Source organism: Mesorhizobium sp. M0571 (genome assembly GCF_040320985.1).
Taxonomy (GTDB): Bacteria; Pseudomonadota; Alphaproteobacteria; order Rhizobiales; family Rhizobiaceae; genus Mesorhizobium.
Genome location: NZ_JAMYQT010000042.1, coordinates 1 through 45,360, shown reverse-complemented (window position 1 = coordinate 45,360; position 45,360 = coordinate 1). Strand labels below are relative to the sequence as shown.

The 45,360-nt window shown below is 63.3% G+C and carries 40 protein-coding genes and 1 riboswitch; of the genes, 17 read left to right on the top strand and 23 right to left on the bottom strand.

Annotation, left to right across the window (positions count from 1 at the left end; translation table 11 throughout):
- Nucleotides 1-105: 105 nt before the first annotated feature.
- The 5 genes from NKI85_RS30050 to NKI85_RS30030 all read right to left on the bottom strand — a co-directional run bounded on the left by NKI85_RS30050 (nt 106) and on the right by NKI85_RS30030 (nt 7,863).
- Nucleotides 106-1,056, bottom strand: a complete 951-nt coding sequence (locus NKI85_RS30050) for an ABC transporter substrate-binding protein (protein WP_352528149.1) — start codon at nt 1,054-1,056, stop codon at nt 106-108.
- A 115-nt stretch (nt 1,057-1,171) separates the two neighbouring features.
- Complete coding sequence (locus NKI85_RS30045) at nt 1,172-2,020, bottom strand: DUF1194 domain-containing protein (RefSeq protein WP_352779785.1); 849 nt, start codon at nt 2,018-2,020, stop codon at nt 1,172-1,174.
- Nucleotides 2,021-2,115: 95 nt separating this feature from the next.
- On the bottom strand, nt 2,116-4,677 hold the full coding sequence (locus NKI85_RS30040; protein ID WP_352779783.1) for a GcvT family protein: 2,562 nt from the start codon (nt 4,675-4,677) through the stop codon (nt 2,116-2,118).
- A 276-nt stretch (nt 4,678-4,953) separates the two neighbouring features.
- Nucleotides 4,954-5,217, bottom strand: coding sequence for a hypothetical protein (locus NKI85_RS30035; RefSeq protein WP_352528143.1), 264 nt, complete (start codon nt 5,215-5,217; stop codon nt 4,954-4,956).
- A 156-nt stretch (nt 5,218-5,373) separates the two neighbouring features.
- The gene (locus tag NKI85_RS30030) at nt 5,374-7,863 is read right to left on the bottom strand and encodes a mechanosensitive ion channel domain-containing protein (RefSeq protein WP_352779781.1); all 2,490 of its coding nucleotides are present in this window, start codon (nt 7,861-7,863) and stop codon (nt 5,374-5,376) included.
- A 195-nt stretch (nt 7,864-8,058) separates the two neighbouring features.
- Here NKI85_RS30030 and NKI85_RS30025 point away from each other — a divergent pair, with 195 nt between their 5' ends.
- From NKI85_RS30025 to NKI85_RS30010, 4 genes are read left to right on the top strand one after another with little or no spacing between them, the layout of a single operon-like run.
- Complete coding sequence (locus NKI85_RS30025; RefSeq protein ID WP_352528139.1) at nt 8,059-9,318, top strand: sarcosine oxidase subunit beta; 1,260 nt, start codon at nt 8,059-8,061, stop codon at nt 9,316-9,318.
- An 11-nt stretch (nt 9,319-9,329) separates the two neighbouring features.
- Entirely contained in the window at nt 9,330-9,626 is a 297-nt protein-coding gene (locus tag NKI85_RS30020; protein ID WP_352528137.1) for a sarcosine oxidase subunit delta, read from the top strand.
- A complete protein-coding gene (locus NKI85_RS30015) occupies nt 9,623-12,616 on the top strand; it encodes a sarcosine oxidase subunit alpha (RefSeq protein ID WP_352779779.1) in 2,994 nt (997 codons plus the stop codon). The genes NKI85_RS30020 and NKI85_RS30015 overlap by 4 nt, the downstream gene beginning before the upstream one ends.
- Nucleotides 12,609-13,196 (top strand): sarcosine oxidase subunit gamma, encoded by a 588-nt coding sequence (locus tag NKI85_RS30010; protein ID WP_352779777.1) that lies wholly within the window; start codon nt 12,609-12,611, stop codon nt 13,194-13,196. Before NKI85_RS30015 ends, NKI85_RS30010 begins: the two co-directional genes overlap by 8 nt.
- Before the next feature lie 23 nt (nt 13,197-13,219).
- On the opposite strand, the gene NKI85_RS30005 is transcribed toward NKI85_RS30010, so the two are convergent.
- A complete protein-coding gene (locus tag NKI85_RS30005) occupies nt 13,220-13,918 on the bottom strand; it encodes a nitroreductase (RefSeq protein WP_352528131.1) in 699 nt (232 codons plus the stop codon).
- 278 nt (nt 13,919-14,196) lie between these two features.
- Between NKI85_RS30005 and NKI85_RS30000 the strand changes: the two genes are divergently transcribed.
- From NKI85_RS30000 to NKI85_RS29980, 5 genes are read left to right on the top strand one after another with little or no spacing between them, the layout of a single operon-like run.
- Nucleotides 14,197-14,784, top strand: a complete 588-nt coding sequence (locus NKI85_RS30000; RefSeq protein ID WP_352528129.1) for a helix-turn-helix domain-containing protein — start codon at nt 14,197-14,199, stop codon at nt 14,782-14,784.
- Nucleotides 14,785-14,797: 13 nt separating this feature from the next.
- Nucleotides 14,798-17,251 (top strand): GcvT family protein, encoded by a 2,454-nt coding sequence (locus NKI85_RS29995; RefSeq protein ID WP_352779774.1) that lies wholly within the window; start codon nt 14,798-14,800, stop codon nt 17,249-17,251.
- Nucleotides 17,248-18,147, top strand: a complete 900-nt coding sequence (locus tag NKI85_RS29990; RefSeq protein WP_352528125.1) for a homocysteine S-methyltransferase family protein — start codon at nt 17,248-17,250, stop codon at nt 18,145-18,147. The genes NKI85_RS29995 and NKI85_RS29990 overlap by 4 nt, the downstream gene beginning before the upstream one ends.
- A complete protein-coding gene (locus NKI85_RS29985) occupies nt 18,147-19,328 on the top strand; it encodes a pyridoxal phosphate-dependent aminotransferase (RefSeq protein ID WP_352779772.1) in 1,182 nt (393 codons plus the stop codon). Before NKI85_RS29990 ends, NKI85_RS29985 begins: the two co-directional genes overlap by 1 nt.
- A complete protein-coding gene (locus tag NKI85_RS29980) occupies nt 19,325-21,784 on the top strand; it encodes a GcvT family protein (protein WP_352528121.1) in 2,460 nt (819 codons plus the stop codon). The genes NKI85_RS29985 and NKI85_RS29980 overlap by 4 nt, the downstream gene beginning before the upstream one ends.
- Before the next feature lie 164 nt (nt 21,785-21,948).
- On the opposite strand, the gene NKI85_RS29975 is transcribed toward NKI85_RS29980, so the two are convergent.
- From NKI85_RS29975 to NKI85_RS29950, 6 genes are read right to left on the bottom strand one after another with little or no spacing between them, the layout of a single operon-like run.
- Entirely contained in the window at nt 21,949-22,530 is a 582-nt protein-coding gene (locus tag NKI85_RS29975; protein ID WP_352528119.1) for an NAD(P)H-dependent oxidoreductase, read from the bottom strand.
- Nucleotides 22,527-23,927 carry an FAD-binding oxidoreductase gene (locus tag NKI85_RS29970; protein ID WP_502895994.1) on the bottom strand — a complete coding sequence of 467 codons (1,401 nt, stop codon included), beginning with the start codon at nt 23,925-23,927 and terminating at the stop codon, nt 22,527-22,529. Before NKI85_RS29970 ends, NKI85_RS29975 begins: the two co-directional genes overlap by 4 nt.
- The gene (locus NKI85_RS29965; RefSeq protein ID WP_352779770.1) at nt 23,924-25,246 is read right to left on the bottom strand and encodes a cytosine deaminase; all 1,323 of its coding nucleotides are present in this window, start codon (nt 25,244-25,246) and stop codon (nt 23,924-23,926) included. Before NKI85_RS29965 ends, NKI85_RS29970 begins: the two co-directional genes overlap by 4 nt.
- The gene (locus NKI85_RS29960) at nt 25,243-26,094 is read right to left on the bottom strand and encodes an ABC transporter permease (protein ID WP_352779768.1); all 852 of its coding nucleotides are present in this window, start codon (nt 26,092-26,094) and stop codon (nt 25,243-25,245) included. The genes NKI85_RS29965 and NKI85_RS29960 overlap by 4 nt, the downstream gene beginning before the upstream one ends.
- Nucleotides 26,081-26,905: an ABC transporter ATP-binding protein gene (locus tag NKI85_RS29955; RefSeq protein WP_352528113.1), complete on the bottom strand. Its 825-nt coding sequence runs from the start codon at nt 26,903-26,905 to the stop codon at nt 26,081-26,083. The genes NKI85_RS29960 and NKI85_RS29955 overlap by 14 nt, the downstream gene beginning before the upstream one ends.
- Nucleotides 26,906-26,908: 3 nt before the next feature.
- Entirely contained in the window at nt 26,909-27,913 is a 1,005-nt protein-coding gene (locus NKI85_RS29950; protein ID WP_352528111.1) for an ABC transporter substrate-binding protein, read from the bottom strand.
- A gap of 365 nt (nt 27,914-28,278) precedes the next feature.
- Here NKI85_RS29950 and NKI85_RS29945 point away from each other — a divergent pair, with 365 nt between their 5' ends.
- Together NKI85_RS29945 and NKI85_RS29940 are read left to right on the top strand one after the other, a co-directional pair.
- Complete coding sequence (locus tag NKI85_RS29945) at nt 28,279-28,662, top strand: RidA family protein (RefSeq protein ID WP_352528109.1); 384 nt, start codon at nt 28,279-28,281, stop codon at nt 28,660-28,662.
- A gap of 56 nt (nt 28,663-28,718) precedes the next feature.
- Complete coding sequence (locus NKI85_RS29940; RefSeq protein ID WP_352528107.1) at nt 28,719-29,522, top strand: creatininase family protein; 804 nt, start codon at nt 28,719-28,721, stop codon at nt 29,520-29,522.
- Nucleotides 29,523-29,811: 289 nt separating this feature from the next.
- On the opposite strand, the gene NKI85_RS29935 is transcribed toward NKI85_RS29940, so the two are convergent.
- Nucleotides 29,812-30,321 carry a tyrosine phosphatase family protein gene (locus NKI85_RS29935; protein ID WP_352528105.1) on the bottom strand — a complete coding sequence of 170 codons (510 nt, stop codon included), beginning with the start codon at nt 30,319-30,321 and terminating at the stop codon, nt 29,812-29,814.
- Nucleotides 30,318-31,373, bottom strand: a complete 1,056-nt coding sequence (cobD, locus tag NKI85_RS29930) for a threonine-phosphate decarboxylase CobD (protein ID WP_352528103.1) — start codon at nt 31,371-31,373, stop codon at nt 30,318-30,320. Before cobD ends, NKI85_RS29935 begins: the two co-directional genes overlap by 4 nt.
- On the opposite strand from cobD, the gene cbiB reads away from it, so the two are divergent.
- A complete protein-coding gene (cbiB, locus tag NKI85_RS29925) occupies nt 31,372-32,343 on the top strand; it encodes an adenosylcobinamide-phosphate synthase CbiB (protein ID WP_352779765.1) in 972 nt (323 codons plus the stop codon). The two genes, cobD and cbiB, sit on opposite strands and share 2 nt — an antisense overlap.
- A gap of 430 nt (nt 32,344-32,773) precedes the next feature.
- Here cbiB and cobO read toward each other — a convergent pair whose 3' ends face one another.
- Genes cobO through NKI85_RS29905 form a run of 4 tightly spaced genes read right to left on the bottom strand, consistent with a single transcriptional unit; the run spans nt 32,774 to nt 34,896 of the window.
- Complete coding sequence (cobO, locus tag NKI85_RS29920) at nt 32,774-33,403, bottom strand: cob(I)yrinic acid a,c-diamide adenosyltransferase (protein ID WP_352779763.1); 630 nt, start codon at nt 33,401-33,403, stop codon at nt 32,774-32,776.
- A 1-nt stretch (nt 33,404) separates the two neighbouring features.
- A complete protein-coding gene (cobU, locus tag NKI85_RS29915; RefSeq protein WP_352779762.1) occupies nt 33,405-33,926 on the bottom strand; it encodes a bifunctional adenosylcobinamide kinase/adenosylcobinamide-phosphate guanylyltransferase in 522 nt (173 codons plus the stop codon).
- Nucleotides 33,919-34,701 (bottom strand): CbtA family protein, encoded by a 783-nt coding sequence (locus NKI85_RS29910; RefSeq protein WP_352532236.1) that lies wholly within the window; start codon nt 34,699-34,701, stop codon nt 33,919-33,921. The genes cobU and NKI85_RS29910 overlap by 8 nt, the downstream gene beginning before the upstream one ends.
- Nucleotides 34,702-34,716: 15 nt before the next feature.
- The gene (locus NKI85_RS29905) at nt 34,717-34,896 is read right to left on the bottom strand and encodes a CbtB domain-containing protein (protein WP_023720718.1); all 180 of its coding nucleotides are present in this window, start codon (nt 34,894-34,896) and stop codon (nt 34,717-34,719) included.
- Between the two features lie 36 nt (nt 34,897-34,932).
- Nucleotides 34,933-35,128: riboswitch (cobalamin riboswitch) on the bottom strand.
- Nucleotides 35,129-35,269: 141 nt separating this feature from the next.
- Here NKI85_RS29905 and NKI85_RS29900 point away from each other — a divergent pair.
- On the top strand, nt 35,270-36,463 hold the full coding sequence (locus NKI85_RS29900) for an aromatic ring-hydroxylating oxygenase subunit alpha (protein ID WP_352779760.1): 1,194 nt from the start codon (nt 35,270-35,272) through the stop codon (nt 36,461-36,463).
- Here NKI85_RS29900 and NKI85_RS29895 read toward each other — a convergent pair.
- Nucleotides 36,442-37,641, bottom strand: a complete 1,200-nt coding sequence (locus tag NKI85_RS29895; protein WP_352779759.1) for an MFS transporter — start codon at nt 37,639-37,641, stop codon at nt 36,442-36,444. The genes NKI85_RS29900 and NKI85_RS29895 overlap by 22 nt on opposite strands.
- Before the next feature lie 255 nt (nt 37,642-37,896).
- Between NKI85_RS29895 and NKI85_RS29890 the strand changes: the two genes are divergently transcribed.
- Both NKI85_RS29890 and NKI85_RS29885 read left to right on the top strand, forming a co-directional pair.
- Nucleotides 37,897-38,895 carry a heparan-alpha-glucosaminide N-acetyltransferase gene (locus NKI85_RS29890; protein WP_352779757.1) on the top strand — a complete coding sequence of 333 codons (999 nt, stop codon included), beginning with the start codon at nt 37,897-37,899 and terminating at the stop codon, nt 38,893-38,895.
- Nucleotides 38,892-39,398, top strand: coding sequence for a methyltransferase family protein (locus NKI85_RS29885; RefSeq protein ID WP_352532228.1), 507 nt, complete (start codon nt 38,892-38,894; stop codon nt 39,396-39,398). The genes NKI85_RS29890 and NKI85_RS29885 overlap by 4 nt, the downstream gene beginning before the upstream one ends.
- Nucleotides 39,399-39,401: 3 nt before the next feature.
- On the opposite strand, the gene NKI85_RS29880 is transcribed toward NKI85_RS29885, so the two are convergent.
- Nucleotides 39,402-39,788: a MerR family transcriptional regulator gene (locus NKI85_RS29880; protein WP_352532226.1), complete on the bottom strand. Its 387-nt coding sequence runs from the start codon at nt 39,786-39,788 to the stop codon at nt 39,402-39,404.
- Between the two features lie 134 nt (nt 39,789-39,922).
- Complete coding sequence (mgtE, locus tag NKI85_RS29875; RefSeq protein ID WP_352779756.1) at nt 39,923-41,341, bottom strand: magnesium transporter; 1,419 nt, start codon at nt 41,339-41,341, stop codon at nt 39,923-39,925.
- Nucleotides 41,342-41,603: 262 nt separating this feature from the next.
- Between mgtE and NKI85_RS29870 the strand changes: the two genes are divergently transcribed.
- Nucleotides 41,604-41,825: a hypothetical protein gene (locus tag NKI85_RS29870; protein ID WP_352532222.1), complete on the top strand. Its 222-nt coding sequence runs from the start codon at nt 41,604-41,606 to the stop codon at nt 41,823-41,825.
- Between the two features lie 540 nt (nt 41,826-42,365).
- Here NKI85_RS29870 and NKI85_RS29865 read toward each other — a convergent pair.
- Complete coding sequence (locus NKI85_RS29865; RefSeq protein WP_352779755.1) at nt 42,366-42,848, bottom strand: SRPBCC family protein; 483 nt, start codon at nt 42,846-42,848, stop codon at nt 42,366-42,368.
- Nucleotides 42,845-43,162: an ArsR/SmtB family transcription factor gene (locus tag NKI85_RS29860; protein WP_023720727.1), complete on the bottom strand. Its 318-nt coding sequence runs from the start codon at nt 43,160-43,162 to the stop codon at nt 42,845-42,847. Before NKI85_RS29860 ends, NKI85_RS29865 begins: the two co-directional genes overlap by 4 nt.
- Before the next feature lie 1,047 nt (nt 43,163-44,209).
- Between NKI85_RS29860 and NKI85_RS29855 the strand changes: the two genes are divergently transcribed.
- The gene (locus NKI85_RS29855; RefSeq protein WP_352779753.1) at nt 44,210-45,121 is read left to right on the top strand and encodes a phosphatase PAP2 family protein; all 912 of its coding nucleotides are present in this window, start codon (nt 44,210-44,212) and stop codon (nt 45,119-45,121) included.
- The last annotated feature ends 239 nt before the right edge of the window (nt 45,122-45,360 follow it).

Sequence of the window (45,360 nt, the reverse complement as noted above, 5' to 3'; positions counted from 1 at the left end):
CCCGGCCTTCTGTCGGCTGGCCGCTCTCCTCCTTCTGATTAATCTTCACTTGACGCGGTGGGCGCGCCGGGCCCCCCGCCCCCCCCGGGCGATAGTTCCTGCTGGTCAGTCCGCGACGGCGCTGGTGTCGACCAGCGTCGAGACGTCAGGCGCTTCCTTGATCAAGCCCATCTGCAGCAGCAGGTCGCCGGCAGTCTTGGAAAAATCCTGGAATTCCTTTGTGAAGAACTGCTTGTTTTCGGCCTTGTCGGCCCATTTCAGGTATTTGGCCGATTCCTCGAACTCCTTTGCCGACTGCTTCACGTCGGCGCCCATGGTCTCATAGGATTTCGCTGGATCGCTCTTGATCAGGTCGAGCGCCTCGAAGTAGCTGTCGGCAAGCGCCTTGGCCGCATCCGGATTGGCCTTGAGGAATTCCGGCGTGCAGCCGACCGTGTCGAGCACCATCGGATAGTCGAGAGTGGTCACCAGGATATGGCCCTGATCGGATTTTTCGCGCACTGCCGAAATGAACGGCTCATAGGTGACCGCCGCATCGTTCTGGCCGGCGAGAAACGCCTGTGCCGCCGCATCCGGCTCCAGGTTGACGACCGTCACGTCCTTGGTCGACAGGCCGTTCTTGTTGAGCACCCAGGCCAGCATGAAATAGGGCGACGTACCCGGCGCCGATGACGCGACCGACTTGCCCTTGAGGTCGGCGACCGTCTTGATGTCGTTGCGGGCGACGATGCCGTCGGCGCCGTAGGATTTGTCCAACTGGAATATCTGCTTCGTCGTCACGCCATTGGCGTTCCAGACCAGCCAGGTCTCGACCGTGGTGGCGGCGCATTGCAGGTCGCCGCTGGCGATGGCAAGCGGCCGGCTGGCTTGCGGCACCTTCTTCAAGGTGACGTCGAGGCCGTGCTTTTCGAAGATACCGGCCTGCTTGGCGAGTGTCAGCGGCGCAAAGCCGGTCCATCCACTGATGCCGATGCTGACAGATGTGGCGGCCGTGGCCGGCGCGGATAATCCAACGGCAAGCGTCAAGCTAGCGGCAAGAATTCCGATCCTGTTCATGTCGGTTCCCCTTTTTATCTGTTCGGATGGGGAATTGTGTCACAGACGCCCACAGGCTTGTCAATGAAGCAGATGCTGCACTGCGGTATGTCACCGCCGGCAGCAAACTTCGCCATTAGCGGCTGTTGTACATCCAGCTGCGGTCGCGCCACATTTTTTCGCCGACCAGGCAGTCGGTGACGGGTCTGTCCTGTGCCAGCACCACTGGCGGATGCGCCGCCTCTTCCGCCGCTCGCTGCGGCGAGGCCGGACCGGCAAGCTCCAGCACCAGCTTGCGGCGGATGGTCTCCGGAAACTGCGTCCAGTCATTGACTGGGATCATGAAGGAGCCTGGCCCGCCGATGACGCAGTCGCTGTAGTAACGGTCGAGATTGTTGACATCGTAAGCGCTGCTGAACCCGCCCCTGGTCATCAGCGGCAGGCCGTTGACGGTGATGCCCTGCTTGATCACGGCGTCGCGGGTGATGTCGACGGGCGCACCTTGGTTGTTGGGGCCGTCACCCGAAATGTCGATCACCCGCTTGACGCCCTCGAAGCCACTTTCGGCAAAGAGATCGCTGGCGAATTCCAGGGCGCCGGAGATCGAGGTGCGCCTGGCACTGGCCGGCGGATGAGCGGAAAGCTGCGCTGCCAGTCTCTCGGCGTCGGCACGGTTGGCGATGACCGTCCACGGCACCACGACCTGCTGCCAGGTCGCGCCTGCCCATTCGACATAGGTGACGGCGATCTTGCCGTGGGCGCCGTCGCCAATTGCCTGCAGCACATCGTGGTGCGTCAGCGCCGCCGCATAGCCGTGACGCTGTATTTCGAGCTCGTCCGGCGACATGGACAGGGATACGTCGACTGCCAGCACCAGTTCGACGTCGACCGGCTCGGCGGCGCGGGAGATTGCCGCCGGCCATAGCACCGCCGCCAGCACGGCGGCACCCGAGACGAGATGTCTTGCATCGGCAAAAGCAGACATGCCGCCACGGTAGTCGAGAATCGCCGATCGACAAAGAGAAAAGCCCGGCTGAGAGCCGGGCTCATCCGGTCACATCTTTGCGACCGTCCCGATGCTCAGCTGCGCGGATTTAGATTCGCCGGGTCGTAGAGCGGCCTGTAGCCGACAGCGGCCACTTCGACCGGGTATTTCTCGCCGAAATATTCGGCATTCAGCTTGCGGCCCTCCTGGCAATACGCCCAGGGCAGGTAGGCGAGCGCGATATTCTTGCCGATGGTCGGGCCATAGGCCACCGAGGTCGTGAAGGATCTGCGGCCGAGCTCGTCGACGAGCGTTTCACCGGTTTCCGGGTCCATCACCGGCATCGTGCCGACCGGATAGCGGGGAACGCCGTTCGAATCGGTATTGTCCATCATGACAAGCGTGCAGAGCATGGCCGGTTGATGCGCCCGGGCGCGATATTCCAGATGCTTTGCCTTGCCACAGAAATCGGCCTCCTTGACCTTCGGGCGAGCAAGGTCGGCTTCCAGCAGATTGTATTCGGTCAAGAGATCCGCGTTTTGCAGGCGCAGGCTCTTCTCCATACGGCGGCTGTTGGCATAGGTCTCGACGCCAAAGGCCATCACGCCGGTCGACCGCAGCGCGTCCCAGACGGCCAGGCCGTCTTCGTATCGCATATGCAGTTCCCAGCCCTGCTCGCCGACATAGGAGATGCGGAAAGCGGTCACGTCCTTGCCGGCGATCCTGACGGGCTTGATCGCGGCAAAGGGAAAATTCTCCGGCGTCAGCCCTTCGGGATTTTCCACGACTTTGCTTAATGTTGCCCGCGCGTTTGGACCCCAGATGCCGACAGTCACGTACTTCTCGGTCACGTCGGTGACGGTGACGTCGAAGCCTTTGTCTTCTGCCGTCCTGCGCATGTACTGGAAGTCGCGCGGTCCGGCATCGGCGCCGTCGATCACGCGGCAGCGGTCGGCCATGCGGATGACGGTCAGGTCGGCGCGCACCATGCCTTCCTCGTCGAGGAAATGGGTATAAATGCCCTTGCCGATATTGCCGTCGCCGCCGATCTTTGCCGCGCACAGCCATTCCATCAGCGCGACACGATCCGGGCCTTCCACGTCGTACATCGCGAAATGCGACAGGTTGACGATGCCGCAATCCTCGCTCATGGCGAGATGCTCGGCGTTGGAGACGCGCCAGAAATGGCGGTTGTCCCACTCGTTTTCACGCACTGGCACCCGGTTGCCGTATTTCTCGAGCAGGTGCTCGTTGGCGGCATAGCCATGGGCGCGCTCCCAGCCGCCGAGCTCCATGAAATAGCCGCCGAGTTCCTTCTCGCGCTCCCAGAAGGGCGAGCGGCGGACATTGCGGGCCTTGGAGAAGGGCTCGCGCGGGTGGACCGCCGGATTATAGACCTTCATCGCTGTTTCGGTGCAGCGGTCCCAGATGAACTGCTCTTTGGTCTGGTGCGGATAGAAGCGCGAATAGTCGATGGCGTGGTGGTCGATCGACGTCCGGCCGTCTGTCATCCAGTCGGCGATGAGCTTGCCCATTCCAGGACCGTCCTTGACCCAGATGGCAACGGCATACCAAAGGCCCCTGACCTTCTGGCTTTCGCCCATAGAGGGGCCGCCGTCCGCCGTCACCTGCAGCAGGCCGTTGAAGGAATGGCTCTCATTGTAGCCCAGCTCGCCCAGGATTGGCGTCAGCTCCATGGCGCGCTCGAGCGGCTCAAGTATCTGTTCCATGTCGAGGTCGCGCTGCGACGGCGAAAGCCGTGCCTCATTTTTCTCGAGAATATCGCGGGGATGGCAAAGGCGTGGATTGGTCTCTTCGTAATAGCCCCACTCGATCTGCCCGCCTTCGGCGGTCTTGGGATCGCCGGTATCGCGCATGTAAGCCGAGTTGCCCTGGTCGCGCAGCAGCGGCCAGCCGATCTCCTTGCCGGTGCCGGCGAGCTCGGTGTACGGCCCGAAGAAGGTGAGCGGATGGTCGATTGGCATGACCGGCAGGTCCTCGCCCGCCATTTCCGCAATCAGCCGTCCCCAGATGCCCGTGCAGACCACGACATAGTCGGCGTCGATAGTGCCGCGGTCTGTCACCACGCCCTTGATGCGGCCGTTCTCGATGACGAGGGACTTGGCCGACGTGTTGGCAAACGCCTTGAGCTTGCCGGAGGCTTCCGCCTGGTCGACCAGCTTGCCGGCGACGGTCTGCGAGCGTGGGATGACGAGGCCGGCGTCGGGATCCCACAGGCCGCCCTGCACCATCTGCTCTTCGATCAGCGGGAATTTTTCCTTGATCTCGGTGGGATCGATCAGACGGGCGCGTGTGCCGAAGGCCTTCGCCGAGGCGATCTTGCGCTTGATCTCGGCCATGCGGGCGTCATCTCCGACGCGGGCGACTTCAAGGCCGCCGATGCGCGCATAGTGGCCCATCTTCTCGTAGAAATCGATGGAGTAGAGCGTCGTCCAGCACGACAGGAAATCATGGCTGGTCGTGTAGCAGAAGTCGGAGGCGTGCGCCGTCGAGCCGATATCGGTCGGGATGCCTGATTTGTCGATGCCGACAATATCGTCCCATCCGCGCTCGATCAGGTGATGGGCGACCGATGCGCCGACGATACCGCCCAGCCCGACGATGACGACCTTCGCCTTTTCCGGAAACCCTGCCATTGCCCGCGACTCCAAGATGCTATTGCGGCAGACTATAGGGCGGCGCAACGGCGTGCTTGCAGCCTGTTTGCGACATCGCCAAAAAAGCCCGCGCCACCAGCCCGTCGAATGCAGTAGATCGTCGCCCTCGCCATGCTCGGTACGAAGGCGCTGCAACAGCCCCCGGTCTGTGCAGCTTCGAAGAAAAGTGCTTCCCCTTCATCGCCAAGTGGCGATTACCGGAAGCAAATAAAAGGCCGGGCATTTGCCCGGCCTTCGAAGATCATGGCGCCTACTTTACTTGATGCGGGCGACGCCGCCCGAGATCTCGATCGTTTCCGAACCGGTCAGCGCTTCGAGGTCGCCATTCGGCAAGGTGACGAAGCAGCCGCTCGGGCAGAATTCCACGGTTTCGCCGGCGGCCAGCGCCAGCTCGGTCTTGCCGCCGCCTTCCGTCACGATCAGCGTGCGGGTCTCGGCGTCCTTGTTGACCGCGCTGGCGGCATGGGCCGAACCGCCCAAAGCCAGAAAAGCGATGGCGGCGACGAGAGACTTCCACATTTTGCAGTATCGGTGTTGCCACCGCCTCTGTTGCATTTCGCAAGGCATTCTCGCCGTTTGCATGTGAGCTTATATGCAATGCAAGCTGAACGGCAACTGAATGCCGCATTCATGCCGCAATTGGTTTCCGAAGGCTTGAAGGCAAGCTCCAAACAGCTAGTCAGGATCGGGTTTCCGCACCTTGCGCCCCGATTTAGCGAGACGTTTCGCCTCAGCCGCAGCCAAGGCCTTCACTTGCTCCCGCTCGGCGAATTCGGCCTCGATCTTGTCGTCGTCGATCGGCCACGCCTCATGCTTCTTGGTCTCGACGACGGCGCGCGGCGTCGACGGAATTTCGATATGCTCGCTGTCGAATACATCGAAGATGGCGAAGCGGATGTCGTTCTGCACGACGTTGCCGTTCAAAACGTCAGCCAGGAAGACACGGATTTCAAATTCGAGCGCGGCCGGCCCGAAATTTGTGAACAGCACGAAGGGTTCGGGATTTTTCAGTACCAGCGGATGGCCGCGCGCGATCTCCAACAGGACGGCATGCACGTGCTTGACGTCGCTGCCATAGGCAACGCCGACCTTGATGTCGATGCGACCGAGCTTGTTGCGGTGCGTCCAGTTGCCGACCGCATTGTTGATCAGGTTTGAATTGGGCAGGATCACCGATTGCCGCTGGAACGTCTCGATCTCGGTGGCGCGCACGCTAATCTTCTTGACCGTGCCGCTGATGTCGCCGGCGACGATCCAGTCGCCGACCTTGAACGGCCGCTCGGCCAAAAGGATCAGGCCCGAGACGAAGTTGGAGACGACATTCTGCAAACCGAAGCCGATGCCGAGAGACAGCGCGCCGGCGACCAGCGCGAGATTGGAGAGGTCGATACCGGCCGCCGAGATGCCGACCAGTGCCGCGACCGCGACGCCGGCATAGCCGACCGCAAGCCGGATCGAATTGCGCACGCCGGTGTCGACCCGACCGCGCGCCATCACCGAACCGTCGAGCCAGCCCTGGAACCAGCGCGTCAGGAAATAGCCGATAACGAAGACGACGACGCCAGAAAGGATGCCGGTGACCGAGATCGTCACCGAGCCGATGGTGAGGCCCGTCGCCAGCTTGTAGGCCCAGGCCTGGATGTCACCGGGCTGGAAGCCCCACATCAACAGGATCAGCGGCAGGAACACCAGCACGATCATGATGTTGATGGCAGCGCTGACGACCAGCCCGAGCTGGTCGAGCGCGGTCTCTTCATAGCTTGAATTGGTCGATAGCCAGCGGCCGATCGAGCTATTGGCGAAGCCGCCTTCCTCGCCGATCGCCCGCGCCGACAGGAAGCCGATATAGGCAGTGACCAGGATCGTGCCGGTGACCACGACCTGGACCGACACGAAAATGGCAAGGCCGATATAGCCGAGCAGCGCCGACGCGATAGTGAATAGCCCTAGCGCGAAGGCGGTGTAGCGCAGCCATGCCGGCCACGGGCGCCAGCTCCCGTCGGCAGCCTTGAACGGCTTCAGCAGGCCCATCAGGATCAGGATGACGCCCACCATGATGGTGGCGATAAAGCTTCTGGCGATGGTCAGCGATAGCGGCGAGCCCATCTTGTCGTTGACGACCGACAGGAAATAGTTGATGCCGATGGCGACGGCCATGGCGGTCGTCAGCCGCGCCAGCCAGCGCGCCGGGCCGGTTTCGACCGGGATCAGACGCCAGTTCGGCAGTCGCGGCTCCAGCGCCGCATTGGTCAGCCGGTTGACGCAAAACACCACCGCGATGACGGCAACCAGCGCATTCAGGAAGATGCCGATGTCGCCGCGCAAGACGTTGTAGTAATTGAAGAAGAAGATAGTCGAGACAAGGAAGACGCCAACCGCCAGCGTCGGCAGCAATGTCGACCAGAACGCCACCGACAGACGGCTGAGATAGGAGGGATCCTCGACGGAAGGATCGGCTTCGAAGACGCGGCCGAACAGGCGCCGCCCACCGACAAAAAGCACAGCAGCCAGCGCAAGCGCCATCAAGGTCGCGGCAAGAATGGCCTGGAACTTGAACTTGAAGGCGAAGCTCAGCCAGGACGACACCGCCTTGTAGAAACTGGTAAATTCGTCATTGGCATCGGAAATGACCTCGGGGCTCAATGCATCGGACAGCACGTAGCGCTTGGTGAGCTGATTGCGGAACAGCTCGCTGCGCATATTGCCGATCTTCTCGATCAGTCCGCTGATGCGGATCGACAGGGTTTGCGCCGTGGCGATGACAGCATTGATCTCGGCCTTTTCCGAGGCCAGCGCCTGGCGTTCGCTGGTCACGATATCGGGCTCGGCCGGCTGGCCCGCGGCCGGCGGCGGGCCAAGCTGCTCGAGCCGGCTGTTGATCTCGCTCAGCCGCGGCCGGAAAGCGAGCGCGCTGTTCAGCGAGGCACGCGACATTTCTTCCAGCTGCAGGCGAATATCGACAAGGCTGGCGTCGTCGTCGCCGTCCTGCTGGATCTTCTTTTCGAGATTATCGGTCTTTGTCGTCAGGTCCTGGAGAATCTTCTGCTGATCGCTGACTAGTCCCGCGGGCGCCTGGCCAAGTCCTTGCGCCACCGCTCGCAACGAAAGCGGCGCCGTGGCGACAAGCGCCAGGACCAGAACGAAACGGAGCAGTCGGAAAAGCATGATTGTCTGGCGACTCACGGGCGGTAAGGCGTTCTAAAGGCCTGCTCTTGATAAAGACCGTCATATCTTGGGGCAAGCCGTCCCTGACGGCCCGTTTCGAAGTCGGCCTGTCGAAAAGCGATGGCGCAATCTTGGCTTTGCGTTGGCAGCCTGCTCTATAGTCTGCCGCAAAGCCTGAAATGGATGACAATAAGAATGGCGGAATATTCGGCCTTTTCGCTTCTCAAGAACGCGCTGACCGGAAACAAGGACTGGAAGCCGGCCTGGCGCAAGCCCGACCCGAAGGCGTCCTACGACGTGATCGTCATCGGCGGCGGCGGCCATGGCCTGTCGACCGCTTACTATCTCGCCAAGGAGCACGGCATCACCAATGTCGCGGTGCTGGAGAAGGGCTGGCTCGGTTCCGGCAATGTCGGCCGCAACACCACGGCGGTCCGTTCCAACTACCTCCTGCCGGCCAACACGCGCTTCTACGAACATTCGATGAAGCTATGGGAGAACCTGTCGCATGACCTCAACTACAACGTCATGTTCTCGCAGCGCGGCTGCCTGAACCTCGCCCACACACCTGCCCAGCTCGACGACTATGCCCGGCGCGGAAACGCCATGCGCCATCTCGGCGTCGACGCCGAACTGATGACCACGGCGGAGATCGCGCGCCTGGTGCCGGCACTGGACGTCTCGGCCACGGCGCGCTTCCCGATCGTCGGCGGCCTGATGCAGCGGCGCGCCGGTACCGCTCGCCACGATGCAGTCGCCTGGGGCTATGCGCGCGGCGCTGACCGCCGCGGCGTCGACATCATCGAAAACTGCGAGGTCACCGGCTTCCTGCGCGACGGCGACCGCATCACCGGCGTCACGACGACGCGCGGCGAAATCCGCGCCAGGAAGGTGGCGGTCGCGGTGGCCGGCAGCACCGGGCGGGTCATGCAGCTCGCCGGCATCGAGACAATGCCGATCGAGAGCCATGTACTGCAGGCCTTCGTTACGGAATCGCTAAAACCGTTCATCAACACGATCCTGACCTTCGGCATGGGCCATTTCTACATGTCGCAGTCGGACAAGGGCGGCCTTGTCTATGGCGGCGACCTCGACGGCTACAACAGCTACGCCCAGCGCGGCAGCCTGCCGATCGTTGACGAGGTGATGAGCGAGATGCTGGCGCTGTTCCCGGGGCTCGCCCGCGTCCGCATGCTGCGCTCGTGGGGCGGCGTCTGCGACATGTCGATGGACGGCTCACCAATCATCACCACCGGCCCGTTGCCGGGCATGTATCTCAATTGCGGCTGGTGCTATGGCGGCTTCAAGGCGACGCCGGCTTCCGGTTGGTGCTTTGCCTGGACCATCGCCAAGGACGAGCCGCACGATCTCAACGCGGCTTTCACGCTCGACCGCTTCTACCGGGGCCTGGTGATCGACGACAAGGGCCAGGGCGCCACGCCCCGGCTGCATTAGGTTAGAGATCCATGCTCATCACCTGCCCCTATTGCGGCCCGCGCGACGTCATCGAGTTCACCTATCAGGGTGACGGCAACCGCCAGCGCCCACAGCCCGCCTCGCAAAACCTCGACGCCTGGAACGCCTACGTCTACGACCGGCTGAACCCGGCCGGCGACCACAATGAGATCTGGCAGCATTCCGGCGGCTGCCGCGCCCATCTCAGGCTAGTGCGCAACACGCTGACGCACGAGATTTCCAGCACCGCCTTCGCGCGCGGCGACCACAGCTCGGTGGCGCGGCACAGGGCTGAGGACAAGTCATGAGTCCGCGCCGCACCGAGGCCGGCGGCCGCATCGACCGGCTGCGGACCATCCGTTTCACTTTCGACGGCGCGCCCTATACCGGCAATGCCGGCGACACACTGGCTTCGGCGCTGCTGGCCAACGGCGTCACCCTGTTCGGGCGTTCGTTCAAATATCACCGCCCACGCGGCGTGCTGACATCAGGCGTCGAGGAGCCGAACGCGCTGGTGACCGTGTTGAGGGGCGAGGTTCGCGAGCCGAACATCCCCGCCACCATGGTCGAAATCTATGACGGACTGACGGCGGTCAGCCAGAACCGCTTCCCCTCGCTTGCCTGGGACGTCAACGCCATCAACCAGCTCGGCGGCAAGCTGCTGTCGGCCGGCTTTTACTACAAGACCTTCATGGGACCAGTGATCGGTCCACTGAAAGGCACGCGCTTCTGGATGTTTTGCGAGCATTTCATCCGCCGTGCCGCCGGCTTGGGCAAGGCGGGCATCGCTGCCGATACGGCGCGCTACGAACGCATGAACGCATTTTGCGATGTGCTGGTGGTCGGCTCCGGCCCGGCCGGGCTGATGGCCGCCAGGGCGGCCGCCGATCAGGGCGCTCGCGTCATCCTTGCCGAGCTCGAGCCGCATTTCGGCGGCTCCGCCAACTGGTCGGGCGAGACGATCGACGGCATGCCAGGGGCGGACTGGGCGGCGCGGGCCGCGGGCCAGCTCGAAGGCCGTGACAATGTCCGCCTGCTGCCCCGTACCACGGTGTGGGGCTATTACGACGGCAACACGCTGGCCGCGCTCGAACGCGTCACCGACCACAAGGAAACGCCCGGCAAGGGCGAGCCACGCCATCGCTACTGGGCGATCCGCGCCAAATCGGTGGTGCTGGCCACCGGCTCCCTGGAGCGTCCGCTGGTATTTCCGGGTAATGATCGGCCAGGCGTGATGCTGGCGCATGCGGCAGAGCGCTATGCCAATGAATATGGCGTGCTGCCGGGCGACAGGATCGCGCTGTTCACCAACAATGACAGCGCCTATCGCGCGGCACTTGCGCAGAAGAAAGCCGGTGCCGTGGTGGTCGCCATCGTCGACGTGCGCCCGGAGCTTTCGAGCGAGATGCGCAAGCTCGCCGGCGAGGCCGAGGCCGAGATCTTTTCCGGCCACGCGGTGATCGCCACCGAGGGCGGCAAGGCGCTTTCCGGCTTCAAGGTGCAGCGCTTCGACATGGCCAATGGCGCGCTTTCCGGCGACGCGCGCAGTATCCACGCCGACTGCCTGCTGATGTCTGGCGGCTGGTCACCGACCATCCATCTGGCCAGCCAGGCCGGCGCCAAGGCGGAATGGAACGCCGCGAGACAAGCCTTCCTGCCGCCAAAGCCAACACGGCAATGGATCGGCGCCGGCGCCCTCACCGGAAGTTTCTCCACCGCCGAGGCGATCGCCGAAGGCCGCGCCGCCGGCCTTTCCGCTGCGGGCGCAACCGCCACGCCGGCGGCCTTGCCTGCCGTCGAGGCAGCACCTGGCGATCCCGATCCGGCGCCAGTGTTCGAGATCAAGGCCAAGGGCAAGAGCTTCGTCGACTTCCAGCATGACGTGACGGCGGAGGACGTGCGGCTTGCTCATCGCGAAGGCTTCGTCTCGGTCGAGCATCTGAAGCGCTATACCACGCTCGGCATGGCGACCGACCAGGGCAAGAGCTCCAACATACCCGGCCTCGCTATCATGGCCGAGGCGCTGGGCAAGCCGATCCCGGAGGTCGGCACGACCCGCTTTCGCCCGCCCTTTTCGGCGGTATCGATCGGTTCGCTTGCCGCCGAACGCTTCGGCGATCTGAGGCCCGAGCGGCTGACGCCGATGCATGACTGGCACGTCGCCAACGGCGCCACCATGTATTCGGCCGGCCTCTGGTATCGGCCGATGATCTACGGCCATCCTGGCGAGACGATCGAGCAGGCCTATGTGCGCGAGGCCAGAGCGACGCGCGAGAGCGCCGGCATCGTCGATGTCTCGACGCTTGGCAAGATCGCCGTACAAGGCCCGGACGCGGCGGAATTCCTCGACCGCGTCTACACCAACATGTTTTCGACGCTGGCTGTCGGCAAGGCGCGCTACGGGCTGATGCTGCGCGAGGACGGCCTCGCCTTCGACGACGGCACCACGTGGCGGCTCGGCGAGCAGGATTTCCTGATGACAACCACCACCGCCAATGCCGGCAAGGTGATGCAGCATCTGGAGTATTTCCTCGACGTGATCTGGCCGGAGCTGAAGGTCCACGTCACCTCGGTGACCGATCAATGGGCCGGTGCCGCCATCGGCGGGCCGAAGGCAAGGCAGATATTGGCCGCTTGCGTCACCGGCACCGCCGTCGACAATGCCGCCCTTCCCTTCATGGGCATCGTCCACGGCGAAATCGCCGGCGTGCCGGTGATGATCTGCCGGCTGTCCTTCTCCGGCGAAATGGCCTTCGAGGTCTATTCCGGCGCCGGCCATGGCACCCATGTCTGGGAGGCGCTGATCGAAGCCGGCAAGCCGTTCGGGCTGGTGACCTACGGCTTGGAGGCGCTGGGCACCATGCGCATCGAGAAAGGCCACGTCACCGGCGCCGAGATCGACGGCCGCACCACGGCACGCGACCTGCATCTAGACTGGATGCTGTCGAAGAAGAAGCCGTTCATCGGCTCGGCGATGATGGACCGCGAGGGGCTGATCGCGCCCGACCGCCTGGAACTCGTCGGTATTGTTTCGCTCGACAACCAGCCGCTCAACGGCGGCGCGCACATCGTCGAGGAGCTTGATGAAGCCAATCCGCACGGCTCGCTCGGCCACATCACCGCCTGCTGCTATTCGCCGGCGCTCGGCAAATATATCGCGCTTGCCCTGGTCAAGGGCGGCAACGCGCGGCACGGTTCGCGCGCCTATGTCTCCGACCCGCTGCGCAACCGGTTCGGGCCGGTCGAGATCGTCTCCAACCACTTCTTCGATCCGGACGGGAGCCGCATGCATGGTTGAGCGCCAATCACCGCTTGAGCCGATGCTGCATCCAGGCTCGCATGGCAATTTCGAGCACGGTGTCGAAATCATCCTCTCCGAAACCAGGCCGGGTTCGATCCTGCAGCTCGCAGCTTGGCCCGGCGAGGAGAAGACGTTGATGGCCGGCATCCATGCGGTCACCGGCCTGACTTTGCCCGACGGCGCCGGCGGCGGTGTCACGGACGGCGTTAGGTCGGTGTTCGGCTTTGCGCCGGGAAAGTTCACAATGGTCGATGAAGCCGAGGGATTGGCATCGGCCTTTGCCAATGTCATCACTCCGGCCATCGGTACGGTGACCGATCTTTCGCATGGCCGCACCGCAATCCGCATCGCCGGGCCGAAGGCCGAGTGGGTTTTAGCAAAATTCTTCGCCATCGATTTCGCGCTGCCGGCCTTCCCGATCGGCGCCGGCCGCTCGACCGTGCATCACGACGTCTTCGCCCAGATCCAGCGCACCGGCACCGATCAGTTCGACATCTATGTGTTTCGCTCGTTTGCCCGCTCGTTCTGGAAGGCGCTCTGCCACGCCAGCGAAGAAGTCGGCTACGAAGTACAGTAGACCCGAGACGGCGCGTCGTCACTTTATCTGGCGAACGTCACCCACTCTTCCGGCGGCGCGCGGTCGGTGCGGAAGGCATTTTCGGGCTTGGACGTGTCTTCATGGCCGAGCGCCATGCCGCAGACGACGATCTCCTCGTCGGGGATGTTGAGCACCGGCCTGATCTGCCGGTGATAGGGCGCGAAAGCAGCCTGCGGACAGGTGTGCAGGCCCCTGCCCCGCGCCGCGACCATGATGTTCTGCAGGAACATGCCGTAGTCGATCCACGACCCCTTGTTCAGCCGCCGGTCGATGGTGAAGATCATGCCGACCGGCGCATCGAAGAAGACGAAGTTGCGGTCGTGCTGCGCGCGCATCCTGTCGACCTCGCGCCGGCCGATGCCGAGCACGCCGTAGAGACCGAAGCCGTTGGCCCGCCGCCGCGTCAGATAGGGTTCGAAGAACTGGTCGGGATAGTAGCGATATTCGTCCCACTCCGCCTTTTCGGCGCGGATGCCCGAGCTGAGGATGGCGTCGGTGATGCGCTGCTTGATTTCGCCCTTGGTCACATAGACCCGCCAGGGTTGCATGTTGGTGCCTGAAGGCGCGCGCGCAGCAATGGCAAGAATATCGCGGATGGTGTCGTCGTCGACCATATCGGGCAGGAAAGCGCGTACCGACCGGCGCGAGGTGATCGCGTCATCGACGATCGCCGTCGCAATCCGGGAGTTGTTTTCCAGCATAGGCCGTCCCTTTGCGCAGGATCTCGAAAACCGGCATTCCGGAAAGGATCATGCGCCGACTAGAAGTGATGGAGCATCCTTGCGCGTCTTTTTTTGAACGCCCGATACCCTATCCGCCTCGACCGGACGCCCCCACTCACCGCTCGTGCGCCGAGCCTTTGCCCGAACCGTCAAAATGGCGCAAGTAAATCTTCTGGGTTCATGAAATTCCTCTTGATTTTTTCATGAACCTGCCGTCACATGAAATTTGTCTGGAATTTTTCATCAAGAGAATAAATTTGCCCTCGACCGCCGCCAGATCGGAACAGGACAACGGCGAACGGCTGCTGGCCGGAGACATTCGCGCGTTGCGCAAGGCGCGCGGCCTGACGCTTGCCGAAATCGGGCTGAAGCTCGGCCGTTCGGTCGGCTGGGTCAGCCAGGTCGAGCGCGGCCTGTCGATCCCGTCGCTCGGCGATCTCAGGGCCTTTGCTGAATTGTTCGGCGTGCCGGTCAGCCTGTTCTTCAGCCATGACGTGCCCGTCGAGACCGAACGCGGCGTGGTCGTGCGCGCCGGCAGCCGGCGCGTGCTTGGCACAAGCGATTCCGGCCTGGTGGAGGAGCTGCTGTCGCCCGATCTCGGCGGTAGCTTCGAGATGCTGCGTTCGGTCTTCGCGCCGGGTGCCGAGCTGAACACCGAGGCGCGCCGGCCGACCGAGGAAGCCGGCTACGTCGCTTCCGGCAGCTTCGATATCGAAATTGCTGGCGTCTGGCACCGGCTCGGCGAAGGCGACTCCTTCCGCTTCGACGGCAAGCCGTTCCGCTGGCGCAATCCCGGAGCGGAACCGGCTGTGGTCATCTGGGTGGTTTCGCCGCCTGTCTATTGATCTGGAGAAGAACATGGCCGGTTTGCCGACCACGGCGCGCGTGGTGATCATCGGAGGCGGTGCCGTCGGCGCCTCCTCGCTCTACCATCTCGCCAAAGCGGGCTGGACCGACTGCGTGCTTCTGGAGAAGAACGAGCTGACCTCCGGCTCGACCTGGCATGCCGCCGGCAACGTGCCGACCTTCTCCTCATCATGGTCGCTGATGAACATGCAGCGCTATTCGACCGAGCTATATCGCCGGCTGGCCGACGAGGTTGGCTATCCCATGAACTATCACGTCACCGGCTCGCTCAGGCTGGCCCATAGCACCGAGCGCATGCAGGAATTCCAGCGCGCCAAGGGCATGGGCCGCTACCAGGGCATGGACATCGACGTGGTCGGCCCAGACGAGATCAAGCGCCGTTACCCCTTCATCGAGACGCATGAGCTGAAAGGCGCGCTGTACGATCCGAGCGACGGCGACATCGATCCGGCGCAGCTGACCCAGGCGCTGGCCAAGGGCGCGCGTGACATGGGCGCGAAAATCATCCGCTTCTGTCCGGTCACCGGCGTGCGCCGCGAGAACGACCAGTGGGTGGTCGAGACGCCGCAAGGCGAGATCCGCTGCGAGATCGTCGTCAACGCCGCCGGCTACCGCGCCGCCGAGGTCGGCAGGATGTTCGGCCGCGAGGTGCCGATGATGGTGATGAGCCATCAATATATCCTGTTTGAGGAAATCCCCGAACTGGCCGCGTGGTCGAAGGGACAGGGCAAGAAGCTGCCGCTGCTGCGCGACGTCGACACGTCCTACTATCTCCGCCAGGAAAAGAACGGCATGAATCTCGGCCCCTATGAGCGCAATTGCCGCGCCCATTGGGTCGGCCACAACGACCCGATGCCCGACGATTTCTCGTTCCAGCTGTTTCCCGACGATCTCGACCGGCTGGAGCACTATCTGGCCGATGCCGTCGCCCGCGTGCCGATCCTCGCCACCGCCGGCCTGTCCAAAGTCATCAACGGGCCGATCCCCTATGCGCCGGACGGCAACCCGCTGATCGGGCCGATGCCCGGCGTGCCGAACGCCTTCGAGGCCTGCGTCTTCACCTTCGGCATCGCCCAGAGCGGCGGCGCCGGCAAGGTGCTGGCCGAGTGGGTGACCGAGGGCCAGACCGATTGGGACATGTGGTCCTGCGATCCGCGCCGTTTCACCGCCTTCGCCTCGGCCCCGGACTATTGCGTTGCCAAGGGCATGGAGATCTACGGCAACGAATACGCCATCCAGTTCCCGCGCCATGCCTGGCCGGCTGGGCGCGACCGCAAGCTGTCGCCGCTCCACGGCCGCATCAAGGCGCTCGGCGCCTGCTTCGACGCCTATAATGGCTGGGAACGCGCCACCTGGTATGCACAGGCAGGCGACGATGTCTCTGAAGAATCCACGCTGACCTTCCGCCGCGACGGGCCGTGGCAGCATCGCGTGCGCGAAGAATGCCTCGCCGTCCGCGATGCCGCCGGCATTTTGGACCTGCCGGGTTTTTCCCGCTTCAATCTCGATGGTCCAGGTGCCGCCGAGTGGCTCAGCCGGCAGGCCACCGGCCTGGTGCCGAAACCCGGCCGCATCGGCCTCGTCTATTTTGCCGACGACAAGGGCCGCATCGTCACCGAAATGTCGGTCGTCCGTCACGACGAAGACCTGATGACGCTGATCACCGCCGCGGTGGCGCAATGGCATGATTTCGAATGGCTGAAATCGCGCATGCCAAAGGACGCGACGTTCAAGTTGAGCGACCGGACAGAGGAGTATTCGACCCAGATCCTCGCCGGCCCCAACTCGCGAGACATCCTTGCCGAACTCTGCGCGGCCGACCTCACTCTGCCATGGCTGACCCATCAAGAGACATCGATCGCTGGCCGCTGGGCAAAGCTGGTGCGGGTGTCCTTCGCCGGCGAGCTCGGCTGGGAAATCCACAGCAAGATCAACGATACCGCCGCCATCTTCGACGCCGTCTGGGCGGCAGGGCAGAAGCACAGCCTGAAGCCGTTCGGCATGTACGCGCTGGATTCGCTGCGGCTCGAAAAAGGCTACCGTACCTGGAAGGGCGACCTGTCGACCGACTATTCGATCCTGCAGGGCGGGCTGGAGCGCTTCGTCAGATGGGACAAGCCCGACTTCCGCGGCAAGACGGCGCTGCAGAACGAGAAGCAGCAGGGCGTCGAGAAACGTTTCGTCACGCTGGTCATCGAAAATCCCGGCGATTGCGACGCGCCCTATATGTCGACGCTGTGGCATGACGGTCGGATCGTCGGCGAGACGACATCCGGCGGCTGGGGTCATCGCGTCGACCAGTCGATCGCGCTCGGCATGCTGCGCGCCGACCTCACCGAGCCGGGAACGGCTATAGAGGTCGAGATCTTCGGCGAGCGGTTCAAGGCGGTCGTGCAGAAGGATGAGCCGTTATGGGATCCAAAGAACGAGAGGCTCAGAGCATGAAGAAAGTCATCCTCACCGATGGCGGCATGGGCCAAGAGCTGGTCCGTCGCAGCAGCTCCGAGCCGACGCCGCTATGGTCGGCCAGGGTGTTGATCGACGAACCGGATCTGGTGCGGGACCTGCATGCGGAATTCATCCGCGCCGGCGCCCGCGTCATCACCATCAACACCTATTCCGCAACGCCCGAGCGGCTGGCGCGCGAGGGTGCCGAAGAGCTGTTCAAGCCGTTGCAGAAGCGCGGCGTCGAGCTTGCAAGGCAAGCCCGCGACCAGGCCGGCGACGCGGCCATCGCCGGCTGCCTGTCGCCCCTGTTCGGCAGCTATGCGCCAGCGCTGACCATCTCCTTCCAGGAGACGCTCGACATCTATCGCCGCATCGTTGCCGAGCAGGCGGACGGCGTCGATCTGTTTCTGTGCGAAACCATGGCGTCGGCCGAAGAGGCGCGCGCGGCCGTCACCGCGGCATCGGAAAGCGGCAAGCCGGTCTGGGTGTCGTGGACGCTCGCCGACCACGGCGCGCCACGCCTGCGCAGCGGCGAAACCATTGCGGCGGCGTCGGGCGCTCTCGACGGCCTGCCGGTTGCAGCTAGACTGATCAATTGCTGCCGGCCTGAAGCGGTCAGCGCTGCCCTGCCCGAACTGGTCGCGCTTGGCGGCCCGGTCGGCGCCTATGCCAACGGCTTCACCTCGGTCGAGGCGCTCAAGCATGGCGGCACCGTCCACGTGCTGCATGCGCGCCACGATCTTGATCCGGAGGCCTATGGCGATCAGGCGATGGGCTGGGTCGAGGCCGGCGCCGACATCGTCGGCGGCTGCTGCGAAGTCGGACCCGCCCACATCGCCGCCTTGCGCGACCAGCTCAAACAGGCCGGTTATGAAATTTCGGGAGTAGCGTAATGCCCAGGCCATCATCGCGCATTTCCGGCATCGTGCCTTCGGGCAAGGATGGCTGGGAGGTTCATTCCGCTGCCTGGGCGCGCAAGCAGGCCGGCGAGGACATCATCATGCTGTCGGTCGGCGACCATGATTTCGATACGTCGAGCGAAACGATCGAAGCCTGCGTGACGGCGGTTCGCGCCAGCAACCACCACTACACCCCGCTTGCCGGCGTTCCGCGCCTGCGCAAGGCGATGGCGGCGGCCTCGACGCTCTGCACCGGGGTTGCGACCAGCCCCCACCAGGTCATCGCCACGCCGGGCGGGCAGGCAGCGCTCTACGCGGCGGTGCAGGCCGTTCTCGACCAGGGCGACCATGCCATCGTCGTCGCGCCCTATTACGCCACCTACCCCAACACCTTCAGCGCGGCGGGCGCCGAGTTCACCGTCGTCGAGACACCCGCCGAGGACAGCTTCCAGCCGCGCGCCGCCGACATTCGCGCGAGCCTTCGGCCGAACACCCGCGCCATCCTCATCAACACGCCGAACAACCCGACGGGTGCCGTCTATTCGCGAGAGCGCCTGGAAGAACTGGCGCAGATCTGCCGCGAGCATGACCTCTGGCTGCTGTCGGACGAGGTCTACTGGACGCTGGGCGGCGGCGAGCACATTTCGCCGCGCTCATTGCCTGGCATGGCCGAACGCACTCTGGTCATCAATTCGATGTCCAAGAGCCACGGCATGACCGGCTGGCGCATGGGCTGGCTGACCGGACCCGAACAGATGATCTCGCTGCTGACCGACCTCAATCTGGTGATGACCTACGGCCTGCCTGCCTTCATCAGCCTCGCCTGCGCCGAGGCGCTGGAAAACGGCTACGGCGTCAAGGAGATCGCCGAACGCTATGCCGCGCGGCGCACCGTCGTTCTCGATGCCATGCGCGGCATGAACAACGTCACCGTGCGCGGTTCAGAAGGCGGTATGTATGTCATGCTTGATATATCCGCCATCGAGCCGGACGACGAGAAATTCGCCTGGGCTTTCCTCGACCAGGAAAAGGTCGGCGTCATGCCCGGCTCGAGCTTCGGCGAGGCCGCCGCCGGCCATATCCGCGTCAGCCTCTGCCAGCCTGAGCCGGTGCTGATGGAAGCTGCCACGCGCTTGCGCCGCTTCGCTTCCAGCTATCGCCGCGAGGCCGCATGACCACCCTGCCCGCCAAAACCATCCCCACCAAGGCAAGGGCGGTCATCATCGGCGGCGGCGTCTCCGGCTGCTCGGTCGCCTATCATCTGGCCAAGCTCGGCTGGACCGACATCGTCCTGCTCGAGCGCAAACAGCTGACATCGGGCACGACATGGCACGCCGCCGGCCTGATCGGCCAGCTGCGCGGCTCGCAGAACATGACGCGACTGGCGAAATACTCGGCCGATCTCTACGTCAAGCTCGAGGCAGAGACCGATGTCGGCACCGGCATGCGCCAGGTCGGCTCGATCACCGTGGCGCTGACCGAGGAGCGCAAGCACGAGATCTATCGGCAGGCGTCTCTCGCCCGCGCCTTCGATGTCGACGTGCGCGAGATTTCGCCTGATGAAGTCAAGGAGATGTATCCGCATCTCAATGTATCCGATGTGGTCGGCGCCGTGCATCTGCCGCTCGACGGCCAGTGCGACCCGGCCAACATCGCCATGGCACTGGCCAAGGGGGCGCGCCAGCGGGGTGCGACGATCGTCGAGAATGTGAAGGTCACCAAGGTCCATACCAGGGCCGGCCGCGTCACCGGCGTGTCCTGGGCGCAAGGCGGCGAGCAAGGCGTGATCGAGGCCGACATCGTCGTCAACTGCGCCGGCATGTGGGCGCGCGAACTTGGCGCCCAGAACGGCGTCACCATCCCGCTGCATGCCTGCGAACATTTTTACCTCGTGACGGAACCGATCCCCGGGCTCTCCCGCCTGCCGGTGCTGCGCGTGCCGGATGAGTGCGCCTACTACAAGGAAGATGCCGGCAAGATGATGCTCGGCGCCTTCGAGCCGGTGGCCAAGCCCTGGGGCATGAACGGCATAAGCGAGGATTTCTGCTTCGACCAGTTGCCCGAGGCCATGGATCATTTCGAGCCGATCCTCGAAATGGGCGTCAACCGCATGCCGATGCTGGCAACCGCCGGCATCCACACCTTCTTCAACGGCCCCGAAAGCTTCACCCCGGACGACCGCTACTATCTCGGCGAGGCGCCGGAGCTTTCCGGCTACTGGATGGCGACCGGCTACAATTCGATCGGCATCGTCTCCTCCGGCGGCGCCGGCATGGCGCTGGCGCAATGGATCAATGACGGCGAAGCGCCGTTCGACCTCTGGGAGGTCGACATCCGCCGCGCCCAGCCGTTCCAGAAGAACCGCCGCTATCTCAAGGAGCGCGTCTCCGAAACGCTCGGCCTGCTCTATGCCGATCATTTTCCCTACCGGCAGATGGCAACGTCGCGAAACGTGCGGCGTTCGCCGCTGCACGAACACCTGAAGGCGCGCGGCGCCGTGTTCGGCGAGGTCGCCGGCTGGGAGCGCGCCAACTGGTTTGCGCGCGAGGGCCAGGAGCGCGAATACCGCTATTCGTGGAAACGGCAGAACTGGTTCGACAACCAGCACGAGGAACATCTAGCGGTCAGGAACGGCGTCGGCCTGTTCGACATGACCTCATTCGGCAAGATCCGCGTCGAAGGCCGCGACGCCTGCGCTTTCCTGCAAAGGCTCTGCGCCAACGACATGGACGTGGCGCCGGGCAAGATCGTCTACACCCAGATGCTCAACCAGCGCGGTGGCATCGAGAGCGATCTCACCGTCTCGCGGCTGTCCGAAACCGCCTTCTTCCTCGTCGTGCCCGGTGCCACGCTGCAGCGCGACCTGGCCTGGCTGAGAAAACACCTTGCCGACGAGTTCGTCGTCATCACCGATGTGACCGCTGCCGAAGCCGTGCTTTGCCTGATGGGCCCGGATTCGAGACAGCTGATTCAAAAGGTCAGCCCCAACGATTTCTCAAACGAGAACAACCCGTTCGGAACGTTTCAGGAGATCGAAATAGGCATGGGCCTGGCCCGCGCCCACCGCGTTACCTATGTCGGCGAACTCGGCTGGGAGCTTTATGTCTCGACCGACCAGGCTGCCCATGTCTTCGAGGCGATAGAAGAGGCCGGCACCGATGTCGGCCTGAAGCTCTGCGGCCTGCACACGCTGGATTCCTGTCGCATCGAAAAAGCGTTTCGGCATTTTGGCCACGACATCACCGACGAGGACAATGTGCTGGAGGCCGGCCTCGGCTTCGCAGTGAAAACGGCCAAGGGCGACTTTCTCGGCCGCGATGCGGTGCTGAAGAAGAAAGAAACCGGCCTGTCACGCCGCCTGGTGCAGTTCCGCCTGAACGACCCCGAGCCCCTGCTCTTCCACAATGAGGCGATCCTGCGCGACGGCACGATCGTCGGCCCGATCACCTCGGGCAATTACGGCCATCATCTCGGCGGCGCGATCGGGCTTGGCTACGTGCCCTGCCAAGGCGAGAGCGAGGCGGATGTGCTGGCGTCGTCCTACGAAATCGAGATCGCCGGCGAGCGCTTCGCCGCCGAGGCCTCGCTCAAGCCGATGTACGATCCCAGGTCGGAACGGGTGCGGATGTAAGCTCTTCTTCCTTCTCCCCGTTTACGGGGAGAAGGTGGCCCGAAGGGCCGGATGAGGGGCGGCGCCAGGGTCCGGAAAGCTTGCGCTGCCCCTCATCTGCCTGCCGGCATCTTCTCCCCGTAAACGGGGAGAAGGACGCTGATCACGCGGCTCAGTCCCCCGCGTCAGAACGCGTCCATCTTGGCCGCGACCTTCGCGATGAACCTCGCCCGTTTCTCATCGGTCGACAGGTTCATTGAATAATGCGCGAGATAGGAGACCGACCCGCCAGGCTTGATGGTGGCGCGCAGCACCCGATTGACCAGCTTGCGCGGCGGGTCGCCCATCAGCATGGCGCGGAATCGGCTGCCGCCATAGGTGGTGACCGCCACCATCTTGCGAATATTGTGCAGCGACGGCTGCACCTTGCCGTCGACCAGCTTGAACGACACGCCAGGTAGGAAGACGCGATCGAAAAAGCCTTTCAGAATGGCCGGATAGCCGAAGTTCCACACCGGAAACGACAGCACCAGCGCCTCGGCCCGCAACAGGCGCTCGACATAAGGCGCCGCCGGATCGCCGGCACTGCGCGCGTCGTGATAGGACAGCCGTTCGGCCCGCGTCAGCCTGGGATCGAAACCCTCGGCATAGAGATCGCAATCGTCGACCACATGGCCGGCCGCCTTCAGCCGCTCGACGATCGTCCGGTGCAGATCGGCGTTGAAGCTGGTCTCCACAGGATGAGCATAGAGGACGAGGACGTTCAACCCGCCTTCTCCAGCCCCTTGAACAGGAACGACTTGCCCGAGCGATAATCGTAGTCCGGATTCTCCCAGGCGATCATCTTGCCGGGATTGAGCAGCCCTTGCGGGTCGGTCTCGCGCTTGAAGGCGAGCTGCACCTCGTCCGTCCGCTTCATGCCGCCCTCTTCCAGCGTGTAGCGGTGCGGGTTGAAAATCCAGCAGCCATTGTCCTCGTGGATCCGGATGATCTCGTCGAGGCGCTCCGCCGTGGTGAAACGGACCAGCGGCAGCCCGGCAATGCCGATGGCGCCGTCAAAGCGGATGAATTCGAGATGCGCCGGCACCTCGTCGCCGAAGCGGTCGACCATCGCTTTGACGTGGCCGAGGTGGTCCGGCGACGGGTAGCGGGTCTGCAGATAGGTGATCGTCGGATCGACCCGGATGGCGCGCAGCGTCGTGTGGTTCCAGGTCAGTTCATAGGCCGGCGGCAGCCCCTTGAGATCGGCCTCCTTGTCGGCACGAAAGACGATCTCGCCCTTGCTGCGCGCCGTGAAGGCGAGGAAGGCATCCATCGCAGGCGGCGCGATCATCAGGACGACAATGCTTTGGCCGCGCCGGAAAAACCTTTGGTGCCGTTTGAAATAATCGTAGGGGATCGGCGCGGCGATTGGCGTGATCAGTTTCGCCAGGATGCCGTCCTGGACGGCGAGATCATTGCCGAAGCCGGCTGCATCCATGAAATCGTCGAAGCCGACGATAACGTCGATCCAGTCATAGCTGGCGGTCAGCGGCATCTCGACTTCGGTGATGATGCCGTTGGTGCCGTAGGCGTGCATCACCTTCAGCACGTCCTCGCCGGTGAGCTCCATGACACGCGGCTCCGCCTCCATCGTCACGGTCCTCAGCCGTATGACGTTGCCGAGGTCGCGCAAGCCGCCCCAGCGGATCGAACCGACGCCGCCCGAGCCGCCGGCAACGAAGCCACCAATCGACGCGGTGTTGTAGGTTGACGGCGACATGCGGAGCTCCTGGCCGGAATGCGCCCGCGTCGCTTTGTCGATGTCGGCCAGAACCGCACCCGGTCCGGTCACCACGCGGCCCGGCGCGATCGTCTTGACCGCGTTCATTTCGGCAAGGTTGAGCACGACGCCGCCGGACAGGGGCATCGCCTGCCCATAATTGCCGGTGCCGCTGCCGCGCGGCGTCACCGGCACACCATGTCGGTGGCAGGCGGCGAGCACGCGGACGACCTCATCTTCCGTTTTCGGCGTCACGATCAGGTCGCCGGTGACGTGCTCGAGCTGCTGCTTCAGCACCGGGCTATACCAGTAGAAGTCACGGCTCTTCTGCTGGACGATCGCCGGATGGTCGTCGATCCTCAAACCGTCCAGGTCGCGCTTCAGCCCGGCAATATCCATCATTCCACCATCAAATCATCGAGTTCGGCATAATCGGGCAGCTGGCGTTCGATCGCTTGCCCGCCGCGCACGACGATGCGATCCGATTCGGGCCGCGACAGCAATTCCGTCCAGCTTCGCCCCCTGAAGACGACGAAATCGGCCGGCCCGCCGGCGGCAAGCGTGCCGAAGCCGTCGAGCCGCATCACCTTGGCCGGTGTCGCGGTCACCGCTTGCGGCCAGTCGGCCACCGGATGGTCGAGATGCAGGATACGTGTCGCCATGCGGTAGACCTCCAGCATGTCGAGATCACCATAGGCATAGAACGGGTCGCGCGTATTGTCGGAAGCGACGGCGACGGCAATGCCGCGCGCCTTCATCTCGTGCAGCAGCGTCACCCCGCGCCAGCGTGGCGTCGTCTTGTCGCCGCGCCGGTCCTGCAGATAAAGATTGCACATCGGCAGCGACACCACCGCCAGGCCGGCCTTGGCGACCTTGTCCAGCGTGTCGAGCACGTCGAGATCGGGCTGGCGTGCCAGCGAGCAGCAATGGCCGACCATGATTTTTCCCTCAAAGCCGTTCCAGAGGGCTGCTTCGGCGATCTTCTTCAGCGAGATCGCCGAGACATCGTCGGTCTCGTCGGCATGGAAATCGAGGTCGAGGCCATGCTTGATCGCCTGCGCAAACACCTGGTCGAGCAGTTCTTCGAGATCCGGCACCATATAGGTGACGACGCCGAGCACTCCCTTGGCACCAGCCACCCGTTTGGCCAGCCTCTCGAACCATTTCCTGTCGCGCACGCCCTCGATGCCGAGCAGGCAGGCCGCCTGCAACTCGATGCGGCCGCGCCATTTCTCCCGCATCGTCTCGAACACCGGCCAGGAGATCTCTTCCTGCGGAGCAACGCTGTCGAGATGGGTGCGCAGCGCCCTGGTGCCGTGCGCATAGGCCGAGCGCAGCGAGAAATCCATGCGACGGGCGACGTCGTCGGCGCTCCAACGCGCCGCGCGATCGGCGCCGGTCGCGTTCAATGCACCCATGAAAGTGCCGTCGGGATTGGGTTTTCGAGGCCAGATATGGCCCTTATCGATATGGGTGTGGCAGTCGACGAAGCACGGCATGACGATGCGGCCGGCGAGATCGAGGGCGTCCGCAGGTGTTCTGGACTGGCGATGCGCCGCAATGCTGGAAATCCTGCCCTCCGCGATAGCGATATCGGCGAGTGCAAGACCGTCGGCGTCGAAGGCAGCCGCAAGCCCCGGCGTCAGGGAGGCGTGAAGCCGGACGTTGGTGAGGACATACGAACCGCCCTGGGGAATGCTGCTGGCTTGCGGCACCGTCATCGCTCCTGTTTCAGCGCGCTTTCGTGCCAGCGCCGCAAAACGAGATGCGAGATCAGCGACAGCACCAGGAAGATCAGAATGCCGGTGAGCGAGATTAGAATCAGCGCCGCGAACAGCCTTGGCGCGTTGAGCCGGTAGCCGGCCTCGATGATGCGTGAGGCGAGGCCAGACGACTGGCCGGTGGCGCCGGCGACGAACTCTGCCACCACCGCGCCGATCAGCGACAGGCCGCCGGCGATCTTCAGCCCGCCGAGGAAATAAGGCATTGCCGCCGGCAGCCGCAGATAGCGTAATTGCTGCCAGCGGGTCGCACCGTTGAGCTTGAACAAATCGCGCAGATTGCGGTCGACGGAGTTGAGGCCGAGCGTGGTGTTGGAGAGGATCGGGAAGAAGGCGACGATCCAGGCGCAAAGCAGCAGCTTTGTTGTCTGATCGTTGACATAGATATTGATCAGCGGAAAAATCGCGACGATCGGCGTCACCTGCAGCACGATGGCGAACGGAAAGAACGACATCTCCACCCATTTCGACTGCGCGAACAGCACCGCCAGCCCGACGCCGCCGACTACGGCGAGAAGCAGGCTGAAGAATGTGATCTTAAGCGTCACCAGCAGCGAGGAGAACAGCAGCCCGGCATCGTCATGCAGCGTCTGCAGCACCACGCCGGGGCGCGGCAGGATGTATTTCGGGATATCGTTCCAGACGCAGATGCGGTCCCACAGCCAGATCGCCAGGATCATGATCGCCAGCGGCAGTAGCCATCTGCCGATGCGCTCGAAGCGCTCCTGACGGAGGCGGTGCGCCTCCTCCGAGTCGAGCGCCAGGACTTGTTGTTCAATGGCCGTCATGATGCGGTCCGACAGTTGAGTTGATGGCGCCGATCAGCACGTCGGATGCCTGGCGGCAGAGCGCGGCATAATCGGGCGAGGTGCGAAACGCCTCGTCGCGTGGATAGGGCGCATCGACACCAAGCTCGGCAAACACCCGGCCCGGCCGTGCGGCCATGACGACGACGCGGTTGGAGAGGAAAACGCTTTCGAAGACGCTGTGGGTGACGAAGACGACGGTAAAACGCTCATCCTGCCATAGCTCCAGCAGATCGTTGTTGAGCTTGAAGCGGGTGATCTCGTCGAGTGCCGCGAACGGCTCGTCCATCAGCAGAATGCGCGGTTTGGTCACCATGGCGCGGGCGATCGAGACGCGCATCTTCATGCCGCCCGACAGTTCGCGCGGCACGGCATTCTCGAAGCCGGTCAGGTGGACCCGCGCCAGCATCTCCATTACCGCCGGCGCCGCCTTGGCCCGCGACACACCCTTCAACCGCAGCGGCAGCCAGACATTGTCGAAGACATCGGCCCATGGCAGCAGCGTCGGCTCCTGGAAGACGAAGCCGATATTCGAACGGTCGAAGGTGCCGCTGCCGCGCCAGTCGAGCACACCGGAGGTCGGCGTCGACAGGCCGGCAATCAGCCGCAGCGCCGTCGATTTGCCGCAGCCCGACGGTCCGAGCAGGCTGAGGAAATCGCCTTCCCGGATCGTCAGCTCGACATTGCTGAGCGCGGCGACGCCGTTGGAAAAGACCTTGCCGACGCCGCGCAGCGCCAACAGCGTCGGCCCCGATACACTTCCCGGCTGTTGCGCCACTTTCTCCAGCTTCACGGCTTACTTCTTCAGGTCGAGCCCGACGCTCTTGTTGACGAAGGCCAGCGTGTAGGCCTTCTTGATGTCGATGCCCGCCGGCGAGACCTTGGCCTTGACCATCTTGTCGTAAAAACTCTGGATGCGCGCGTCGGTCATGGCGCCGATGCCGAGCTTTCCGCTGTCGCCTGAATCGACCACGCCGAACTTCTTCAGCTGCTCGATCGAGAAGGCGATCTGCTCATCTGTCATGTCCGGATTTTCCTTCTTGATCATCTCGTTGGCGGCCTTGTTGTCGCCGTAGAGATAATTGTACCAGCCCTTGGCCGACCCATCGACAAAGCACTGGACCACCTCGGGCCGCTTGTCGATCGTCTCCTGCATGGTCTCGACCGTCGTCGCATATGTGTCCCAGCCATAGTCGGCCAGCAGGAACTGGTTCGGCGTGAAACCGCCCTGCTTCTGGACGGCGAATGGCTCCGAAGTGACGTAACCCTGCTGGATCGACTTCTTGTTGGCAATGAACGGCGCCGGGTTGAAGGTGTAGGGCACGCGCTTGGCGGCATCGAAGCCCAATTCCGTCACCATCCACTGGAAGAAGGTCTGCGTGCCCTCGTCACCCAGGATGTACTGGTCGGCGTTCTTCAGATCCTCCCATTTGTCCAGCCCCTGGCCGGGCTGGGACATGATGACCTGCGGATCCTTCTGGAAGTCGGCGGCCACGACGCGCATCGGTATGCCTTGCTGCACGGCATCGAAGGCCGACAGCAAATTGCCGCCCATGTAAAAATCGATCTTGCCGGCCAGCAACAGCGGTCGGCCGCTGACCTGTGGGCCGCCCTGCATGATCGTCACGTCGATGCCGCAGGCCGCATAGGTGCCGTCCGCCACGGCCTGGTAGTAACCGCCATGCTCCGGCTCGGCCAGCCAGTTGGTGCCGAAGGTGACTTTTTCGTTCGCTGCCGCGGCAAGCGTGCCTGCGCCAAGCAGCACGATCACGCCCGCCGAAATCTTGAGTTTTCCGTACATCCACACCACCCTTTGTTCGCTCCGGCGCGTCACGCGCCGGGCTCGACACCATTGTTTCAAGAAGCAAGACACATGCCACCGGCTTCTTGTGCCGGGATCGCCCGCTTGCGAATGAGCCGCACGCCAAGACCGGACGGGTCATGCTGTACGGAAGGCATCGTGCCTATTTTTTGAACGCCTGTCCATAATCGCCCTCGTGACATGCACGACCATCTTGATGGCCGCATCGATCCGGCCTTAGAGCGACGTGCGTCCACTTGGACGCACAAAGTACGCTCTAAAACTTTGAATCTTCGCATCTGCTTTCCGAAAATCGATCCCGATTTTCGGGCCGATGCGATAGGCTGCCGTGAACGGAGATTGCCATGTTTAAATTTCTCACGCCGAAGTCGATCAAGCCGCCCTTCGCCCGCTACAGCCATGGCGTCGAGGTGCCGCCCGGCAAGCGGCTGGTGCTGTGTTCGGGCCAGGTCGCCATCACGGCGGACGACCAGATCCCCGAGGAGGCCGGCGCACAGGCCGAGCTCTGTTTCCAGAACATATCGGCGATTCTCGGCGAGGCCGGGCTCGGCCTGTCCGACATCGTCCGCATCAACGCCTACGTCACAGATCGCGCCTTCCTGCGACCCTATATGGAGGTTCGCGACCGGCTGTTCGCCAGCCCGGCGCCGGCCTCGACGCTGATGATCGTGTCCGGTTTCGCCCGGCCGGAATTCAAGGTCGAGATCGAGGTCATTGCGGCGGGATGATCGACAGCCGATCGTTCCCGCGTTAGGTCTGGGCTTGTCGGTTCAAGGGGCATGAAATGATCGCTGCAAAAAAACGCGTATGGTGGGGTGACTACCGCACCACCGAATATGCGACCATCGATCCAGAGGCGACTATCGCCATTCTGCCGGTGGCTGCGATCGAGCAGCACGGCCCGCATCTGCCGGTCTCGACCGACACTTCGATCATGAACGGCATGCTGGAAACGGTGATCGCGCGCCTGCCCGGCGATCTCGACATCCGCATCCTGCCGGTCCAGGCGGTGGGCAAGTCGAACGAGCACTTGCATGCGCCCGGCACGCTTACGCTGCCGGCGGCGACGTTGATCGAAGCGTGGACCGAGCTTGGCCTGTCGATCGCGCGCGCCGGCATCCGCAAGCTGATCGTCGTCAATTCGCATGGCGGCAATGAGGAGATCATGGGCATCATCACCCGCGAATTACGCGTGCGGGCAAAGATGCTGGCGGTAAAGACCAGCTGGCAGCGTTTTGGCCGGCCGGCCGGCATGTACACCGAGCTCGAAGACCGCCACGGCATCCATGGCGGCGACGTCGAGACCTCGCTGATGCTGCATTTCCGGCCCGACCTCGTCGATATGGGCAAGGCCGACAATTTCGTTTCCAAGGTCGCGCGCGCCGAAAAGGAATTTTCGCTGCTGCGCCACACCGGAACGCACGCCTTCGCCTGGATCGCCAGCGACCTCAACCCGAACGGCGTTGTCGGCGACGCCAGCATTGCGACCGCCGAAAAGGGGCGGCTCACCGCCGAGCATCAGGCCGACGGCTTCATCAGCCTGGTGACGGACGTGCGCAGGGCCAGGCTTGCAGATTGGTTGGCTTAGGAGGCTATCCGCCAGCGTCGCGCCGCCCCTCACCTGCCTGCCGGCATCCTCGCCCCGTAAACGGGGCGAGGGACGCCATCATCGGCGGTTTCGCCAATCGCCAGCGTTGAGAAAAGGCGCCAGCGTTGCTGTCAGCCCCTTCTCCCCCGTCACTATACTGGGAGAAGATGCCGGCAGGCAGATGAGGGGCAGCGCCGATATCGGAAATACCTGCCGCGATCGCAGCACGATTAGGACGCGGTTGCTTGGTGGCTTTGATGAGTCAAATAACTGCCCACAAAACTAGAAATCAAGCATCGATCTTCAACGCAAACGGCGCGCCTTCAAACGCCTCGGCGCCGCGCCCGATCGCCTCGATGGCGCGGCTCATGCGGCCGTCGCGCTCGAGCAGTGCGTCGGCAATTGCGATCAGCCGCGGATTGGGCGTCGCGGTGGGCGACAGCGCGCGCAGCGTCTCGGCCAATTCGGCCTCGTCGCGCTTCGGCGCCAGCGCTGCCGCGATGATGTAGGCCGAGGCGGTCGAACGGCTGATGCCGGCATAGCAATGCACGACCAGCGGCCGCGAGCGATCCCATTGACGGGCGAAATCGAGCAGGTTGCGGACATGCTCCTCGCCCGGCATGGTCATGCCCTCCTGCGCCACCGCAATGTCATGCATGACCAGATGCAGATGGTTTTCCCTGGTGATCGAGGACGGTCGCATCACCTCCGTTCCGGCAGCGAGCAGCGAAAGCAGCCGCTCGGCGCCGGTCCTTGCCACCGTTTCCTCGATTTTTGCCAGGGAACAAACATGGATCATCGCGAAATCTCCTTGGCCCCATCGTCGCTCCGCGCGGCCCAGCCGGCAAGCGCTGATTCGAGCCGCCGCCATTCTTCGTCGGTTCCGGGCAGGCCGGCGCGCAGCACATCCGGCCGGCCGGAGAAATGCCGAAGCAGGATGCCGCATTGGCCGAGCACCGAAAACAGGCCGGCGGCGTCCGCCAGGCGAAGATAGCGGAACAACGTGGTGCCACCGGCGACAGGCACGCCGAAGCGGCCGAACAGCGCATCGAGCCGCGCGGCATCCTCGGCCAGACGGCGCCGCATCCCGGCCTGCCAGCCGACGTCGGCAAGCGCCCTTATGCCATATTCGAGCGCCGGCCCGGCAACCGCCCACGGCCCGAATTGCGCCTCCAGCCGTTCGACCGTCAGCGCATCGGCCAGTGCAAAGCCAAGCCGCAGACCGGCCAAGCCGAAGAACTTGCCGAACGAACGCAGCACGACGATGCCACCCTGGTCGACGTCGCCGGCCAAGCTTTCGCTGCGCGGGCCGACATCCATGAAGGCCTCGTCGACCACCAGCAGCCCGCCTCTGGCGCGCAATTTCGCGGCAAGGCGAAGCAATCTTTCGCGCTCGACGACGCGCCCGTCCGGGTTGTTGGGATTGACGACGACGGCAAGGTCGGCCGCCGCCAAGGCTTCGAAATCATCGACTTCAGCCGCCGCATGGCTGGCGATCGCCGCTGCCCGCCGATGCTCGGCATAAGTCGGCCCGAGCACCAGCGCCTTGCCTGGGCTGACCAGCGAGGCGACGCGCGGCAACAGGATCTGCGTGCCGGGCGCCGCTGCGACGTTCGCCGCCGAAGGTGCGCCATAGGCGCTTGCCGCGACCGCGGCCAATTCACGGGCACGCGCGGCTTCCGGCAATCGCGACAGGGCGGTGGCGGGCAAATCGAAAAGCGGGTAGGAGTGCGGATTGATCCCGGTCGAGAGGTCGACGAAAGGCAGTGGCGCGTGAGGGAAAAGTGCCCTCGCCCGGCCAAGGCTTCCGCCGTGGTCCACTGCCGCCGTCACTCCATCAAGAGACTTCATGTCGATCCTGATCACTTTCCTGTCGCTAGCCATCGAACTTGTCCTCGGCTACCCGGCCCGGCTCTTCGATGCCATTGGCCATCCCGTCACCTGGTTCGGCAGGCTGATATCCTTTCTCGACCGCAGGCTCAACCGCGCCACTGATTCCGACGCCCACCGTCGCCGCTGGGGCGTCGTCGCGCTGCTGGTGATCGTGCTGGTGCCGGCCGCCCTCGCCCTCTGGCTGGAAACCATGCTTTGGAGCTTTCCTCTCGGCTTGTTGATCACAGCAATCCTGGCGACGTCGCTGCTGTCGCAGAAGAGCCTGGCCGAGCATGTCGAAGCGGTCGCCGACGCACTCGACACCGGCGGACTGGACATGGGCCGCATTGCCGTCTCGCGGATCGTCGGCCGCGACCCGGAAAAGCTCGACAGGGCCGCTGTCTGCCGCGCCGCGATCGAAAGCCTGGCCGAGAATTTTTCCGACGGCGTCGTGGCGCCGGCCTTCTGGATCGGCGTTGGCGGGCTGGCCGGCGGCGTCGGCTACAAGGCCGCCAACACCGCCGATTCGATGATCGGCCACCGCACGCCGCGCCACGAGGCCTTCGGCTGGGCGGCGGCGCGCTTCGACGATTGGATCAACCTGCCGGCGTCGCGGCTGACGGCGCTGCTGATCGTGCTTGCCGCTTTCCTGGTCAAGGGCGCCGACGCCAGAGGCGCCTGGCACGCCGTGCGGCGCGATGCGAAGAAGCACCGCTCGCCCAATGCCGGCTGGCCGGAAGCGGCGATGGCCGGTGCGCTCGGCCTGGCGCTCGCCGGCCCGCGCTCCTATGACGGCGTCCTGGTCGATGACGCGTTGATGGGTGAAGGCGGCCGGCGCGACGACATCGAGAGCACCGACATCAGGCGGGCGCTGAAACTCTACCGGGTCGCCGACTTTCTGCTGATCGCGCTGTTCGGGATGATTTCGGCGCTCGTTATCTTTGCGTGACCTGCGCTCGAGATTGAGATCAAATAAAAACCCGCCATGCGGCGGGTCATCGGCGCGAATCAGCACCATAGCTAGATTAGTAGCATAGCTGCCGGCACAAAGCAAGAACAAAGTTGCCCGTCAGCGCTGGACCCGGCTTCATTCCAGCTTGGTTTCCTCGCCCCACGAAGTGGGGAGAGGTGGCTCGGCGAAGCCGAGACGGAGAGGGGAACCGCGCTCTACGAAGCCCCCTCTCCGGGGCGGGCGGGCGGCCCCCCCCCGCCCGGGTCCGGCCACCCGCCCCCACCCACCCCCCCGCGCGGGCCGCTGCGCGCCCACCTCTCCCCCGCTTCGCGGAGGGCGAGGAACCCAGGTCTTGAGAAGTCGGTGGGCAGCCTTGGCAAGCGTCATCCGAGTTGGACCTTCGTCCGAAATGTCCCGAGGCAAGCCCTCAGAACTCTATCCCCTGCTGCGCCTTCACTCCGGCGGAGAAGTGGTGCTTCGTCACGCCCATCTCGGTGACCAGATCGGCCGCCTCGACCAATGCCGGCTTGGCGTTGCGGCCGGTGACGACGACATGCAGGCCTTCGCGACGGGCCTTCAGCGCCGCGACCACTTTTTCGAGGTCGAGATAGTCGTAGCGCAGCGCGATGTTGAGCTCGTCGAGCACCACAAGGCTGATCGACGGGTCGGCCATCAGCTCGAGCGCCTTCGCCCAGGCGGCCTCGGCCGCCGCGATGTCGCGCTTCAGGTCCTGCGTCTCCCAGGTAAAGCCCTCGCCCATTGCGTGCCAGACGACGCGGTCACCGAAGGCAGCAAAGGCGTCCTTCTCGCCGGTGTGCCACTTGCCCTTGATGAACTGGACGACGCCGACGCGCTTGCCGTAGCCGAGCATCCTGAGCGCCAGCCCGAAGGCGGCCGTGGTCTTGCCCTTGCCCGGCCCGGTGTTGACGATCAGCAGCCCCTTCTCGACCGTCTTGGCCGCGACCTCGGCATCCTGCACCGCCTTGCGCTTGACCATCTTGGCGCGGTGGCGTTCCTCGCCCTTGGGATCGATGCCTTTGTCCCTGGTATCAGCCATGTCATTTCACCTTGAGCGGCAGCCCCGCCACCATCAAAAGCACGGTGTCCGCGACAGCCGCGACGTCCTGGTTCAACCGGCCGGCGGCATCGCGAAACTGCCTTGCCAGCGCATTGTCCGGCACGATGCCCTGCCCGACTTCGTTGGACACCACGAACCACGGTCCTCGCGGCCGCGAAAGCACGTCCGCCAGCCTTCGGCATTCGGCATCGCAATTATGTTCGGCCAGCATATGGTTGGTCAGCCACAGCGTCAGGCAATCGATCAGCACCGGCTGGCCGTCAGGCAGCGCCTCGATCGCGCCGGCAAGGTCGAGCGGCGCATCGATGGTCGTCCAGCCCTCGCCACGCCGCGAGCGGTGCAGCGCGATGCGCTGGCGCATCTCCTCGTCATAGGCTTGCGCCGTGGCGATATAGCTCCACGGCGCCGGACAAGCCGTTACCAGCCTCTCGGCATGGGCGCTCTTGCCGGAGCGCGCACCGCCGATGACCAGGGTCAGTGCCCCGGCAGCGCGGTCAGGCAAAGCTGTCGCGCAGGCTGGTCGCCGTGCCGGTGAAGCGTCCGCGCACCACGCCGACGACCGCGCCGAGCACCAGCCAGAACACCAGATTGGTCAGCGTCACCGCCACCACGAACTGATGATGCAGGCCTTCCGGGATCGCCGTTTCGAAACTATCGGGCTGCGGCGCGCCGACAATATGCGGCGCCACGATCAACGCTACGGCAAGGATCGCCAGCGGCAACGATCTGCGGAAGGCGATAAGGCCGAGCCCGGCGGCGGTCGCCACCACTGTTGCCCACCACCAGATCTGGCGTTGGACAAGGTCGGCCGCCGGCATCGCCGGCAATTCCGGCGGTAGGCCGAGGCCCGGCGCCAGCGTGAACACGGCAAAGCCGGCCAGCCCCCAGAACAGGCCCTGGCGCCAATTGCCGATGCCGCCGGCGAATTCCGAAACCGCGACTAGGACCAATGCGAAGCCGATGCCGGTGACGATATTGGCAACGACGCTGAAGGCAAAGCGCTCGAAGCCATCGGCCGGCGCCCAGCCTTCGTCCTCAGCCGGAGCCATTGCTTCAGCCGGTGCCGGCGCGGCGCTGCTCATAGCCGTCGTGCCCGCGGCGTTCTCGGCCGGTGCCGCAGGTGCCGCGGCATGGTCATGGCCGCCGCCGGCCTGTTCGTAGACTTCCGCCTTCAGGATGAGCGGCACCGTGGCATAGGCCTGCATGCAGGCGAGAGCGATGCCGGCCACAAGCCCTGCGATCGCCGCGATGAACACGACGTTGCGAAACAGTGTCATGATGTCAGCCCCTTGTCAGTGGCAGGGAAAGCCCATCGAGTGGCGATAGTCGTGCGCGGCATTGTGGACCGCATCGATATGCGAGAAGCCGACAAAGCCCATGACGAAAATGCCGAGGAATGCAGCAAGCGCCAGCTGCATGAAACGCGACTGCGAGGAGACGGAAGCGCCGAGCGAAACGGAAGCGGTATTCATGTCTTGTCCTTTCGCCCTCCACCCGAGGGCATAGAAGTCAGTTTCCTGTCGCCGGCAGGTCTCCTGGCTCGCGGATCAGCGCCCTTCCCCACCTTCCCGAAGGCGCACCTTCAGTGGCATATGGAGAGGACTACCGCACACAGTTGCGGGGGCAGCCACGGCATTGGGCAAAAAATCGCCCGCACCGCATTCCCTCTTGGTCCCTAATGGAACCGACGACATCAGGGACTATAGGCAGAATCGCCGCGCCCGGCAAACCAAATTCCGCCGGATCGTGTGGCGAATGCGCCGTCTCGCCAAGCCGCCGGCGCCCCGCCCCTGATTGACAATTTTCACCGCCGGGTGTCGGCTGCCGCATGGGAGGAAGCCGGCCATGCAACCCAGCCCGAACGAGCGCGGTCCCTATAACGGCCTGACCCGGGCCGAGCCGACGCTGCCGTCGCCGGCCTATTGGGACATCGCGGGCTACCAGCGCGATCTCGACGCCATCTGGCATCGCAACTGGGTGCTCGTCTGCCGAGAGGCCGACCTTGCCCAGCCGCTGGCTTTCAGGACGTTCCGTATAGGCACGCAAGAGGTCGTCGTGCTGCGCGACGAGACCGGCGAATTGCGTGCCTTCCACAACACCTGCCGGCACCGCGGCTCGCAGCTTTGCCAGGAAAGCGAGGGCCGGCTGAAGGCGCGGTTCATCACCTGCCCCTATCACGCCTGGTCCTATTCGCTGCGCGGCGATCTGGTGCGCGTGCCGTCGAAATCGCTGCCTGACCGCTTCGATAAGGCCGATCATCCGCTCTACCGGGTGGCGCTGTCGGTGTGGCGCGGTTTTGTCTTCGTCAACCTCGCGGAAGACGCTGCCGGCTCGGCTGAAACATCCTTCGATCCGGCATCCGGCAACCTCGCCAACTGGCCGCTGGAAACGCTGCTGAGCGGCCATATGCTGCGCAAGGTGATGAACTGCAACTGGAAGATTTTCTGGGAAAACTTCAACGAGTGCCTGCATTGCCCCGGCGTCCATAAGGACCTGTCGCGGTTGGTGCCGATCTATGGCCGCGGCCTGATGGGCCGCCACGACGATCCCGAATGGGCTCGCCATGCCGACAATGACGCGCCGGAATTTTCCGGCGGCTTGCGGGCAGGAGCCGAGACCTGGTCGCGCGACGGGCGCGTCCACGGCTCGGTCTTTTCCGGCCTGACGCCGGCCGAGCGTACCGCCGGGCAGACCTATGCCACCAGCCTGCCGTCGATGTTCATCGTCGGCCACGTCGACTATGTCAGGACCGTGCGGCTGGTGCCGCTTGGGCCGGAGCAGACCGAACTCACCGCCGAATGGCTTTTTTCGCCCGAAGCGCTCGCCGATCCGGCGGCGGACATCGACAATATCGTCGCCTTCGGTACCCAAGTGCTGGAGGAAGACGCTGACATCTGCGAGGTCAACCAGAAGGGCCTCCGCTCGATGCGCCACAAGGCCGGCGTGCTGATGCCCGAGGAATATGACTTGCACCGCTTCCACAACTGGGTGCGCGACCGGCATGCGGCGCTTGAACATCAAAGCGATTTGGGCAGATAGCGCCAGGTGACGAAGCCACAGGCAGCGGCCAACACGCCGAGCGTCGCGAAAACCGCGCCCAGGCCGAAGAACGCCAGCACCACCGAATAGACCAGCGGCGGCGTCAGCTCGGAAAAGTCGAGATAGGTGCGGTAGACCGCCGCCATCTGCGCCCGCTCATAGGAGCGCACCGAACGCATGAAGGCGGTCGAGCCCAGCGCATCGAGCGCAATGGTGAAGAAGGCGCCGCAAAGCAGCAATGCGCCGCTGACGAGCGGTGCCGCCTCGCCGACGGCGCCGGCCGCCAGCAGCGTCGCCGACATGGCGAAATAGGCGAACGTCATGGTTCGCCGGCCGCCGAAACGCTTTCCTGCCCTGCCCCAAAAGATGGCCATGAACAGCAGCGCATTGCCGGCCGAAACCAAAAGGCCGCCGGCCAGCTTGCCCTCGCCGGTGATCACCATAAACAACGGCCCATAGACGAAGAACGTCGTCCAGAAGCAGGAGCGGCCGAAGGCGATCAGCCAGGCGAGCCTCAGCCTTGGCTGCGCGACGAAGCGGCCGATATTGGCCAGAGGATTGACCGGCCGTGTCTTGCCGGGGCGGATCGACTGGTTGTCGCCGAGCCGATAGGTCCAGAACAGCGCCAGCAAGGCCATGGCGAAGACGGCCACCGCGCCATGCGCCGCATAGATGCCGAAACGTGTGTAGAGGAAAATGCCGAGCGTCGGCCCGGCGGTCCAGGCAAGCATCGACCACGCCATGCGCAGCGACTCGGCCTGCATGAAGTCGGTCTTGCGGATATGGTCCATGATGTAGAGGTTGAGCGTGATCGCCAGCGCGCCGGCGCCGACGACGCGGCAGAGCATGCCCACCACTTGGCCGGCCAGCGTATGGGTGACGAAGAACAGCGAGACGACGGCCAGCAGGCAGGCGCCGGCGGTATAGACCCAGCGCCGGGCAAAGCGCCGGATCAGCATCGGCATGAACAGCGTCGCCGACAGGCCGAGCATCGCAACGATCGTGTAGAGGATCGAAACGATCTGCTCGTTGTGCAGAATCTCATAGGCCTGGATCGGGATGACGCTGGACACGGTGGCGCGCGCGAAGGATTCGACCGCATAAAGCGAGGCGAAGGTGCGTGCATCCGCCGGCCGCAAGGCCGCAAGCCAGATCGGATGGCGCACATGTGTAGCCATTGCTTTCCCCGAAGCAGAATCGCCCGAAGCAGGTTTGGAGCACAAATCTGCCGTGGCGTTGCCTCGGCGGGTAACAGGAAACCGACGCCTTCACGGCAAAAAGCGAAGCCGGCCAAAGGCTTTCCGGCTCTGGCCTAAAGCGAGCCATGATGCTGAACGGCCGCAGCCGGTACAACGCGAGGCACGGCCTGCTTCTTTTGTCGGGGGCAACCGTGATAGTCGTCTTGCCGGGGCTGAACCAAGACAACGAGACCAATGAGCATCGACACGCCGACCGCCTCCGTTCAGGACCAACCAAAGTTGAAGCGCATCGCCGCCATCGACATCGCACGCGGCGTCGCTTTGCTTGCCATGGCGAGCTATCATTTCACCTGGGATCTCGAATTCTTCGGTTACACCGATCCCGGCCTCACCGCTTTCGGCTGGTGGAAATTCTACGCGCGCTGCATCGCCTCAAGCTTCCTGTTCCTGGTCGGCGTCAGCCTCTATCTTGCCCATGGCAGAAAGATCCACTGGACCGGCTTCTGGAAGCGTTTCGCCATGGTTGCCGGGGCCGCCCTCGCAATATCGCTGGTCACTCGCATCGCCACGCCGGATGGCTTCATCTTCTTCGGCATATTGCACGAGATTGCGCTGGCCAGCCTGCTCGGCCTGGCGTTCCTGCGGCTGCCAGCGCTGCTGACGCTGCTTGTCGCGGCGTTTGTCGTCGCCGCGCCCGTCTATCTGCGATCCGCGGTTTTCGATCATCCGGCCCTATGGTGGGTCGGGCTGTCGGCGACCAATCCGCGCTCCAACGACTACGTTCCGCTGCTGCCCTGGTTCGGCGCCGTGCTTGCCGGCATCGCGGCTACCAAACTCGCCGCCACCTCCGGCGTGCTGACGCGGCTGTCGACCTTGGCGCCCGGCCGCTGGGCAAATCCGCTGGTCTTCATCGGCCGGCACAGCCTTGCCTTCTATCTGATCCATCAGCCAGTGCTGATCGGCTCGGTCTGGCTGTTTTCGCAAGTCATGCCGGCGCAAGTCGAAACCAGGGAGATGAACTTCCTGAAATCCTGCCAAATATCCTGCGAGCAGACGCGCGACACCGAGTTCTGCTCCAGCTATTGTGTCTGCATGCTGGACACTCTCCAGGGCGAAGCCTCGCTTGATCGGCTTTACAGCAATGACCAGTCCCCGGAGTGGAAGGCGCATATTGGCGAGCTCGCCGGCACCTGCACGGCCAGGACCGAGAGCACGCTGGGAGGACAACAATGACCGACAGTCACCCGAAACCCGTGCAGCAGAGTCCTGGTCAGCCGAAATTGGGGCACATACCATGGCCGCCGCTGATCTATATCGCCGCCATCGCCGTTAGCGTCGCGCTAGGGCTGTTTTATCCGCTGCCATGGATCGGCGATCTTCTCGGCGACATCCTGTTCGCCGCCGGCCTTGTGGCGCTGTTGGCGGTCGCCGCGCTCTGGTTCACGGCGATCCGCACCATGATCCGCGCGAAAACGACGCTCAACCCGAACGGCGTGCCGGATCATCTGGTGACCACCGGGCCCTTCGCCGTCAGCCGCAATCCGATCTATCTCGCCAACACGCTGCTGCTGGTCAGCCTCGCCTTTGTCTTGGGGAGCGCCTGGTTCCTGCTGCTGGCGTTCGTAGCGGCCTTCCTGACGCAGAAGCTGACGATCGAGAGCGAGGAAAAGGTGCTGACGAGCAAATTCGGCAAGAAGTACCGGGACTACGCCAAAAAGGTGCGACGCTGGATCTGAGCCTTAGGTGTTGACGCCGAGTTCTGCCAGCCGCTCGACGCAGGATTCCTCGGCCTGGTCGAGCTCGGCCAGGGTCTCCTCGAGATCGCGGCGTTTCTGGCGCAAATCCTCGCGCTTTTCCTCGATGCGCTTGATCATCAATTTGAGTTGGCCGACCTCGCCGGGCGGCTCCCTGTACATCTGGATGATTTCGCGGATCTCGTTGATCGAGAAGCCGAGCCTCTTGCCGCGCATGATCTGGCGGATGAGATGCCGGTCCGACGGGCGGAACAGCCGCGTGCGGCCGCGCCTTACCGGCTGCACCAGCCCTTCGTCTTCGTAGAAGCGCAACGTCCGCGTCGACACGTCGAATTCGCGGGTCAGCTCCGTTATCGAATAATATTCCCGCATCGTTACTCCAATGCCCCGGCCACGCCGCGAGTTCCCCATGCGGCTTCGCCAGCGTCCAGACGTGTGCCAGAATCGGCAGGCAGGGACCTTCCAAAACCTCGCACGGCATTTACGTAAAAGTCAATTGAGAGGGTTCAGCGCACGCCGAACCACCATGTGGCAAGCCCGAGAAAGGCAAAGAAGCCGACGACGTCGGTGACCGTGGTGACGAAAACCGCCGAAGCCACAGCCGGATCGATCTTGAAGCGGTCGAGCAGCAGCGGGATAAGGATGCCCGCCAGAGCCGCCACGAACATATTGATGATCATCGCAGCCGCAATGATGCCGCCGAGATTGCGATCGTGGAACCAGGCAGCAGCCACGAGGCCGATCAGGATGGCAAAGATGATGCCGTTGATGAAGCCCACCCCGATTTCGCGGCGGATGATGCGGCCGGCATTGTAGATGTCGAGGTCCCTGGTCGCCAGCGCCCGCACCGTGACCGTCATGGTCTGCGAGCCGGCATTGCCGCCCATGCCGGCGACGATCGGCATCAGCACCGCCAGCGCCACGATATGCTCGATGGTGCGGTCGAACAGGCCGATCACCGAGGCCGCCAGGAAAGCCGTCAAAAGATTGACCAGCAGCCAGGGCACGCGCGAGCGCGAGGTCGAAAAGATGCTGTCCGAGAGTTCTTCGTCGCCGACGCCGCCCATGCGCAGCAGATCTTCCTCGGCCTCCTGCTGGATGACGTCGACGACGTCGTCGATGGTCAGCACGCCGACCAGCCGCTCGTTCTCGTCGACGACGGCGGCGGACAGAAGATCGTATTGTTCGAATTCGCGTGCCGCCTCCTCCTGGTCCATGGTGGCCGGGATGGCATGCCTGGTCTCATGCATGACCTCTTCGACCTTGACCGAGCGCTTGGTACGCAGGATCTGGTCGAGGTCGATGGCGCCGAGCAGCTTGAAGCTCGGATCGATGACGAAGATCTGGCTGAAACGGTCGGGAAGATTGTTGTCCTCGCGCATGTAGTCGATGGTCTGGCCGATCGTCCAGAAAGGCGGCACCGCGACGAACTCCGTCTGCATGCGGCGGCCGGCGGTCTCTTCGGGATAGTCAAGCGAACGCCGCAGCCTGATCCGCTCGGTGAACGGCAGCTGCGACAGGATCTCGTCCTGGTCCTCCTGGTCGAGGTCTTCGAGAATGTAGACCGCGTCGTCGGAATCGAGATCCTGCACCGCCTGGGCGATCTGCGCATTGGGCAGACTGTCGACGATGTCGCGCCGGATCGCCTCGTCGACCTCGGTCAGCGCGGAAAAATCGAAATCCTTGCCTAGCAATTCGACCAGCGCGCGGCGCTGTTCCGGGTGCAGCGCCTCAAGCAGATGGCCGAGTTCCGACTGGTGCAGATCGTCGACTTCACGCTTCAGCGCCAGCGTGTCGCGATCGGCGATCGCAGCACCGATCTGGGCGAGAAACGACGACAGGATGACGCCGTCCTCGTCATAGATGTCGGCGTGGTGCTCCTCAGCGGCCCTGGCGCCGGTCATGTGTTCGTCCTGGCCTTCCACCAGCGCCTCCCGCCATCGGATTTCCGGATAAGGTGCCTGTCAGGTCTAGACCATGATCCTGAAAAGTGGAAACCGGTTTTCCGAAAAGATCATGGTCAAACACAAAGATGGAGCGGGGGCACGATTTGGCTTGAGATCGGCCTCTCTAGGCGCAACGGACGGCGTCAAACGACCTTGCGAGCTGCCGGTTGCCCCAGGGTTGATAATTAGAATATTCTAATTTAGTATGTCTATAATTACCGCTAATAAATGGAGGGTGTTTATGGGGAAGTATCTGCTTGCCAGCCTTGCGTTGGTTTGTTCGGGAATACTTTTGAACCCGATTGCCGCCGAGGCAAAATCCTTCAAATCTTTTCAGGGCAAGGAATGCAACCGTGACTACAAACGGCTTTGCCCAATGACACCGATCGGCAAATGCGATCTTCAGAGCATGATCGAGCAGTTGTCACCCGCCTGCAAGGCTTTCGTCGAGAAGCACCGGTAATCCAGCTCTGGTACCGCCGCTGACCAACTGCCGGGTAGTCCGCGACAACGCTAGGTGTGGTGTGCCCGCTTTGGTTTCCTGAAAGAGGAACAGTCTCGCAAACACATCCCGCCGCTCGAACATCCCTACTCTGTTGCTGTCGGGAGAATATGATCCAGCAACAGACTGCGCATCGTGCGGCTAAAGGCCTTCCTCTCGGGCAAGTGATTTTCTTCGGGGAATTGGCACGATGCGATCGATTTCCGATCCGTGCGGATCCGAAGTCGCGGCCGATTTCCTGGCAAACCCCAGACGCAAGCTGAAGACTGAGTGCATTTGGCAGATGAAGACCCATAATTTTCGGTCGCTGCGGAGAAGCTGTGGCAAGGTCAGGCGAAAGAAGCCAAAGCAGAGATTGCCGTTCCGGTTCGGGCATCGTTCGCCCAACAACATTAGTCCCAGTGGCCCGCAGCACGGCACATGCTGCACGGGGAATGAGGGCGAGGCCGACGATGCGGCGGCCTCGCTGGATATCGGACGGCTAAGAGCCTCGCCTCTTGATCAGGCTGCGTCGCGCTTGGACTCAGCCGCATAGCGGTCCAGGAGTCCGCTCCAGCCACCCTCGGATTCGAAGGCCTGGCGCGCTGCTTCCGCGGCCTCGCCCATGTTCTCCAGAAGCCTGTGCTCGAGTTCCACCCGCGTCGCGTTCTCGCCGAGCGTCACAAAGCGGATGTCGACTTCGGTCAGCAGTTCCGGATCGAAGCGCCAGTCGGCTCCGATACGCCAGGCGAGCGTCAGCCTGGACGGCGGATCCCAGGCGAGAACCTCGCCCCAATCGCATTCCGAGCCATCTTCGCCGATCTCGTACCAGCGCCCGCCGGCTTTCGGTTCGATCACTGCAGTCGTCAGGGCGGATTTGCCAATCGAGTGCGAAGCCGGCCACCACCGGCCAAACCGTGTCGTGAACACATCGAATGCCTTGTCGAGTGGCACCTCCACCGTCACGGACTTCCTGACCGGTGCGGGCTTGATCATGGTCGTCATTTCCTCTTCTCCTTGCTGTTGTCGACTTCCCGTTTGAAGGCGTCGAGCGCATCGCCCCACATGCGATCGAGCCAGGCGCGCATCTCGCCGAGCCCATGCGGGTCGAGATGATAGATGTTGCTGGCACCCTTGGGCTCGGCACGGACCAGCCGGGCTTCCTTCAACACTTTGAGGTGCTGTGATACGGCCGGTTGCGAGACCGGAAGCACCCGCGTCAAATCAATGACCGAGCGCGGCCGATCGGCGATGAGTTCGAACACCTTGCGGCGTGTCGGATCGGCCAAGGCCACCATGCCTGCGTAATCATAAACCATGACTTATGATAAGCTAAAGCTTATGATTGGTCAACAGAGGAAGCGTGCCCAAATGAGACCAGCGAGTAAGCGCTCGCTGATGGGCATCCGCATTGTACAAAAGCAACCAATTTCATTAGCCGGGAACGACGCCTCAACCATGTACGTTTTAGCGCTAAGGCCGGCCGGCTCCTCCCTCCGGCCTGAGAAGGTCCACTGCTTTGTATGGGCAGCGGACCTGAGGGTTCGCGACATGCTAAACCAGCGTGCCAATCGCACCTCTCTTAGCCCCCACGACCTGGCTATTTGCCAACGCGTGTTCGACCGGGTTTGCGCAGACGAACATCTCGACCCTTTAAGCCAAGACGCCGAAAAATTAGCGGCGACCGTCGTTGCGATTTTTCGAAATGCTCACACCGATGAACGCAAACTGCTGGAGGCAGTCAGGTCTCATCGTCACGGCGCAGAAAAGTCGCGCTAGCTCTCATCCCAAAAATGCCACAGCGAAGCACCCGACACTTGGGCCTGTTGGCGTCAAGGAGCACCGATCGGAGACAGCAATATGGGCATACAGGGCGATGGCAATCATTTCCTGTATGTCGGTCATCTGCGGTCGACCGGACAGCCGGCTATTATAACCCATCACGGATCACGCGGTCCGGGAGCGATGCTGTACAAGCGCGGAATTACGGCGACAGTGCATTTTACCATGCTCGCCCGGCCGTCGTGGGTGTAGGTTGACCGTGGGGCTCGCGTTGCCCGTATTGTCGTTCTGCCACACCACGTGACGCAACGAGGTAACGGGCGCGCCAACGACGCACTTCTGGACCGGATTGCCGAGCAAACCAGCGGCAGGTGGGGAAAGAAAAAGTGCACTGTCACCGTAAATCGCCGCATGGCGGGTGTCGACCACCGGGAAAAAGTAAACCTGACGGCAAGGTTTTTACCTTATCGGAGTATATTTCTCTCTGGCGAAACATTTAGAATGGGTAAATTGGTTTGGCCTTAATTACGGAAGCCTCTCACTATAGGCCAGCCGCCATATGGCAATTGCGCCTGTCATTGTTTATGGCAATCTACGTCTTAGGCGCATCTGCACTATTTCCAGAGATTTTCTCTACCGCAGCCATAATCTATTCTCACAAGTTTCTTATTGGCATTCCGGTCTTGTTTATCGGCGGTGTCTGCTGTGCCGCGCTCATCTATGGCCGACGACAACCAATTCGCTACGCCCTAGATTTGATTCAAGGGCGATGGCGCGGCTGTCTGTTGGTGCTCCTGTTCTTCTTTGCCAGCTTGACCGCGTTCTCTACCTACAAGATCGCTATCCCGTCGGTCGTCCCATACTATGCCGACAACTGGCTAGCCGACGCTGATGAATGGTTGCATGGGATGCCGCCATGGGAGATCGTCCATAAGCTCGACAGCAACAGCTGGTCGCTCGTCGTCTTCAACAGCTATGAAGTCATTTGGTTTTACCAGTGGTTCGGCACCATCCTTTTCGTGTCGCTCTGGTCGGACGAGATTGCCCGCATCCGCTATCTCTGCGCAGCAGCGCTAACGCTGTGCGCTCTCGGAACTGTCTTGGCCTTGGCGCTGGCATCGGTCGGGCCGGTTTACTACCACCAGTTTGTTGGCGTGGATCGCTTCCACGGACTCGATGCAGTCATGGACAGGCTGGACCATAGTTACATGGTGCGGAAACCCGCTGCATATCTCCTGATGGCTTACCAGAGCGGCCGGCCAACTCTTGGCGGCGGCATCTCAGCCATGCCAAGCATGCATGTCGCCTTTGTCACACTAAACGCCTATTTGCTTTGCTCAATCAATCTCTGGCTTGGCGTTCTGGGTTGGACCTTCGCAGCCCTGATCCTGTACGGATCGGTGTACACCGGATGGCACTATGCTGTGGACGGCTACGCATCGATCGTTATTGTGTCTGTCATCTGGTGGGCGACTGGACGCTTGGTGCGCGAATAATTATGCACGCCAACCGCATAGATGGCCACGCCCGCCGATGGCCCCTTCGCATGGGCCAAACTAGCGATCGCAATAGGCAAGAAAGCCACGTGCCCTGATAAGGAGCTCTCTGCTGTGCTCGAATTCAACGGGTTAGAGAGTAAGCGCCTCGCCGATCACCTATGGGTTTGGGCTTGATGTTTTCCGGAATCGCCAGGGCATGAGTTCCTCGATCTGGCTCTGTGGATGGCCGTTGATGA

Coding starts and splice junctions, on each gene's coding strand:
- NKI85_RS30010 (WP_352779777.1), top strand. CDS start 12,609: ATGGTTGAGCGCCAATCACCGCTTGAGCCGATGCTGCATCCAGGCTCG.
- NKI85_RS29990 (WP_352528125.1), top strand. CDS start 17,248: ATGAAGAAAGTCATCCTCACCGATGGCGGCATGGGCCAAGAGCTGGTC.
- cobO (WP_352779763.1), bottom strand. CDS start 33,403: ATGGCTGATACCAGGGACAAAGGCATCGATCCCAAGGGCGAGGAACGC.
- NKI85_RS30050 (WP_352528149.1), bottom strand. CDS start 1,056: ATGAACAGGATCGGAATTCTTGCCGCTAGCTTGACGCTTGCCGTTGGA.
- NKI85_RS29905 (WP_023720718.1), bottom strand. CDS start 34,896: ATGAATACCGCTTCCGTTTCGCTCGGCGCTTCCGTCTCCTCGCAGTCG.
- NKI85_RS29910 (WP_352532236.1), bottom strand. CDS start 34,701: ATGACACTGTTTCGCAACGTCGTGTTCATCGCGGCGATCGCAGGGCTT.
- cbiB (WP_352779765.1), top strand. CDS start 31,372: ATGTCGATCCTGATCACTTTCCTGTCGCTAGCCATCGAACTTGTCCTC.
- NKI85_RS29855 (WP_352779753.1), top strand. CDS start 44,210: ATGGCAATCTACGTCTTAGGCGCATCTGCACTATTTCCAGAGATTTTC.
- NKI85_RS29865 (WP_352779755.1), bottom strand. CDS start 42,848: ATGACGACCATGATCAAGCCCGCACCGGTCAGGAAGTCCGTGACGGTG.
- NKI85_RS30020 (WP_352528137.1), top strand. CDS start 9,330: ATGCTCATCACCTGCCCCTATTGCGGCCCGCGCGACGTCATCGAGTTC.
- NKI85_RS29995 (WP_352779774.1), top strand. CDS start 14,798: ATGGCCGGTTTGCCGACCACGGCGCGCGTGGTGATCATCGGAGGCGGT.
- NKI85_RS30035 (WP_352528143.1), bottom strand. CDS start 5,217: ATGTGGAAGTCTCTCGTCGCCGCCATCGCTTTTCTGGCTTTGGGCGGT.
- NKI85_RS30025 (WP_352528139.1), top strand. CDS start 8,059: ATGGCGGAATATTCGGCCTTTTCGCTTCTCAAGAACGCGCTGACCGGA.
- NKI85_RS30030 (WP_352779781.1), bottom strand. CDS start 7,863: ATGCTTTTCCGACTGCTCCGTTTCGTTCTGGTCCTGGCGCTTGTCGCC.
- NKI85_RS30015 (WP_352779779.1), top strand. CDS start 9,623: ATGAGTCCGCGCCGCACCGAGGCCGGCGGCCGCATCGACCGGCTGCGG.
- NKI85_RS29940 (WP_352528107.1), top strand. CDS start 28,719: ATGATCGCTGCAAAAAAACGCGTATGGTGGGGTGACTACCGCACCACC.
- NKI85_RS29935 (WP_352528105.1), bottom strand. CDS start 30,321: ATGATCCATGTTTGTTCCCTGGCAAAAATCGAGGAAACGGTGGCAAGG.
- NKI85_RS29890 (WP_352779757.1), top strand. CDS start 37,897: ATGAGCATCGACACGCCGACCGCCTCCGTTCAGGACCAACCAAAGTTG.
- NKI85_RS29965 (WP_352779770.1), bottom strand. CDS start 25,246: ATGACGGTGCCGCAAGCCAGCAGCATTCCCCAGGGCGGTTCGTATGTC.
- NKI85_RS29950 (WP_352528111.1), bottom strand. CDS start 27,913: ATGTACGGAAAACTCAAGATTTCGGCGGGCGTGATCGTGCTGCTTGGC.
- NKI85_RS30005 (WP_352528131.1), bottom strand. CDS start 13,918: ATGCTGGAAAACAACTCCCGGATTGCGACGGCGATCGTCGATGACGCG.
- NKI85_RS29895 (WP_352779759.1), bottom strand. CDS start 37,641: ATGGCTACACATGTGCGCCATCCGATCTGGCTTGCGGCCTTGCGGCCG.
- NKI85_RS29860 (WP_023720727.1), bottom strand. CDS start 43,162: ATGGTTTATGATTACGCAGGCATGGTGGCCTTGGCCGATCCGACACGC.
- NKI85_RS29985 (WP_352779772.1), top strand. CDS start 18,147: ATGCCCAGGCCATCATCGCGCATTTCCGGCATCGTGCCTTCGGGCAAG.
- NKI85_RS29885 (WP_352532228.1), top strand. CDS start 38,892: ATGACCGACAGTCACCCGAAACCCGTGCAGCAGAGTCCTGGTCAGCCG.
- cobD (WP_352528103.1), bottom strand. CDS start 31,373: ATGAAGTCTCTTGATGGAGTGACGGCGGCAGTGGACCACGGCGGAAGC.
- NKI85_RS30045 (WP_352779785.1), bottom strand. CDS start 2,020: ATGTCTGCTTTTGCCGATGCAAGACATCTCGTCTCGGGTGCCGCCGTG.
- NKI85_RS30040 (WP_352779783.1), bottom strand. CDS start 4,677: ATGGCAGGGTTTCCGGAAAAGGCGAAGGTCGTCATCGTCGGGCTGGGC.
- NKI85_RS29980 (WP_352528121.1), top strand. CDS start 19,325: ATGACCACCCTGCCCGCCAAAACCATCCCCACCAAGGCAAGGGCGGTC.
- NKI85_RS29945 (WP_352528109.1), top strand. CDS start 28,279: ATGTTTAAATTTCTCACGCCGAAGTCGATCAAGCCGCCCTTCGCCCGC.
- NKI85_RS29880 (WP_352532226.1), bottom strand. CDS start 39,788: ATGCGGGAATATTATTCGATAACGGAGCTGACCCGCGAATTCGACGTG.
- NKI85_RS29900 (WP_352779760.1), top strand. CDS start 35,270: ATGCAACCCAGCCCGAACGAGCGCGGTCCCTATAACGGCCTGACCCGG.
- NKI85_RS29970 (WP_502895994.1), bottom strand. CDS start 23,927: ATGATGGATATTGCCGGGCTGAAGCGCGACCTGGACGGTTTGAGGATC.
- NKI85_RS29960 (WP_352779768.1), bottom strand. CDS start 26,094: ATGACGGCCATTGAACAACAAGTCCTGGCGCTCGACTCGGAGGAGGCG.
- NKI85_RS29870 (WP_352532222.1), top strand. CDS start 41,604: ATGGGGAAGTATCTGCTTGCCAGCCTTGCGTTGGTTTGTTCGGGAATA.